48 protein-coding genes and 1 riboswitch (1 of these 49 running past the window's edge) are annotated in these 57,671 nt (G+C 49.7%); of the genes, 25 read left to right on the top strand and 23 right to left on the bottom strand.

The genetic code is table 11. From position 1 onward, the window contains the following. Positions 1 to 351: 351 nt before the first annotated feature. Both msrA and H6G00_RS16535 read left to right on the top strand, forming a co-directional pair. A complete protein-coding gene (msrA, locus tag H6G00_RS16530; protein ID WP_190797599.1) occupies positions 352 to 1,011 on the top strand; it encodes a peptide-methionine (S)-S-oxide reductase MsrA in 660 nt (219 codons plus the stop codon). 383 nt (positions 1,012 to 1,394) lie between these two features. Continuing rightward, a complete protein-coding gene (locus tag H6G00_RS16535) occupies positions 1,395 to 3,692 on the top strand; it encodes an FdhF/YdeP family oxidoreductase (protein ID WP_190797600.1) in 2,298 nt (765 codons plus the stop codon). Here H6G00_RS16535 and H6G00_RS16540 read toward each other — a convergent pair. Continuing rightward, the gene (locus H6G00_RS16540; protein ID WP_190797640.1) at positions 3,667 to 5,289 is read right to left on the bottom strand and encodes a cation:proton antiporter; all 1,623 of its coding nucleotides are present in this window, start codon (positions 5,287 to 5,289) and stop codon (positions 3,667 to 3,669) included. The two genes, H6G00_RS16535 and H6G00_RS16540, sit on opposite strands and share 26 nt — an antisense overlap. Before the next feature lie 99 nt (positions 5,290 to 5,388). Next, positions 5,389 to 5,456, bottom strand: a riboswitch (Fluoride riboswitch). A 269-nt stretch (positions 5,457 to 5,725) separates the two neighbouring features. Here H6G00_RS16540 and H6G00_RS16545 point away from each other — a divergent pair. Beyond that, a complete protein-coding gene (locus H6G00_RS16545; protein ID WP_190797601.1) occupies positions 5,726 to 6,109 on the top strand; it encodes a hypothetical protein in 384 nt (127 codons plus the stop codon). A 254-nt stretch (positions 6,110 to 6,363) separates the two neighbouring features. Here H6G00_RS16545 and H6G00_RS16550 read toward each other — a convergent pair whose 3' ends face one another. The 3 genes from H6G00_RS16550 to H6G00_RS16560 all read right to left on the bottom strand — a co-directional run bounded on the left by H6G00_RS16550 (position 6,364) and on the right by H6G00_RS16560 (position 8,597). Beyond that, the gene (locus H6G00_RS16550; RefSeq protein WP_190688670.1) at positions 6,364 to 6,753 is read right to left on the bottom strand and encodes a VOC family protein; all 390 of its coding nucleotides are present in this window, start codon (positions 6,751 to 6,753) and stop codon (positions 6,364 to 6,366) included. An 85-nt stretch (positions 6,754 to 6,838) separates the two neighbouring features. Further along, the gene (locus tag H6G00_RS16555; protein ID WP_190797602.1) at positions 6,839 to 7,681 is read right to left on the bottom strand and encodes a helix-turn-helix domain-containing protein; all 843 of its coding nucleotides are present in this window, start codon (positions 7,679 to 7,681) and stop codon (positions 6,839 to 6,841) included. A 22-nt stretch (positions 7,682 to 7,703) separates the two neighbouring features. Next, positions 7,704 to 8,597 (bottom strand): AraC family transcriptional regulator, encoded by an 894-nt coding sequence (locus H6G00_RS16560; protein ID WP_190797603.1) that lies wholly within the window; start codon positions 8,595 to 8,597, stop codon positions 7,704 to 7,706. 257 nt (positions 8,598 to 8,854) lie between these two features. On the opposite strand from H6G00_RS16560, the gene H6G00_RS16565 reads away from it, so the two are divergent. The 5 genes from H6G00_RS16565 (at position 8,855) to H6G00_RS16585 (ending at position 12,938) form a co-directional block, all read left to right on the top strand. Then, positions 8,855 to 9,244, top strand: coding sequence for an EthD domain-containing protein (locus H6G00_RS16565; protein WP_190643379.1), 390 nt, complete (start codon positions 8,855 to 8,857; stop codon positions 9,242 to 9,244). A gap of 292 nt (positions 9,245 to 9,536) precedes the next feature. Next, positions 9,537 to 9,902, top strand: coding sequence for a VOC family protein (locus tag H6G00_RS16570; protein WP_190643378.1), 366 nt, complete (start codon positions 9,537 to 9,539; stop codon positions 9,900 to 9,902). Between the two features lie 470 nt (positions 9,903 to 10,372). Further along, positions 10,373 to 11,446 (top strand): class I SAM-dependent methyltransferase, encoded by a 1,074-nt coding sequence (locus H6G00_RS16575; protein WP_190797604.1) that lies wholly within the window; start codon positions 10,373 to 10,375, stop codon positions 11,444 to 11,446. A 305-nt stretch (positions 11,447 to 11,751) separates the two neighbouring features. Further along, on the top strand, positions 11,752 to 12,222 hold the full coding sequence (locus H6G00_RS16580) for a YbjN domain-containing protein (protein WP_190643376.1): 471 nt from the start codon (positions 11,752 to 11,754) through the stop codon (positions 12,220 to 12,222). After that, a complete protein-coding gene (locus H6G00_RS16585; RefSeq protein WP_190797605.1) occupies positions 12,222 to 12,938 on the top strand; it encodes a biotin/lipoate A/B protein ligase family protein in 717 nt (238 codons plus the stop codon). Before H6G00_RS16580 ends, H6G00_RS16585 begins: the two co-directional genes overlap by 1 nt. A gap of 61 nt (positions 12,939 to 12,999) precedes the next feature. Here the strand turns inward: H6G00_RS16585 and H6G00_RS16590 are convergent, their stop codons facing one another. Together H6G00_RS16590 and psaK are read right to left on the bottom strand one after the other, a co-directional pair. After that, positions 13,000 to 14,199 (bottom strand): site-2 protease family protein, encoded by a 1,200-nt coding sequence (locus H6G00_RS16590; protein WP_190643374.1) that lies wholly within the window; start codon positions 14,197 to 14,199, stop codon positions 13,000 to 13,002. A 244-nt stretch (positions 14,200 to 14,443) separates the two neighbouring features. Further along, entirely contained in the window at positions 14,444 to 14,710 is a 267-nt protein-coding gene (gene psaK / locus H6G00_RS16595) for a photosystem I reaction center subunit PsaK (RefSeq protein ID WP_190643373.1), read from the bottom strand. A gap of 164 nt (positions 14,711 to 14,874) precedes the next feature. Here psaK and H6G00_RS16600 point away from each other — a divergent pair, with 164 nt between their 5' ends. Continuing rightward, a complete protein-coding gene (locus H6G00_RS16600; protein ID WP_190797606.1) occupies positions 14,875 to 15,558 on the top strand; it encodes a phosphoribosylanthranilate isomerase in 684 nt (227 codons plus the stop codon). Here H6G00_RS16600 and obgE read toward each other — a convergent pair. Next, a complete protein-coding gene (gene obgE, locus H6G00_RS16605) occupies positions 15,541 to 16,605 on the bottom strand; it encodes a GTPase ObgE (protein WP_190797607.1) in 1,065 nt (354 codons plus the stop codon). The genes H6G00_RS16600 and obgE overlap by 18 nt on opposite strands. 238 nt (positions 16,606 to 16,843) lie before the next feature. Between obgE and H6G00_RS16610 the strand changes: the two genes are divergently transcribed. The 6 genes from H6G00_RS16610 to H6G00_RS16635 all read left to right on the top strand — a co-directional run bounded on the left by H6G00_RS16610 (position 16,844) and on the right by H6G00_RS16635 (position 22,675). After that, positions 16,844 to 18,121 (top strand): glycoside hydrolase family 10 protein, encoded by a 1,278-nt coding sequence (locus H6G00_RS16610; protein ID WP_190797608.1) that lies wholly within the window; start codon positions 16,844 to 16,846, stop codon positions 18,119 to 18,121. A 205-nt stretch (positions 18,122 to 18,326) separates the two neighbouring features. Continuing rightward, positions 18,327 to 18,515: a hypothetical protein gene (locus tag H6G00_RS16615; protein WP_190643369.1), complete on the top strand. Its 189-nt coding sequence runs from the start codon at positions 18,327 to 18,329 to the stop codon at positions 18,513 to 18,515. Between the two features lie 99 nt (positions 18,516 to 18,614). Next, complete coding sequence (locus tag H6G00_RS16620) at positions 18,615 to 20,054, top strand: PP2C family protein-serine/threonine phosphatase (RefSeq protein WP_190797609.1); 1,440 nt, start codon at positions 18,615 to 18,617, stop codon at positions 20,052 to 20,054. A gap of 146 nt (positions 20,055 to 20,200) precedes the next feature. After that, complete coding sequence (locus H6G00_RS16625) at positions 20,201 to 20,449, top strand: hypothetical protein (protein ID WP_199318542.1); 249 nt, start codon at positions 20,201 to 20,203, stop codon at positions 20,447 to 20,449. A gap of 101 nt (positions 20,450 to 20,550) precedes the next feature. Continuing rightward, the gene (gene argH, locus H6G00_RS16630) at positions 20,551 to 21,948 is read left to right on the top strand and encodes an argininosuccinate lyase (protein ID WP_190797610.1); all 1,398 of its coding nucleotides are present in this window, start codon (positions 20,551 to 20,553) and stop codon (positions 21,946 to 21,948) included. A 481-nt stretch (positions 21,949 to 22,429) separates the two neighbouring features. Then, positions 22,430 to 22,675 carry a hypothetical protein gene (locus H6G00_RS16635; RefSeq protein WP_190643366.1) on the top strand — a complete coding sequence of 82 codons (246 nt, stop codon included), beginning with the start codon at positions 22,430 to 22,432 and terminating at the stop codon, positions 22,673 to 22,675. Between the two features lie 145 nt (positions 22,676 to 22,820). Here the strand turns inward: H6G00_RS16635 and H6G00_RS16640 are convergent, their stop codons facing one another. Continuing rightward, positions 22,821 to 24,179: a hypothetical protein gene (locus tag H6G00_RS16640; protein ID WP_242042307.1), complete on the bottom strand. Its 1,359-nt coding sequence runs from the start codon at positions 24,177 to 24,179 to the stop codon at positions 22,821 to 22,823. A 150-nt stretch (positions 24,180 to 24,329) separates the two neighbouring features. On the opposite strand from H6G00_RS16640, the gene H6G00_RS16645 reads away from it, so the two are divergent. Both H6G00_RS16645 and H6G00_RS16650 read left to right on the top strand, forming a co-directional pair. Beyond that, complete coding sequence (locus H6G00_RS16645; RefSeq protein ID WP_190797611.1) at positions 24,330 to 25,217, top strand: tetratricopeptide repeat protein; 888 nt, start codon at positions 24,330 to 24,332, stop codon at positions 25,215 to 25,217. A gap of 544 nt (positions 25,218 to 25,761) precedes the next feature. Beyond that, on the top strand, positions 25,762 to 27,354 hold the full coding sequence (locus H6G00_RS16650) for a hypothetical protein (RefSeq protein WP_190797612.1): 1,593 nt from the start codon (positions 25,762 to 25,764) through the stop codon (positions 27,352 to 27,354). 266 nt (positions 27,355 to 27,620) lie between these two features. Here H6G00_RS16650 and purB read toward each other — a convergent pair whose 3' ends face one another. Then, positions 27,621 to 28,916: an adenylosuccinate lyase gene (purB, locus tag H6G00_RS16655; RefSeq protein ID WP_190797643.1), complete on the bottom strand. Its 1,296-nt coding sequence runs from the start codon at positions 28,914 to 28,916 to the stop codon at positions 27,621 to 27,623. Between the two features lie 394 nt (positions 28,917 to 29,310). On the opposite strand from purB, the gene H6G00_RS16660 reads away from it, so the two are divergent. The 3 genes from H6G00_RS16660 to H6G00_RS16670 all read left to right on the top strand — a co-directional run bounded on the left by H6G00_RS16660 (position 29,311) and on the right by H6G00_RS16670 (position 31,109). Beyond that, positions 29,311 to 29,958, top strand: a complete 648-nt coding sequence (locus tag H6G00_RS16660) for a hypothetical protein (RefSeq protein WP_190797613.1) — start codon at positions 29,311 to 29,313, stop codon at positions 29,956 to 29,958. Between the two features lie 71 nt (positions 29,959 to 30,029). After that, positions 30,030 to 30,617, top strand: a complete 588-nt coding sequence (locus H6G00_RS16665; RefSeq protein ID WP_190797614.1) for a zinc ribbon domain-containing protein — start codon at positions 30,030 to 30,032, stop codon at positions 30,615 to 30,617. Positions 30,618 to 30,731: 114 nt separating this feature from the next. After that, a complete protein-coding gene (locus H6G00_RS16670) occupies positions 30,732 to 31,109 on the top strand; it encodes a DUF760 domain-containing protein (RefSeq protein WP_190643361.1) in 378 nt (125 codons plus the stop codon). 218 nt (positions 31,110 to 31,327) lie between these two features. Here H6G00_RS16670 and H6G00_RS16675 read toward each other — a convergent pair whose 3' ends face one another. Further along, the gene (locus tag H6G00_RS16675) at positions 31,328 to 32,536 is read right to left on the bottom strand and encodes an HhoA/HhoB/HtrA family serine endopeptidase (RefSeq protein ID WP_190797615.1); all 1,209 of its coding nucleotides are present in this window, start codon (positions 32,534 to 32,536) and stop codon (positions 31,328 to 31,330) included. Between the two features lie 238 nt (positions 32,537 to 32,774). Here H6G00_RS16675 and H6G00_RS16680 point away from each other — a divergent pair, with 238 nt between their 5' ends. Next, positions 32,775 to 33,890 carry a M23 family metallopeptidase gene (locus H6G00_RS16680; protein ID WP_190797616.1) on the top strand — a complete coding sequence of 372 codons (1,116 nt, stop codon included), beginning with the start codon at positions 32,775 to 32,777 and terminating at the stop codon, positions 33,888 to 33,890. A 7-nt stretch (positions 33,891 to 33,897) separates the two neighbouring features. On the opposite strand, the gene H6G00_RS16685 is transcribed toward H6G00_RS16680, so the two are convergent. The 8 genes from H6G00_RS16685 to H6G00_RS16720 form a co-directional block, all read right to left on the bottom strand. After that, positions 33,898 to 34,401 carry a methylmalonic aciduria and homocystinuria type D protein gene (locus H6G00_RS16685; protein ID WP_190797617.1) on the bottom strand — a complete coding sequence of 168 codons (504 nt, stop codon included), beginning with the start codon at positions 34,399 to 34,401 and terminating at the stop codon, positions 33,898 to 33,900. A 128-nt stretch (positions 34,402 to 34,529) separates the two neighbouring features. After that, on the bottom strand, positions 34,530 to 34,928 hold the full coding sequence (gene msrB, locus H6G00_RS16690) for a peptide-methionine (R)-S-oxide reductase MsrB (RefSeq protein WP_190797618.1): 399 nt from the start codon (positions 34,926 to 34,928) through the stop codon (positions 34,530 to 34,532). A gap of 304 nt (positions 34,929 to 35,232) precedes the next feature. After that, positions 35,233 to 35,991, bottom strand: coding sequence for a fasciclin domain-containing protein (locus H6G00_RS16695; RefSeq protein ID WP_190797619.1), 759 nt, complete (start codon positions 35,989 to 35,991; stop codon positions 35,233 to 35,235). A gap of 241 nt (positions 35,992 to 36,232) precedes the next feature. Further along, positions 36,233 to 38,884, bottom strand: a complete 2,652-nt coding sequence (bcsA, locus tag H6G00_RS16700) for a UDP-forming cellulose synthase catalytic subunit (RefSeq protein WP_190643355.1) — start codon at positions 38,882 to 38,884, stop codon at positions 36,233 to 36,235. Continuing rightward, entirely contained in the window at positions 38,885 to 41,281 is a 2,397-nt protein-coding gene (locus H6G00_RS16705) for a cellulose biosynthesis cyclic di-GMP-binding regulatory protein BcsB (protein ID WP_242042308.1), read from the bottom strand. Beyond that, on the bottom strand, positions 41,278 to 42,639 hold the full coding sequence (locus tag H6G00_RS16710; protein WP_242042309.1) for a glycosyl hydrolase family 8: 1,362 nt from the start codon (positions 42,637 to 42,639) through the stop codon (positions 41,278 to 41,280). The genes H6G00_RS16705 and H6G00_RS16710 overlap by 4 nt, the downstream gene beginning before the upstream one ends. Before the next feature lie 90 nt (positions 42,640 to 42,729). Further along, positions 42,730 to 45,045, bottom strand: a complete 2,316-nt coding sequence (locus tag H6G00_RS16715) for a tetratricopeptide repeat protein (RefSeq protein ID WP_190797620.1) — start codon at positions 45,043 to 45,045, stop codon at positions 42,730 to 42,732. A gap of 11 nt (positions 45,046 to 45,056) precedes the next feature. Then, positions 45,057 to 47,390, bottom strand: coding sequence for a carbohydrate porin (locus H6G00_RS16720; protein WP_190797621.1), 2,334 nt, complete (start codon positions 47,388 to 47,390; stop codon positions 45,057 to 45,059). Positions 47,391 to 47,468: 78 nt separating this feature from the next. Here H6G00_RS16720 and H6G00_RS16725 point away from each other — a divergent pair, with 78 nt between their 5' ends. Both H6G00_RS16725 and H6G00_RS16730 read left to right on the top strand, forming a co-directional pair. Beyond that, positions 47,469 to 47,681, top strand: coding sequence for a hypothetical protein (locus H6G00_RS16725; protein WP_190797622.1), 213 nt, complete (start codon positions 47,469 to 47,471; stop codon positions 47,679 to 47,681). An 825-nt stretch (positions 47,682 to 48,506) separates the two neighbouring features. Continuing rightward, a complete protein-coding gene (locus H6G00_RS16730) occupies positions 48,507 to 49,295 on the top strand; it encodes a hypothetical protein (RefSeq protein ID WP_190797623.1) in 789 nt (262 codons plus the stop codon). A 40-nt stretch (positions 49,296 to 49,335) separates the two neighbouring features. Here the strand turns inward: H6G00_RS16730 and H6G00_RS16735 are convergent, their stop codons facing one another. The 5 genes from H6G00_RS16735 to H6G00_RS16755 all read right to left on the bottom strand — a co-directional run bounded on the left by H6G00_RS16735 (position 49,336) and on the right by H6G00_RS16755 (position 54,326). Further along, on the bottom strand, positions 49,336 to 50,352 hold the full coding sequence (locus tag H6G00_RS16735; protein WP_190797624.1) for a pentapeptide repeat-containing protein: 1,017 nt from the start codon (positions 50,350 to 50,352) through the stop codon (positions 49,336 to 49,338). A gap of 62 nt (positions 50,353 to 50,414) precedes the next feature. Then, positions 50,415 to 51,572, bottom strand: a complete 1,158-nt coding sequence (locus H6G00_RS16740; protein ID WP_190797625.1) for a hypothetical protein — start codon at positions 51,570 to 51,572, stop codon at positions 50,415 to 50,417. A 161-nt stretch (positions 51,573 to 51,733) separates the two neighbouring features. Then, the gene (gene mreD, locus H6G00_RS16745) at positions 51,734 to 52,267 is read right to left on the bottom strand and encodes a rod shape-determining protein MreD (RefSeq protein WP_199318538.1); all 534 of its coding nucleotides are present in this window, start codon (positions 52,265 to 52,267) and stop codon (positions 51,734 to 51,736) included. Positions 52,268 to 52,349: 82 nt separating this feature from the next. Next, a complete protein-coding gene (gene mreC / locus H6G00_RS16750; protein WP_190643348.1) occupies positions 52,350 to 53,111 on the bottom strand; it encodes a rod shape-determining protein MreC in 762 nt (253 codons plus the stop codon). Positions 53,112 to 53,288: 177 nt separating this feature from the next. Next, positions 53,289 to 54,326 carry a rod shape-determining protein MreB gene (locus H6G00_RS16755; RefSeq protein ID WP_190643347.1) on the bottom strand — a complete coding sequence of 346 codons (1,038 nt, stop codon included), beginning with the start codon at positions 54,324 to 54,326 and terminating at the stop codon, positions 53,289 to 53,291. Positions 54,327 to 54,817: 491 nt separating this feature from the next. On the opposite strand from H6G00_RS16755, the gene H6G00_RS16760 reads away from it, so the two are divergent. Together H6G00_RS16760 and H6G00_RS16765 are read left to right on the top strand one after the other, a co-directional pair. Further along, positions 54,818 to 55,183, top strand: a complete 366-nt coding sequence (locus H6G00_RS16760) for a single-stranded DNA-binding protein (RefSeq protein WP_190643346.1) — start codon at positions 54,818 to 54,820, stop codon at positions 55,181 to 55,183. A gap of 426 nt (positions 55,184 to 55,609) precedes the next feature. Further along, on the top strand, positions 55,610 to 57,671 hold the 5' portion of the coding sequence (locus H6G00_RS16765; RefSeq protein WP_190797626.1) for a PAS domain S-box protein. Its footprint extends 347 nt past the window's final position; the window shows 2,062 of its 2,409 coding nt (coding positions 1–2,062); the start codon lies at positions 55,610 to 55,612; its stop codon lies beyond the right edge, outside the window.

Genomic DNA, 57,671 nt, shown 5'->3' on the forward strand with positions numbered 1-57,671 from the left:
CCGCACTTACACAAAAATCAAATCAGTCCCCATAGTTCAGCTAAGCGAATGGACAAAATAAAAATTGGGGTAGCGCCCTTCAGAGCGCTACCCCAATTTTTATCAGGGATATTCAATGAATGTTGAATACCCAACCTACTAGGCTGTCTAGTGACAACTTAAACTTGCAAGGGGTTTGGGGATGTTAGTCGCACAAGAAATTTGCTGGATTCAGAACTCAAGCCACTTCCAAAGCATCCATTTCTGGAGTTTAAGGTGAAGCAGTAGTATTACCGATGACAAACAACGGCTCTAACTGAGAAACGCTATAGTTAAGTAAGGTAAAAAGATACTTCAGTTGAGCCTAAACAAATGGTGTTATTTGGATTTGGTAAAAAGCTAACTTTGCCAACGCCCGATGAGGCGTTGCCCGGAAGAGCAGAAGCTATTTCCGTACCCTCACAGCACTATGTTAACGGCAATCCTTTAAAGCCTCCCTTTCCACCCGGAATGGAAACGGCGATATTTGGTATGGGATGTTTTTGGGGAGCAGAGCGCAAATTTTGGCAGCAAAAAGGGGTGTTTACCACTGCCGTGGGTTACGCCGCTGGCATTACACGCAACCCCACTTATCACGAAGTTTGCACCGGCAAAACAGGTCATAACGAGGTCGTATTTGTCGTGTTTGACCCCAATGTAGTGAGCTTTGAAACCCTGTTGAAGATCTTTTGGGAGAGCCACAACCCCACTCAGGGAATGCGTCAGGGCAACGACACTGGAACTCAATATCGCTCTGGCATCTATGTCTATTCAGAGGCGCAAAAGCAGCTCGCGGAAGCCTCTCGTGATGCCTACCAGCAAGCATTGAACGCAGCAAACTACGGCGAGATTACGACTGAGATTCTGGATGCGCCTGAGTTTTATTATGCGGAAGACTACCATCAGCAGTATCTTGCTAAGAATCCTAATGGGTATTGTGGGTTAGGTGGAACTTCGGTTGCTTGCCCGATTGGGGTAGTCAGTGCTGGCTAAACTTTAAACTCTAGTATTTCAGAAGAGTCATAAAAAAATCTGGAGCATCAAACTGCTCCAGATTTTTTTATGACTTTGTGGAAGAAACCTGCCACACGATGGGGAATTGATGCGCTATCAGCAGTGGTGGAAGGCGATCGCAGCAACCGTTCAATCCGATAGTGGCCGTTCAGATCATTTGCCGATTGTCGCCAGATTCCAGTTGCGTTAAATCAATTGGTGCTGACTTAGGGATTCAAGATTTGCGACTTCTTCGAGAAGCCACAGATCTAAGCGCTCATCTCGTTAAGTCTCCCCACTGATCCCTGTCGCAAACCTCAAATTTACGCTAGCTTCGGTTACAGGGATGTCATTGTATCGAAGTCACCTGAGAGGTAAGCCGCATGGACACCAACCCACAGCAAACGGTTCAACCCATTCCCCCAGATCATGAGACGAACAGCGAAGCACCAGAAATTGGGGGCGGCTTATCAGTAATTCAATATTGGGCGGAACATACGCTTTCACCAGAAGGGGCAAAACTGTGGCAAACCCTGTTGCATAAAAGCGCTTGTCTGTCGTGTTCTTGGGGCACGGGCGGGCAGAAAGGGGGTTTCACCAATGAGACGGGCGAAAAGCTCCAGCGCTGCATGAAAAGTGTAGAAGCCATTTCGGCTGAAATTCAGCCTGGAATCTCCAGTCACTTTTTTGATCAGTACTCAATTGAGCAGCTTCAGCAGTTGACTTCTCTGGAAGCAGATCGATTGGGGCGGCTCAGCTTTCCGGTAATTTTGCGGGCAGGCAGAGCGCATTATGAGCGAATCACCTGGGAGGAGGTTTATCAGATTGCAGAGGCAGGGTTTCACCAACCGCCTGAACGAGTCGCTTCCTATAGCTCTGGGCGGTCTTCTAATGAGGCGGCTTATTTGCTGCAATTGTTGATGCGATCGCTCGGTTCCAACAACTTGGCGGACTGTTCTGACCTGTGCCATGCGCCTTCCACCTTTGGGTTAAAGCAGATGTTTGGCACCAGCACTTCAATGGTCAGCCTGGAGAATTTGAAGCAGGCAGACTGTGTGGTGCTAGTGGGTTCTAACTGCTCGTATAATCACCCCCGGTTGATGAACGAGTTGATTAAACTGCGCGATCGCGGTGGCAAAATAATCGTGATCAATCCCGTCATGGAGATTGGTTTAGTTAAGTTTGGCTCTCCCGCTTTTCCGCTGTCGCTGATTACAGGTTCCGAGATCTCTTCTCTGTATCTGCAACCGATTCCCGGTAGTGATGTAGCGCTATTTGTCGGCATTCAGAAAGCGCTGATTGAAAAAGGGTTGATTCATCAGGACTTCCTTCAAGCACACACTGAAGGCTGGCAAGCAGTTGTTGAACAGGCACAAACCACGTCCTGGGAAGCTATCACTCAAACCTGTGGGGTATCTCAAGCTGAAATTGAAGCCACTGCTACCCTGATTGGTACCTCCAAGCAAGTCGTGTTTGCCTGGGCAATGGGTATCACTCAACACCAAAATGGCGTAGACAACGTTTATAGCGTTTCTAATACTGCTTTGCTGACGGGCAATGTGGGCAAAGTTGGAGCAGGTTTAATGCCTGTTAGAGGGCATTCCAACGTTCAAGGCTTTGGCTCAATGGGAGTGACGATAAGGCTCAAGAAGGAAATTCAGCAGGCGTTAGAGAAGTTGTTGGGGCGATCGCTTAGCCGGGTTCAAGGATATGACACTCGCGCCTTAATTGAAGCAGCAGATGCAGGGAATGTAGACACACTGATTTGTCTGGGCGGCAACCTCTACGCTGCAAACCCTGATTTGACCCAAGCGAAACGGGCGCTGAGTCAGGTTGACACGATCATTTATCTTGCTACAAAGCCAAACCTAGGACATTTTCACGGATTGGCAAAGCAAAACACGATCATTCTGCCGGTGCTAAACCGCTTTGAGAATCCTCACAAAACAACAGTTGAGTCAGGCAACAACTTTGTACGGCTCAACGATGAAGGTAAAACTCACCTCAAAGATGCCGACCTGATTGCCGAAGTAGAATTTTTGACGGAACTGGCACATCGACTTCAGGGTGACTTTCCGGTAGATTGGCGCAAACTCCAGGACACAAAATATGTGCGGCAACTGATTGCCCAAACCATTCCAGGGTTTGAAAAGATGGCAACTATTGATGAGACACAGGAGGAATTTACCATTAGCGGACGGATTTTCACAGAACCGAAGTTCTCCACGCCATCTGGAAAAGCTTCGATGTTTGTGACTCCTTTGCCTGAGTTGGCTCTGCCAAAGTCTACAGATTTTGGAGTGTCAGAGTCTACTCCTGCGATCGTTGTGGCGTTGATGACAGGACGCAGCTACTCTCAACACAACACAGTGGTTTACAAGATTGCCGACAAATATCGAGGAATGCCTCACCGTAACTGCATTCTAATGAATCGGCATGATGCAGAAAGTATCGGTTTAGAAGAACATCAGCATGTCACCGTGCAAGCAGATGCCGGAAAACTAACCGATGTGGAAGTAATCTACGGCGCAGTGCGACAGGGTGCAGCGCTGATGTTTTACCCAGAAGTGAACGTGATTTTCAAGGCACAAATTGAAGAGCGATCGGGCACTCCAGCCTTTAAGCGAGTGCCTGCTGTCGTCTATGCACAGGCTACTACGGGCGACTCTCAACCAGCATGACGGGAATTGAACTGGTTTCTACAACAGCTTGGGAAACGGAGCCTACGAGGACTTTTTCCCAGGGTTGATGTCCTCGTTTACCCATGATGATTTCTGTCGCCTTGTGGTCTTGAGCAACTTGAATAATCTGCTCTGGAACAGAGCCCGTTGTTGTCACAAACTGATAGCGAATATCTGCAAGCAACTGATGGGTTTGTGTCTGCAATTGCTTTACATTTTGCGGTTGTGAAACGTTAATGACGTGCAAAACAAGCACCTCTGCATCACTGTGCCGAGCCAATTCTGCGGCTTTAGATAAAACTTTGCCTGTCAGGAAAGAAGTGTCGATCGCCACTAACAATCGAGGGCGCTGAACAAGGCTCACCTTAGTCGGATCAACTTCTCCCCGCTCCAACAGCTTTGGCGCAAAGGTAGGAATTGCCCAGGCTCCGAGTGGGGCGGTGATCAGGATGGAGAGAGCAGCGATCGCCAAAATTACCTCTCCTCCTTCAATTCCCTGTGCCAGCGGAATTGTACCAATTGCTGCTTGCACAGTTGCCTTAGCGGAGTTTCCAGGAAGTAGAAACAGACGTTCCTGCCAGTTCCAGTTGTTTCCCAACGTTGAAAGATACCAGCCAATGCTACGCCCAACAAGAGTACCGATCGCCAAAATCAACAAACCGGGCAGCAAAACATTTCCTAAAACCTGTAGCTGAATGCTGGCTCCCATGAGGACAAATAAGAAGATTTCGGCGATCGCCCACAATCCATCAAATCCACCTCGGAGCCGTCTAGCTAATGGGGCATCCAGTTCAATCAAAAAGAACCCCAGTGCCATCGTAGCGAGATAGCCCGAAAAGTAAGGAAATGCCGTAGCTGCAATCACCAAAAATAGAGCAAGCCCAGCCGCAAGCAAAACGTCTTGAACTGCCGTCTGAGTCCAGTTTTGCTGAGTTAGCAGGGAAACTAACAGTCGTGCTGCAAAGTATCCTGCCAGGACTCCTAAAGCGATTTGCAGAATGACTTGAAAGGGCAACAGTTGCAGTGCGGTCAGGGTAAATCCGCCTGGTAGCGTGATGGTTTCGGTTGCTCCCTGTCCCAAAAAATTGAGCAGCAGGCTAAAAATCAGCAGCAGCAGCACATCAGATAGAGCGCTTCCGGTCAAAATTGCATCAGGAATGCCTTTAGTGACACCCCAGCCTACGCTCTTGAGCCGCAACATTCCTGGCACAATTACAGCGGGAGATTCTGCCCCAACCACGCAGCCCAACAGTAAGCCGGTAGGAAAGTCGAAGTTGAATAGGAAAATAGCCGTGAAGGCGATGGCCACCGCCTCGAATGTTGCAGGTAGAAAACCCAACCGCAGGGCAACCGTGCTTTGTTGCGCCAGTTTTTCTCGATCTAAGCCCAATCCTGCTTTCATTAAAATCACCATGACGGCGATTGTTCTCAGGCTGTCTGCTGATGCCAAGACATCTAGGCTGAGCACATTGCCAACTTGAGGTCCTAGCACAACACCCACCAAAATCATGCCAACCAGGGGCGGTCCGCCTAAACGCCGGACAATCTGTCCGACAAAAAAGCCCATCAACAAAATCCAAAGAATGCTGCTTAACATCTCGCTCCTTTTAAGCTGCTGGGTGAAGAGTAAGCCGCTAACGGAGGAGAAATTTCGAGTCAAGCTTTTTGACACTTTCCTACCCTTCCGTCGCAACCCGGAAAAGTAGGAGTCATCAGCCCCCTGTGAAAGAGGCGGTTAAGGCGAACTCCATCGCCTAAGGTTAAAAACCTGGCTATAACAATACCATCATGAGGCAATTCTTGCTTCGTTCCCAAGTTCTACTTAAGGATGCTTGTAGTGAGGCTCGGACTTGGAGTTGCAGGAGGCAGATCTCTGGATTAGCACAACCAGGTAGAGCCTAGTAATGAGAAGATTAGTAACCCCGTGGAATTTGTTATGGACTCAGGACTTTCTGTAGCAAAAGCTACAGAAAAGATTTAAAGTTATAGGAGTGGAGGTTGCGTTTATTTATTCAGACACGCATTGAACGGAAATGGCTAATGTATATCGGGTTGAGGATTCGGAGATATTAGCTAGGCATCGAGCAAACATTAATGCTTCCCTAGCTCACCGTTTGGCAGTAGCCAGAGCTACTCAAAATCAGCAATTAGTGGCTTCGCTGGAGCGAGAGCAGCGACAGTTTGGAATGGAGCGAGGTCGTGTAAACGGAGCTTCGTCTCTAATTCAGTGGTTGAGCCAGAAGTGGAATGAGTTGATGGAGGCGATCGCCAAAACCTCTCAGCTCTCAGTCGAGCGAATTAGTGCAGACGGAGCCATCTTTTGGTACGCCTACGATCCAGAGACGGGCAAAGCGCTTTACGCCGAGTCGGAGTCAGAAGTGCTGGACTGGATTGAGCAGAACAATCTGGGACGCTAAAGAATAACGCTCTCAACAAAGCATGTAGCGCCACAAGGGAATGGGCGATCGCGTCTCAGATCGCCCATCTTATATTTCTAGTCTGGAGTTTTACTGGTTTAAACAAACTCCGCGACACATCAATTTCTGTAAGGGCGCACTGCGGTGCGCCCTTACCCACATCTGCAATGTCTTCAAATCAAATTGATATCAGGTATGCCAGCAGTTCCGATAAGCTGATACACTTGCTGCTAGGGCGATCGCAAAGTCCTATCTTAAACTTCTTCGGTCATCCACTGAACTAGCTGAAGTACAACTCCGTTTGGATCTGTAACCTGAAAGAACCGTTCGCCCCAAGGTTCAGTTTCGATTGGCGTTGTAATCGTTACACCTTCAGCTTTTAGCCGAGCATATTCACGATCAATATCGTTCACTACAAAAGCAACGAGCAACCCATCTGCATGATGTCCACGCATGTGAGTTGGCTTAAAACTCTCTAATCCAGTTCGGAGGAAGATCAGGTTAAACCCAACGTCTGGACGGGAAAGCGACACAAACCCGTCAGCAGACATATCTTCGTTAAAACCGAAGTGCTGTTTAACAAAGGCAGCAGACGCTTTAACATCATCAACATTGAGTGAAATCGCTGAAGCCGTAATCTGCATACATTCTCCTCAAAGCGCTAGTCTGATGAATCAGGACTATCATTGTGGCGCATCAGCGATGGAAAAGGATTGTAAAAAACTGACCTCAAGTCGGCAACAGGATGTGGCAAGGATGAAAGCTTCGCTGCGTTAAATACTCAGTGGGTGTGCAATGAGCAAATGCCCGAAAATCGTGAATAAAATGTGCCTGATCAAAGTAACCGCAGGTAAATGCAATCTCCATCCAATCAACTTGCTTTTTACCTTTTAGCAGGTGGAGAACTTGCTGCAAGCGCTGCACCCGACAATACCGTTTAGGAGTTAATCCGACCTGATCGCGAAAGAGTTGGTTGAAGTGGCGATCGCTAAACCCGATTTGCTCCGTTACAGTTCTGACGGGGGAAATGGGCGATCGCTTGAACTCCCGTAAAGCAAAATCCACAGCAGGGCACCGTTCAGGTGACTGCATCATTGTTAGGAGAAACTGTTCCAGAACCAGGAAACGAGTTGATAACGTAGGTGTCTCCAATAGTTTTTCTCGCAATTCTGTGGCACGCCCCTGCCACAGTTCCTCTAGCGAGATAATTTGATTGTGCAACTCCCCAGCCGGAAGCTTAAAGAATGCAGCATTGCCACCAGGCTTAAAGTGTACTCCCATCGCCGCAACTCGCCGGTCGTTGTTGATAATAAAGCCTTTAGAGTGAGCACCACAAATCCGTGTACCGCTTGTGCTGCCATATCTCGCTCGACTGTGGGAATCAAAAAGCGGAATCTTGTCTTCATGCAGATTGATCACCAGTTCCATTGAGCCAATCGGCAGGAGGCGTGATTGTGTTTCTGATGGGCTTTCTCCTGCCCGAAACCACAGAAACTCGACAAACTGTGAGAGAGGAGGTTCCTTTAGAGTTGCACCACAAGCCAATCTGGGCTGATAGGTCTGGTAAATCATACCTGCACTCAATTTACACCTTCTAAAGGTTTCTAAATACCCTTGGGGTTACCCCTGTATATTTGCGAAAAAGAGTGGTGAGATGGCTTTGGTTCTTGAAACCACACAAAAGAGCAACGTCGGCGATCGCCAGTTCTTTCTGCTGAAGCAACTGTTTTGCTCGTTCAATTCGCTGCTGCAACACAAACTGGTAGGGTGGGACACCCATCGATTGCTTAAACAATCGACAAAAATAATACTGACTCGTTCCAGTCAATTCAGCCAAATCTACCAGCTTAATGTCCTGATCGAGGTAAGTCTGAACATACTCCAAAACCTGACTCAATTTGTATTGTGGCAACCCATCTTCATAGGCAGTGAAAGCTGATTGCGCCGTTGAATACCGTTTGAGCAAGTGGACAGCAAGAGCTGTCCCCATTGCTTCACCGTATAACCGCCCTGATGGGCAACCTGTTTCAAGCTCTGTTTTTAGAGCCAAGAGAATTTCTCGAATTAAAGGATCTTTTTGCCCTCGATACATCATTAGTTCTGCACGATCGGCATTCACTGGCTCCTGAACAGCCTGAGCAACAAATTCTGGCTCCAAAGTCAAAGAGAGCACTTCCATTTCATCTTTCCAACGGATAGCGTGAAGATGATGAAAGGGCGTGATACAAACATTTCCCGGCAACAACTGTTGGCTATTAAATTTGCCGTTGGCTTTTAATTCAACCTTTCTAGGCGTTTTCAGTTGCAGAGTGAGATGATGTCTGACTGCACAAACATCTGAAATATCCAGAGGCGGGAACCTAAGGTGCTCCAGCAAAATTCCATCCCACGCAGCTGTTCCACTCGACAGCAGGACAAATTCAGCAGGATGCTCAGCATGAGGTTTAACTTTAGCTTGACCACCAATTTCTCTCTGATGCAGAGACATAGTACTTTTTCTCCAAGCTAGAACAAGCAGATTGTTATGGAGCAGATTAGACCAGCGATTATGGCAGCTAAAGGATTTTGAGAGAATTCAGCAAGAATTTGAAAAGAACGCAAAATTCTGGAAGAAGTGTACCGCCAAATCCATCACGATGGAAGCGACCCAAAACGGAATACAGCCGTCATGCCAAAAATTGTTCGATTGTTTGCCGTATTGCAGAAAGGGTTCCCCTCCTTTAACCCATTAACCTGGAGAATTCTATGATCAAGTTTGTATACTGCATTCGTAAACAGGCTGGCTTGAGTGATGAAGAATTTCATACCTTCTGGCGAGATGTCCACGGTCCGTTTATTCGCAGTCTCGCTCAAACCTTGCAAGCAAAGAAGTACATTCAAAGCCACACGCTCAATACTCCCATTAATGCAGAGATCGCCAAGTCTCGCGGTCTGAATACGGCTATCTACGACGGCGTTACTGAGATTTGGTGGGAGAGTATGGACGATTTTTTAGCAGCAGTAAGTACTCCTGAGGGTCAAGCAGCAGCACAACAGTACATCACAGATCCGACCGTGGGTGAGGTGAATTTTGTTGACTTCTCCCAATCTTGCGCGTTTCTCACCGAAGAACATACTGTCTTTGACTTCTCCTAAAAATGTACCTCTGTGTGAAGCTCCAGACTTAGAAGCGATGCAGGCGATCGCCGCTTAGTTCCCAACGGCAAGCAGGTGTCTTAACATGTGAGATCCTGCCATTGAAACCACACCCCGGTTTAGCAGCGCTGTTTGCTAAACCGTAATTCCATCATTTGGAAACTCCACAGCGAACTTCTGATTGCACCAGACGATGCAATTGTTGGATACGATCAATCAGGGCCGCTTGCTAAACCAAACCAGCCTTCACCGATTGTTCGTCGTCTGTAGCAGTCCCTGTTCAGGAAGACCCATGCAAATTACCCACTATCTTCACGCAGCTATTCTAGTTTCTGACTTGGAGAAAGCCGAACACTTCTATGGCAACGTGTTGGGACTACCCAAGGTCGATCGCCAGCTTAAATATCCTGGAGCCTGGTATCAGGTAAGTAATACGCAAATTCACCTGATCGTCGATTCAACCTTTTCTAACGGTCTCCACAATGCCGAGAAATGGGGGCGCAACCACCACGTTGCCCTTGCAGTCGATGACCTACAGGCTGCTAAGGAGCATCTCAAAGCTTGTGGACTGGATGTACAAACGAGCGCATCGGGTCGGGCTGCATTATTTACTCACGATCCAGATGGCAATGTGATTGAGCTTACTGAGGCGAAATAGGTGTGGGCTTTTAAGGGCGATCGAAGGCACTGAGGGTAAACCCGGAACTACTAGCTCAGTGATTTCTTTCTGTACATCAAGAAATCGGGGGATATCCTGCTTTGTAAGATGCCCCCCGATTTTTAACTATTGAATTGGTTGAAGATCTAAAAGCAGAATTTTAAGAGCGAGATATTACTCCACCAAGGCGCGGGTGTTAAACAGAGCGTAAGTTGTCCCAACCATCATTACTGTCAGCACTGCAATTGAAATCATGAGAGGCACCCGAAGTTATCTAAGCTCATAGTTCACACGATTAGCTCTCAGGCTCTCAGATTCCTTGCTTAATTCCCTACGCTATATTGCTGAACCAGAGTAATTTTGAGGGTTCTATCTGTCTAACTTTCCATCCTAAGACGTGGAGAGTCCTGCAATTATTTCGTTACAATTATTCATAAGTAAACAATTGTTTTTTAATTTAGCGGTATCCCATGGCTGCACCTTTAGCTGCACCTCTCACGAAACTGGCATATCAGACGTTTCAGCAAGGCAAAAGTTACTTTGGGCTGGCTCACAAGACTCTCAGTAGTCAGCTGTTGAGCTTAATCGCTCCACCTCGCGATCGCCAACCTAGTCCGCTTTCAGCTGACCTGCTGCTCAAAATCCAACGGCGACTCAACCAGTTACTCGAAACAGACTGGCAGGATGCGGAGCAAGGCATCTATCCTGAAAGTTTGCTGTTCGACAACCCCTGGGAAGATTTCTTCCGTTACTATCCTGCCCTCTGCCTAGATATGCCTCAGATTTGGGAGCGGGCCAACCAAAAACGTCATCAAGACTTTTCGACTCAAGTTAAAACCGAGGGTTATCCCAGCTATTACCTGCAAAACTTCCATCACCAGACAGATGGTTACTTGAGCGACATGTCTGCAAATTTGTATGACTTGCAGGTTGAGATCTTGTTCAATGGCTCTGCCGATGCAATGCGACGGCGGATTTTGGCTCCGCTCAAGCGGGGATTGGAGCAGTTTACCCAAACTCCTCCTCATCAAATTCGAGTGTTAGACGTAGCTTGCGGGACTGGGCGTACACTGCGGCTAATTCGTGGCATGTTGCCCGATGCGTCTCTGTTTGGCACAGATCTGTCACCTGCCTATTTGCGTAAAGCCAATCAGCTTTTGTCTCAGAATCCTGGAGAGCTACCTCAATTGCTTCAGGCAAACGCTGAAGAGCTGCCTTACCTGGACAATTATTTCCACGCAGTAACCTCTGTTTTCCTGTTCCATGAGTTGCCGCCTGCAGTTCGTCAACGGGTGATTGAGCAGGCTTTTCGAGTCGTGCAACCTGGTGGTGTTTTTGTCATTTGTGACTCGATTCAGGTCAGTGATTCACCTGATTTAATGTCACTCATGGAAGGATTTCCGGACATGTTCCATGAACCTTACTATCGTCATTACACCACTGATGACATGGTTGGACGGTTAGAGCAGGTAGGATTTGTAGGCATTACCACTGAAGTTCACTTTATGAGTAAGTACTGGATTGCTCACAAGCCAGCTTCCTAAAGGCTCTGTCTCTCCCCAAGTTGTTCCTATGCAGCTTCGATGGAGAAAGTCCACATGAGGAGCGTGAGCCGAGTTCATGCTTCTCATGTAAGCCACTGGAAAAAATGTTCCAAGCGTTTTTCACTTCAGTTGAAGCAGGAATGAGGCATTCTTCCTAAGGGAAAACGTAAAAAAATTCGCAGAGCTAAGGCTGATAGAGCTGACAAAGGCTAGAGTTGGGATGGGTGCAGTTGATGCAAGGTTGCATTAACCTGAGCCTTTTTTAGTTTTTCAGCTTAGCTATTGGTACAAGGGAAACGCTGATTATGACAACTTACAGACCTCCCGAATCTGACACCGACCAGAGTCTTGTTAGCGAAGATCTGGTGACAGCTAACCATCTAGAGGTAATTGAGACCGTTATCTCTAGCTTGCAAGAAGACCAGAGTGCAATGGTGAGTCAGAGTGAGCAGGGTCATCTGTGGAAGTTTCAGTATGGAACCGTTGAAGTATTTGTGCAGTTGACTGGGTTAACGGACGAAGATACTTTTACGGTTTGGGCGACGGTATTAAAACTGCCTGCAAAAAATGAAGCGCAGTTGATGCAAAAGCTATTGAAGATGAATTGGTCGGATACCTTTGAGGCTCGTTTTAGCATTTTCGGTGACCAGGTGGTGGTGAATTCTACCCGGACGGTGGCTGAATTGTCCCCTGGCGAGGTGTCTCGGAACATTACGGTGGTAGCGACTGTGGCTAACGATAATGATGAGGCGCTTGTAGCTGAGTTTGGCGGTTAATGGCGATCGCCCCCTATTGGCGATTGATCCCGCCAGTTGAGGCACCCGGCAAAATTCAGATGGCGATAGATCGATGGCTGCTGAGACAGCATCAGCTAGTGCTGCATCCACCCACACTGAGGTTTTATACCTGGCTACCTGCGGCGATTTCGCTGGGCTATCATCAGCAGCACTATCCTGATCACTGGGAACAGTTGCATTGGCGAGACAAACCAATTGACCTGGTGCGTCGTCCTACGGGTGGACGGGCGGTTTTGCACCAGGGCGATTTGACTTATGCAGTGATTGTTTCGGGCATTGCGGGTAGCCGAATTCAGGTTTACCAGGAAATTTGCCAATTTTTAATTCAGGGCTGGCGATCGCTCAATGTAGAACTTCATTTTGGCGAAGCTGGACGTGGCTACATCCACAACCCCAACTGCTTTGGCACTGCCACCGGAGCTGACTTGGTTTTACCCGATGGGAAAAAGCTAATCGGTAGCGCTCAGCTTCACCGCAACGGAGCTACCCTTCAGCATGGCTCCATTCGCCTAAACCCTGACCCAGATTTGTTTAAGCAAGTTTTTGAAGTTGAAGAGGCGATCGCTTCTCTCCCTTACGCAAAAGAAACCATTATCGAAGCATTGACGGCTTCAGCTCAGCAGTGCTTCAAAATTCACCTCACTCCACAGCCCCTCTCCCAGAAAGAATGGCAGGAGATTTTAGCTGAACCGTAAGCTTGCTTACTTCCCAAAGGTTGGGAACCAGTAAGCAACTAGCCCCTCACTCCTAACCCCTTCACTCAACCGCAGCCTTGGCGATCGCCTGAAGCTGTAACCCTGGTGGGTAAGCTCCTTCTTCCTTGATCCGGCGAATGATTGCCTCAGAAATTGGCACGTTGAGTCTGTCAGCAACCGCTCGAACGACATCCCCCCGGTCGATCACGCCAGCAACGGAGTCTGCGGGAGAAAGCACCGTAATTTGACGAAGAGATTGAGTTTCTAAGGTATCAATCACTTGCGTCAAAGGAGTTATCTCCTGCACCGTTGGAATTTCGGTTAAGGGATGCACGACGCTGTGTAAGGGTTGAGTTTCCCATTGACCACGCTCAACCGAACGCAAATCTCCAATGGAAACCATGCCCCGATAGCGACCATCCGAAGCAGCGTAGTAGACGATTAGGTCTGATTCTTCGTGCAAATATTTGTCTGCAAACTGGCGAATTGTCATGTCTGCGTCCGCTACGCGAAACTCACGGGTCATAGCGGTTACTGCGGTGAGACTAACCAGCGCTTCCTGCAAATCAACCACGCGACCGTAAGCACGAGCATTGCGAACTCCAAACCAACCCAACAGCGCCAGCCACAGCAAATCAAGTCGTCTATAGCTCAGGTAAGCCGTAATGCCAAAAATGACCGCTGCCCAACCTAACGCTTGTCCAGTTCTGGCAGACCAGCGAACGCCTTTGTGGCGACTTCCGGTCAGCTTCCAAACAGCTGCTTTGAGAACTTGACCCCCATCTAGAGGCAAGCCTGGAATCATGTTAAACAGCGCCAGAACTAGGTTAATACCTGCCAAATCAGACAAAACAGCAGCAAACGGCTCACTCAGTGGAGCAAACTGACTAATGAGTGTCAACAGTAAGAAGATTGCAAAACTAACAGATGGTCCAGCGATCGCCACCTGAAAAGCTTGCCCCGGCGTCTTTGACTCCTGGTCAATAGAGGCAACCCCACCAAACAGAAACAGGGTAATGGAGTTGACGATAATGCCTTGCGATCGCGCTACCAAACTATGTCCCAATTCATGCAGCAGCACCGACCCAAACAGCAATAATGCCATGACTAATCCGACAATCCAGGTTGCTGTCGGGCTAAGTTCGCCTCCTTGCAGCGACGAACCGTAAAAAAACGTTACCAGCGCCAGGATGAAGAACCATGACGAGTCAATCAGCAGCGGGATGCCCAATACAGAACCAATTTGCCAACCTGTTCTCATGCCACCTTCCTGACTCTGCCTACGGTGCCCATAGCGACGCACAATTTAAGGCACCAGGTTCAGGTAAACAGTACTAAGCCTTCGCCTGGGTCGCACCTTTCCTCAATCTTACTGAAAACAGGTCTGACGCAGCCGAGAGCAAAAATTGGCGATCGCTCCCAAATAAACAAGTAGGGGCAGTTCGCGAACTGCCCCTACAAGGATTTGTGGTTTATCCAAGTGGAAATGCTGTAAGTCGCAAACGCTAGAGCAGACCTGCGTTGCTTAATCCTAAAATGACTCCAGCTCCCAAAATATGACCAAAGCTGGCAGTTGCTAACAGTTCAGGAATGCCAAAGCCAGTAAACATAGCAGGCACTTCAACTGGAAGTGAAGGTCCAACGCCACGCTTTTGAATCGCATAGTAGCCAATGGCGATCGCAAGCAAATTGCAAACAATCATGACAATAGCCGTGTTAGCCGACCAGGGCGAGGTAGAAGCAACAGTCGTGAGTAAAGTAGAGTAAATCAAAACAAATCTCCTGTATTGCGTGTGTCGAACAAATTTTTAGAAGCAAAAGCTTTCGTCAGAAAAGCAATAGGATTATAAAAATCTGCCGAACCATAATTTACGGTTTGTTTTAAGAGTTAACAGTCGGCGCTTAATTTGACACAAAAGTACGTAATTTTAAGAATATGAGGATCAAAATCTGCGGCATCACCAAGCCAGACCAGGGAAAAGCGATCGCCCAAATGGGGGCAACCGCGCTTGGCTTTATGTGTGTGCCCCAATCTCCCCGCTACATTTCGCCTGAGCAAATTCGGCTGATAGTCGATCATCTGCCCGTCCACCCCCTGACTGGAGCATTAATTGATCGGGTTGGAGTGTTTGCGAATGCGACGTTGGTAGAAATTTGTCAGGTGGTGGCAATCGCCAATCTCAATGCGGTTCAGCTTCACGGCAGCGAGTCACCTGAGTTTTGCCAGCAGCTTCGAGCCGCCTTACCAGAAATTGAAATTCTTAAAGCTCTCCGAGTTCGCAGTTCAGAGACTCTGGCTGAAGCAAACGCTTACACGGACAGTATTGATGCGCTATTGCTCGACGCATACCACCCTAAACTGCTCGGTGGTACCGGAAAAACCTTAGATTGGTCGAGCTTGCAAAACTTCCGCCCGAATTGCTCTTGGCTTTTGGCAGGCGGGCTTACCCCCAGCAATGTGCGAGAGGCTCTCAACCAGGTTTTTCCTGACGGTATTGACCTTTCTAGCGGGGTGGAACATCTGCCGGGTGACAAAGACTTAGCCAAAGTTGCCCAATTGTTCGAGCAACTCAAACTGCACCATGTTGCTAAACTCCAGTCCCTAACCTCCAGCCCCTAGTTTCTCAGGCTCCAACACCATCTCATCTACCTCCGATTCCTCCAGCTCCTTCGCCTCCTCCAAGCACTGCCAAACCGTTTGAAGCAGAGAATCTAGTCCGATCCGGGCGACGGCTGAAATTTTGAATACAGTTGTTTGGCTCAGTTCTTCGAGTTCAGTGGCGATCGCTTCCAAGTCCTGCATTCCTGGCGTAACCGCGTCAATTTTGTTGAGCGCTAAAATTTGTGGGCGATCGGCTAAGCCCCGTCCGTATGCTTGAAGCTCTGCCTGAATTGTTTGATAAGCGCCGATCGGATCTTCGGACGTTGCGTCAATCAGGTGCAGCAAAACACGAGTTCGCTCAATGTGTCGGAGGAAATCGTGCCCCAAACCAGTACCCAGATGTGCGCCCTCAATCAACCCCGGAATATCTGCAAAGACAGTACCATCTCCAGTCGGCTTCCGAACCACACCCAAATTTGGCACCAGCGTTGTGAAAGGATAGTCGGCAATTTTAGGACGGGCTGCTGACAAGGCAGAAATCAGCGTCGATTTTCCGGCATTGGGCAGTCCAATGATCCCGACTTCTGCCAGCAATTTTAGCTCTAGGCGAATCAACCGAGTTTCTCCTGGCAATCCTGGCAGCGCATGTTCTGGCGCTCGGTTACGATTGCTAAGAAAGTGCTTATTCCCCAGTCCACCTTTACCGCCTTTAGCAACATAGAGGGTTTGCCCAGGAGTAGTCAGATCCCCCAAAATTTCGTCTGTTTCTACGTCATACACAACTGTGCCGCAAGGCACTTCAATCAGGCGATCGCTCCCTGCCCCGCCTGTCATATTCTTAGGTCCGCCCCGTTCTCCATTCTCCGCCTTAAACCGATGGGCGTATCTGAAGTCCAACAGCGTTTGCAAATGCTCAACCGCCTGCAGAATCACTGAACCGCCATTGCCGCCATTCCCACCAGCAGGGCCACCAGCAGGCACATACTTCTCTCGACGGAAAGCGACTATTCCATCGCCGCCATCGCCCGCCTGAACCTCAATCTCCGCCTGATCAATAAATTGCATAACAATAACGTCTAACCAAAATGTCTAGCCAATCGCCCTTTCCTCAATCATAGGCAATCCCAACCACTCCCCAACCCCAATTCGTAACCTCTCAGTCCCAACTCCTCATTCCTCCAACCCCTACTTTGCAATTTCTGCCTCTTCACAGGGAAAACTATTCACGGTTGGAGAAACCTGATGAATCGTCTGGGCGATCGCTCTCCAAAAGGGGCGATCGCCTACGCCCTACAATAAGCTCATGCGTCGAAAACTGCCTCGCTGGTTAACTTACCTCCTGAGTGCCGGATTGGCGCTCCTGGTCGTCACCCGTCCTGCAATTCCTCAAGCCATCTCCGCACCTTCCAGTGAAATTCGGGGAGTGTGGCTAACCAACGTTGCCAGTGGCGTGCTGTTTTTACCCCAGGGCGTGAGTCGAGCCGTCAATCAGCTTGCTCAGCTTAACTTCAACACGCTCTACCCAGTCGTCTGGAATCGCGGCTACACCACCTATCCCAGTTCGGTCACTCAGGTCGCCACTGGTGAAACTCAGCTTCCCCTGCTGCACTCAACGCGAATTGGACGCAGTTTACTGGCAACGTTTATCCAGCAGGGGCACCAGCGAAACCTGCGCGTTATTCCTTGGTTCGAATATGGGTTCATGGCTCCCAGGCGCTCATCTCTGGTAAAACGTCATCCCGAGTGGCTGACCCAATATAGGGATGGGAGCCAGGTCTTGAAAGCAGGCACCGCAGAATTGGGTTTACCCGACACCCCTGAGACGCTCTGGCAGTCTCGTCGCTCTAGACTACGCCAACTGGTGCGGCAACAGTCCAGCCATCAGCTAGTTTGGCTTAACCCACTCCACCCCCAGGTTCAGGAATTTTTGCTGGATCTGATTTTGGAAGTGGTGACCCGCTATGACGTAGACGGAATTCAGCTAGACGACCACTTTAGCTTGCCGGTTGAGCTAGGGTACGACCCCTTCACAGCCCAGCTTTACCGTCAGGAACACCAGGGCAACTCTCCTCCTGACGATCCTTTAGACGAAGAGTGGATGCGCTGGCGGGCTAACAAGCTAGGTGACTTTATGCGACGAATCTTTTTGGCAGTCAAAATTGCCAAGCCAAACTGCTTGATTTCACTCTCACCTAACTCACCCGGATTTGCCTATCGACACTATCTACAGGATTGGCAAACCTGGGTCAGACAGGGCTGGCTGGGAGAAGTGATCGTACAAACTTACCGAAATGACCTTGATCGCTTCGTTGCAGAACTAGAGCAGCCTGCAATGCGAGAAATGCATCAACTTGTGCCAATGGGAATTGGCATCTTAACAGGCACCTGGAATAATCCGATCGCGATCGCCCAAATTCAGCAGCAGGTTGAGGCGGTACGCGATCTGGGATTTGACGGCATTTCTTTCTTCTACTGGGAAAGCCTCTGGGGTTACATCACACCAGAACCACCTAGAGAGCGGCGAAAGGGATTCCAGTCTCTCTTTCTGCCAACCGCTCAGGTTGAGAGCTACAAATCTTAAACTTCGCCTCTGAGCCAGCTTTTGTCAGTCATCGCACCTTTAAGGTTTTGCAAAACATCGAAAAACCATCCCATCAACCTATTGGCAGAAGAAACAATTAGCGCTAAGAATAGCATTCATGTAGCAATTTCCGGCGGGCTGTGGCTCACACTCACAATTTACCTATCAGAAGTTGCTTCGTTCTCTTTCGACTTGAAACCGCTGATTGAACTGGCAATATCTACCAAATTTTTTCAGGCGATCGCTTTTAGGGTGTGGTTACCCCTACATCGAAGGAATTCACGTAGACAAGAAGTGGGTGGAAACTGGTACAAGTAATGCTGCGATCGCCGCAGCATTCGCTAAAATCTATATCCAAACATTCGACCCACTTTTAACAAGCGTAGAACTGTAAGTAGTGAGCGCTTATTTGCAAAGAATCCTGAATCTCTGTCCTCTATTCTTGTTTTATCGCAGACTATACTCTTCACCACCTGATTGAAATATTTCTCTAATGACTGCTGCTCCAATCCCACGACAGCCATCTCAACCTTCTGAACGCTCTGGCGGCACTGCTTCGCCAGACATTACGCCTGTTTTTGCGTTGAAAGAACTGGTGGCTCGCTTGCATCGGGAGCAAAACAAGATTCAGGATTTGCTCAGTTCTTTAGGATTTGCGCTACGTAGCTTCAACAATCTCAATCAGTTTTTAGAACTCACACCCCTGATTGCTAGCCGTGTCACCGATGCTGATGGGGGCGCTCTGGTGTTGTTCAAGCCCAATGGTCAAATGCGCTTGGAGCGGTTGCACTGTCAAGATACAAACCAGTGCCAGGATATTCGTAAGGCGTTAGAGGCAGCTACTCGTCAAATGACCGCTTCTGCACCTACGTCTGGAAAAACAGTTGCTCCGGCTCAAAGTCTAACGACTGCTTTAGATCATCAAGTCAGTCAATCTCTTGGCGCAAACGTGCAGCTTTTTGGTACGGCAATTCTGGTCAAGAATGCCGAACGAGGCAGGCTGTATGTATTCAGTCGAGATTCAGAATATAGCTGGACGGAGACGCGCCAGAAGCTAGTCCGGCTGGTGGCTGACCAGACTGCCGTGGCGATCGAGAACGATGAACTGACTGTAGAACTACGGAAGAAAGAACGCCTGGATCGCGAGTTAGAAATTGGCGCAGAGATTCAGCTTCAGCTTCTGCCTCGGAGTTGTCCTAACATTGAGGGAATCGAGCTAGCAGCACGATGCCAAACGGCCAGTCGGGTCGGTGGTGACTACTACGACTTCATCCCAACGAACTACGACCAGATCCGTCCTCGCAAGACCGGGCGCAACGAAGCAGGACGATGGAGCCTGACAATTGGCGATGTCATGGGTAAGGGAGTTCCCGCAGGGTTGATCATGACCATGCTGCGGGGAATGTTGCGGGCTGAAGTGCTAAATGGTCACTCTCCTGCCCAGATTCTTCAGCACTTAAACCACGTGATGTATAGCGATTTAGAAAATTCAAATCGCTTCGTCACTCTGTTTTACTCGGAATACGATGTCACGACCCGAACGCTGTCTTACAGCAACGCGGCACATAATCCGCCTTTGCTCTGGCAAGCCGCGACAGGCTCTATTAAGCGGTTAGACACGTTGGGAATGCTGATTGGGCTGGATATGGATACGCAATATCACGATGCTCAGGTGCAGCTTCATCCAGGGGACACCATTATTTACTACACGGATGGATTTACGGATGCAGCCAATCAGGGCGGCGATCGCTTTGATGAGGAGAATCTAACCCGTGTGTTTGACTGGGCTTGCCAAAATCACTATACGCCTCAGCAAATTCAAGATCATTTATTTGAGCAAGTGCAGCAGTTCGTGGGGGCAGACCACCGAACTGATGATGATATGACGCTGATCGTGATGCAGATTAAGCCCGATGGGGCGATCGCCAACTAGCCAAAGCAGTATCTTGAAGCTATGTTTCTCCAAATTAAGCAGATTTAATTGAACTTGAGGCTTTACAACGGCTAAAAATCTGCGACGCTTATTGATGAGCAACTTTTGCTGCATCAATACAAGTTCTGTGTGAGGTTACAGGGAGAATGTTACTAGTTCATTTAGCGCAGGATGCAACGACCTGGTTGGCTAGCGTGAGCGATTGGAGCGAGGTCTGGCAGGGCTACTGGCAGTCCCCAATTGACTGGAGCTTATTGGCTCAGCAGTTTGAAACCGACGTATTTGCTAATTTCCGTAGTTCTTTCAACAACTTTATTGAATCTGGACAAGTCTGGGCTCTAATTATTGGGGTAGTTCTGGGCTATCTAATCCGCAGTCTTACCTCTTACGGCTAAACAAAGCCTAAATGCCTAAATTTAGAGCTAAATCCGGGAATAAGGTTTGATTGCTCACTGTCATCAAAAGTAGGACAGCTATTAACGGTAGGACAGCTAACTTGAGTAACGAATCTCAGCCACAGACCTGGAGTCAACGGTTTGAATCGGTGCTGCATCCGGCGATCGCCCGGTTTAATGCCAGCATCGAGTTTGATATTGCGCTGATCGAGTACGACATCACAGGCTCACAGGCTCATGCCACGATGCTGGCCCAGACTGGAATCATTTCCTCAGAGGAGGGAAGCCAGTTGGTTGCGGGTCTGGAGCAAATTCGGCAGGAATATCGCCAAGGGTTCTTTCACCCAGGCATTGATGCAGAAGATATTCACTTTGCCGTGGAGCGCAGGCTAACCGACATCCTGGGCGAGGTTGGCAAAAAGCTGCATACGGGGCGATCGCGCAATGACCAGGTTGGCACTGACACGCGACTTTATCTGCGCGACCAGATTCACCTTATTTGTCAACGGTTACGCCAGTTTCAGGGTGTGTTGCTAAACCTGGCAGAGCAGCACATTGAAACCTTGATTCCTGGCTATACTCATCTCCAACGGGCCCAGCCTCTAAGTTTGGCACATCACTTACTTGCCTATGTAGAGATGGCCGAGCGAGATTGTGAACGCTTGGGTGACGTATATAAGCGCACCAACATCTCGCCTCTGGGTAGCGGAGCGCTGGCAGGCACAACCTTTCCCATTGACCGCCACTACACTGCCGAACTGTTGGGCTTCGAGCGCGTCTATGCCAATAGTTTGGATGGGGTGAGCGATCGCGATTTTGCCGTCGAATTTCTCTGTGCCACTAGCCTGATCATGGTTCACCTCTCGCGCCTGTCAGAAGAGGTAATCTTATGGGCATCAGAAGAGTTTGGCTTTGTCACCCTCAAAGATAGCTGCTCTACTGGCTCTAGCATCATGCCCCAAAAGAAAAACCCTGACGTGCCAGAATTGGTGCGAGGGAAGACAGGGCGAGTATTTGGACACCTTCAGGCAATGCTGGTGTTGATGAAAGGACTGCCGCTGGCTTACAACAAAGACTTGCAAGAAGACAAGGAAGCCTTGTTTGACGGCGTTAAGACCGTGCAGGCTTGTCTGGAAGCTATGACAATTTTGTTTCAGGAAGGGCTAGAGTTTCGGGTGCCTCGCCTGGCAGCAGCAGTTGCGGAAGATTTTTCTAATGCAACAGACGTGGCAGACTATTTGGCAACTAAAGGTGTACCTTTCCGAGAGTCCTATAATTTAGTTGGCAAGGTGGTCAAAACCAGTCTTGCTGCTGGAAAGCTGCTCAAAGACCTGACGATCGAGGAATGGCAGACGCTTCATCCGGCATTTGAGTCTGATATTTATGAGGCGATCACCCCTCGTCAGGTTGTCGCTGCCCGCAATAGCTATGGCGGCACCGGCTTTGATCAGGTAAGGCAGGCAATTGCAGCAGCGCGATCGCGCTTAAGTGTCGAGTAACTAGATGCTCAACCTATCTACAAGTTAGCCCTGTTGGTCCGTGAACCAACAGGGCTGCCTGTTATTGCTATCTCCAACCTTCGTTCTACCGAGTTCCACGTAGAACGAAAGTTGGTAGCAGAGAAAATTTAAGCGATCGCCTCTATTTGCTTTTTCTTGATCTAAATTAAATTGAATTTACAACTTAGCTAAAGGGAGTTGCTTACAGTTCCCAGAGATTAACCCACCGCTCAACGTGTTCCTCGATACCAAAATTCTCTCAGTAAGTATCTTGCTTAGGAAAGATTGTCTAAGTAATCATTAGGGTTAAAATCTGGTTAAGATTGGGTTAACAAAATACCCTCCCTTTAGTTGTGCATGAAGTTACATCCTTCAAGGTATGTCTCAGGCATTCTAGAAATGCGGTTTTAAGGCATACCCCTATAATGAAAAACCAATCGAAAAGCTTGAAAACTTTAATTTATGGGAGCAAATTGCAGCAATGGACGAACTTTCCAACTTTCTCTACCCCCACAGTCGCTACCACGGTGAAGTCAAGCCAGAAAACCTGGTCTTTAATGCCAACCTACAGGAATTTGCTCAGCGTGTAAGCCTCATTTCTAATCTTGAAACTGGCGGAAAACTCACCCCTATCGAGTCTTTTCAACAAATCGAGTTGCTCTGGAAAAAGCTTAAAGACTCCAAGAAACAGCTTGGTATCGGCAGGCAGAGAGACGAGCACGGCTAGAATGCTGAGGATGTCTTTACGCCGCAGGAGACGTCCTCTTACAACATTGTGATTTGTAATCCAATAAATAAAAATTTGAGCGTGAGAATTATGGTTCTCACGCTCAAATTTTTATGGTTTTTATCGCAATGCCTGTGAGACGCTACTAGCCAGGATTGGACTGAGAGCTATTGTCTCGGCGCTTAATCGGTTTGGCAAGTGGTTCCCGACGCTGAGGGGGGGCTCCGACTGGCTTGTCTCCGCGTGAGGGACGCTGCCCTTCACGGCTACCTTCCCACCGCTTTTTGCCGTAGCCACCGGCCATCGGTCGTCCACCTTTGCGCCCCCCACCGCCTTTACTGTCCTGGCGTTTTTTGGGCGGGACTAAACCGATCATAGTGCCGTCTTGCACAACCAGCAGGTTCTCTTGCCGCTGTACCTGTAAATCCCAGAAATAGCCTACTGCTTTACCGGTTAGAACGCCCTCCAAGTTTAGCTTAAAGGCTCTGCCCTGACTGTCTCCGCGGCGGGGAGACTGCTGAATTTTGACGATTAGCCGCTGATCTTCCTGAGACTGAAACAGCACCTCACCGCGAATGGAGAAGTAGCCATCTTCATGCCCCGGAGAATCGATCGCTGCTGCATCCGCTTCAACTTGAGCGCTACCCGACAGAGCAGCTTCCTCAGTATCCGCAGGTTGCTCAGAACCTTCAACTTCAGAGCCTTCCACTTTATTCAATTTTTCAGGTTCCCAAACGCCCACAATCTGCACGTGTAGATTGGTATTTTTTTCTCGCGTCCGAGGATACACTACCCACAGATGAGGCTGCTCTAGGTCAACATGTTTTTTGACCAGGCTCATCACACGCCCTAACAGAACGGCATCAATTGCAGTCCCGTCCTCTGTATGCAAGAAGCCTCGGGTAAACTGCTCGTCCGAAGGTTCGTATCTTCCCCGCACCAGTCCGATCGCCCGATATTGCATCGGTTCGCTAGCAGGCGGAATCGGCTGCTGTCGCATGGATGCGATCTGGCTATCAACGTCTTCCGCATCATCGCCCTCAGAACTGATCTCAGATGCCTCGATCGGCAAGGGGTCTGGGGTTGGTGCTGACGCTGACTTGGACACGGTTGAATCAGCCGCCGCAACTGAAGGTGCTGGCGCTGGCGCTGGCTTTGGAGGCATTAGCGGGGGAATTGCCTTGGGTTTTTCCTCTGATTCCAGATTTTCCTCTGACATTGCTTCTGAAGCATCTAAAACAGTAGGGGGAGCGCTTTCAAGGGTTGCGTTGGGCTGCTGATCCATATTATTCGTACTGGTTTCTGCTGAATTTGCAGGTTCAGGTGAAGGACTAGAAGAAGCCTGATTTTCAGGCTGCTCAGGGGAGGAAGCCGATTGAGATGAATTAGGGAACTGGTTCTGAGAAGGACTCACTAAAACCTCCTTGCGGTGGAAACCTGCCCGTCCACCATTAACCACTAAAGCAAGATACCAGTGCAGATTAAACACTAGGTTAGCATCCACACTAAACCTACCTTGCTAAAGAAATGAGGCTAGTGTTCGGTGACACCCAATTTGTTTATACGGGCGCGATCGTCATCGTCAGGGATTTTTATCGAGCAAGGCAGATGTAGTTAATCATGGCAGAATGACAGTAGAGTTTGGGAAAGTTGTGTGTTTGATAAACGCAATCGCTGGATCATCAATCTAATCATGGGTTTTGCAGTACTCTGCTTTGTCGGGCTAGCGATTTTGCCGCTCGTTGGGCTGCTGCGAACCACCCCCACCACAGCTAATGCCCCAGCTAATGCCCCAACATCAGACTTGGAGGCGCAGGCACGGGGTTATGAACTGGTATTAGAGGATGAACCCGATAACCAAACCGCACTTCGCAATCTATTGAGGGTTCGGCGGGAGTTAGGTGATGTTGAGGGAACGATCGCCCCGCTGGAGAAACTTGCAGAACTCAACCCAACTCAACCCGAATATACGATTTTGCTGGCACAGGCAAAGCAGCAGGTTGGCGATCGCGAAGGAGCTGCCCAAGCCTATCGCAGCATTTTGACAACCCAACCCGGAAATGTCTATGCCCTCCAGGGGCTTGCCGCTCTACTGATTGAACAAGAGCGCCCGGAGGCAGCAATTGGTTTGTTGCAGGACACCCTGCGGAATGCAAATCAGGCGAATCAAATTCAAGCCGGTAGCGTTGACTTGACCTCAGTGCGGCTATTGTTGGGGCAGGTCTATGCAGAGAGCGATCGCTACAATGAAGCGATCGCGGTCTACGAACAGGCAATTCAGAGCGATCGCCAGGACTTTCGCCCAGTATTAGCAAAAGCATTGGTGCTGCAAGCTCAAGGCAAAGATACCGAAGCCCAACCCCTGTTTACCACCGCTGCCTCTCTAGCTCCCGCCCAATACAAAGACCAGATTAACCAACTTGCGACTGGAGGAGTAGAAGAGCTTCCTCCACCCCTTACTGAAGATTCTCCGAGTCAGTCCTCACCCGCTCCCGCTCCCGCTCCCTCGCCCGAACAGACTCCAGCCTCCACACCTGAGTAATCTGCAATGGCTGTCTAGACTTAGGTTACAGCCAGATCTCTTCACTCATGCTTCATACGTAAGAGAGCTAAAACGGGTGAGACGTAAAGAGTAAGTAAATATACATTTTTGTCCCTAGCAATAGTGCGTATGCATTGGCTACCTTAAAACTCGACATCCGTGTGGAGTTACGTAATGCCAAGCTAAATTTTCTTTTTTTATACGAAACCCACAGTGATTTCACTGGTAACTCAGTGATTTTGAAAAGGGCAGAAAATTCTTCACTTTACGTCATACTCTGCTCAACAAAATTCGCTGTAAGTTCGGTGTAGGTCTTCTATTAACGGTTTCAGGGGCATCGTCTCCCGTGTCACTTTTGCTGACTTAAAAGTTGGCATTTCAGCATTTTTCCACCTGAGTTAAGCAAGTTATCTCGTCTTCTCCTACAGTGCCTCAGTTGTAAAAGCACTAACCAGGAGCTAGGCGGAATATTGCTATGCAAAAGCTTACAGGTGAATTTAGTCTCCAAGAACTTGTATAACTTGCAAAGGTAGGTTCCCAGTACATGGCATCCGATATTCGATCTTCCATTGAAAAAGCAACTGCAAGCAGCTACAGCAATACAGAGCGCGCTAGCAGCCTCAGTTCCTCAACCACGACCAATCTGCATCGCTCCAGTGCTGCCAGAGTTAACACAGGTCCTCTAGCACGTGTTTCGGTGACTAATATTGAGAGAGCAACTGGCGCAACCAAAACGTTTTCTGTAACCTACGCTGACAGTAGCGGTATTAACCTTAGAAGTATTGGATCTAGGAACATTCTCGTTACTGCTGGAAATAAGTTTAGACAATTTGCTCGACTGGTGAGTCCAGCAAAATTTGTTGCAGGAAGCAAGAATACACGGGCGATCGCAACCTACAGCATTACTGCGCGGGACAGAGTTTGGAGCGCAAATGAGAATGGTCGATACTCAATTTCTCTACAGGGACGACAGGTTAAAGATACACTTGGAGCTTTTGCCGCCCCACGCAAGCTAAAGGACTTCCTGGTTGATGTTCCAACTGTATCTTTTGTTAGTGGAGCCATCACTGCCCCTGGAGAGTACACCCTACGCGTCAACTATAGAGATAGAAACAATATCAGCTTGCCTAGGATCGATTCAGCTGATCTTGCTGTCTCTGGCGGACCAACTCCACTCAACGTGCAGTTTGTCAGCGCTGAGCAGGGGCGCACTGGCACCCTGGCGACTTACCGCATTAGCGCTCCAGACAGTCGCTTTGATCCAGATGACTATGGCACCTACAGCATCAGCCTACGCGCCAACCAGGTCAGCGACATCGCCCGTAATTTTGTCCAACCAGGATTAATACGCTCATTTACAGTGAATGAAGCGGCGCTACCGCCGATTGGACTTTTAGGTAGTGAGAGAACAATCGAAAGCGGCGCACAAAATCACCTGTTCACCGTAACGTATCAGGACAATGGTTCTGTTGATGCCACAACCCTTGGAACGGAGGATGTCCGGGTAACTGGACCCAACGGCTACAACCAACTTGCAGAATACGTTGGATCTCAAATTGGTGCTAATGGACTCACAGCCACCTACCGCATTTCTGCTCCAGGTGGAAGCAGTTGGGGAGCAGATGAGACGGGCGCTTACCAAGTGTCACTGGTTGCAAATCAGATCGCGGATAACAATGGAAACAACAATGTAGCGGCTACCTTGGGGAGTATTCAGGTTAACCCTCAAAGCTTGAGGTTTGAAGCAGAAACCTTCACTTCAGACGGGTCCTACTTTGTTGAAAGAAGTGTTACCACTGCCTCGGGTGGAAGAGTGCTTCGAGTGAGACAGCAAAGCACTCCAGGTCAAGCTTCTCGACTATTCACAGGTCCATCTGGTACATACAACATTGTGGTTGGCTACTTTGATGAGAATGATGGAGTAGCTAAGCTTTCAGTCAAGATTAACAATACCTTGATCGACAGCTGGAATTTTGACCAGAACTTGGGTAGCACTACTGCAACTTCTCAGACGTTTGTAGAACGACAAATCGCCAGCGGTATTAGTGTTTCCCGCAACTCGACAATTAACCTTGAAGGAATTTTTGCGGGCGGAGAGGCCGCGCGGGTCGATTACATTGAATTTATTCGGGTTTAATTCGTCCAGGTAGTATGGTGCTGGTTGCTTGAGTCAGGCATAATACCGTTTCTCTGAGAAGTGGTAACAGATGGAAAAGGTCTCCTCACACTGGAAGTGCCCTTCCGTCTGTCGCTCTGTCTCGAAGTTGGTTTAGGCCAGAACGTAAAGGAGGATAGAGCTTAGCTCTATCCTCCTTTACGTTCTGTTTAGATGTAAAACTGGTGGCTCAATCATGGGTACGAAAATTGCTTCTATACCTATTGATTTAGCCTTAACTCGCAAAGCTAAATATTTAGCCGCTGGTAAATGGTGTCTAGATGTTTTAGATGCTGTTGAGGGTCGAAGCAAACTTCGATTTCTTCAGCCGATAGGTGGGCGGTGACGGTCGGGTTTTGTGTAATCAACGCATGAAAATCGCCGCTTGGGGTGTTCCAAGCGGTATGGGCACAAGATTGAACGACCGCATAAGCTTCTTCTCGGCTCAGTCCTTTATCGACCAGAGCAAGCAAAACCTTTTGACTGAAAACTACACCGCCGTACCGGTTCATGTTGCGCTGCATATTTTCCGGGTAGACCAGCAGATTTTTCACCAGATCGGTGATTTCTACCAGCATGTAGTGGGTCAAAATGCAGGCATCTGGCAAGATGACTCGCTCAACAGAGCTATGGGAAATGTCTCGCTCGTGCCACAGGGCTACATTCTCGATTGCAGCAACCGCGTGTCCTCGAACAATTCTCGCCATTCCAGTTAGGCGCTCAGAGCGGATGGGGTTACGCTTGTGAGGCATGGCTGAGGAGCCTTTTTGCCCTTTGGCAAAAAATTCTTCCACCTCCAGGACATCGGTACGCTGCAGGTTACGGATTTCGACGGAAAATCGCTCAATCGATGCAGTTACTAACGCCAGCGTTTGCACAAAGTCGGCATGGCGATCGCGCGAAACGACTTGGGTCGAAGCGGTATCGGGTTCTAAGCCTAAATTTTGACAAGCGATCGCTTCCACCTGCGGGTCAATATTGGCATAGGTACCCACCGCTCCCGAAATTTTGCCCACCGCAATTTGGCTGTGCAGACGACAGAGGCGATCGCGATGTCGCAGCACCTCTGCCAGCCAGCCAGCTAGCTTAAACCCAAAGGTGATCGGCTCAGCGTGAATGCCGTGCGATCGCCCAATCATCACCGTATCCCGATGCTGTTGCGCCTGATAGCGAATCGCCTGAATCAATGCCTCCAGTTGACCCAGCAACACATCCAGGCTAGCGACTAATTGCAGCGCCAACGCGGTGTCCAGCACATCAGAACTGGTCAGCCCCAGGTGAATGTAGCGCCCAACGTCTCCGACATACTCATTCACGTTGGTCAGAAACGCGATCATGTCATGGCGAACTTCGGCTTCAATTTCTAACACCCGTTGGGGGTCAAAATCCGCCTTCGCCTTGATCGTTTCTACTGCCTCAGCCGGAATGTAGCCCAATTCTGCTTGGGCCTCACAGACCGCAATCTCGACCTGTAGCCAGGTTTTCAATTTATACGTTTCAGTCCACAAGTTGCCCATCTCAGGCAGGGTATAACGCTCAATCAAGGCTCGTGTCGCAGAATACAACCGTCCTATTGTACAACTCTAAGGATTGAATAGAAATTTGCGGGCACCCGCAAGTTTTTGTCCAGTCTGGTGAAGCTGAAAAGTTGTTTGAGCCTTAATCTGTATCCAAAGACGTAAAAAAATAGGAACCAAATTTCGGTTTTCCTTCGTCACCAATAAAAAATAGACAGTTTGCTCCTTAAAAGACTAGTAAACGAGTTGAGTTAAGTTGAGGCATTCAGAAGCTAAAAGCGTGATTTGTTGACCGCCATCAGATACGAAATTGTGATAGGTGTGAGTGGAGTGTGAGTATTTTTAGAATGGCTTAAAGCCTGTCCTGCTAGGCATTTCAGGACACTGCTTTGGTTGTTTGATGTAGGTCTCACCCAAATTAGTGAGTCCAATCGTTAAACTGCCACAGCTAAAGGAATTTGGTGCGGAAACCTCTCAAAGCTCTCTGTATAGCCTCGATAGGAAGCTCAATTTGGACGTTGAGAGTTTGATTATGCCGCCCTCACACACCCCCCAGTCCAACTTAATCAGTCGGTTGCATTGCCCTACGGTTTCGATTGGTTTAATCCAGCCTGAACCCGCTCAACCCCTGCAACTTGGCCGTGTTGAACTCGACTTTGAAGATTTATCAGCCTTTGAGCAAGTCCGAGACCAGTATTCAGGATTAGGGATCAAGTTTGCTGGAGCGATCGCCCTTCAGCCTTCTAACCCCGCCTTTCTGCCTCGTTCTGGCTCAGTCGTACTCATGCCTATGACCAACGGGCTGAGTTTTGATATTTATCTCTATTGCGCAACCCAAACCGTTGGCGCTTTTGTTACAGGTACCAAACAAGTTAGGCTCACTGCATTTGACGCTGATGGTAAAGTGATTGCCCAAAGCGATACCGGCGTACGTCAATATGTACAGGAACAGCGACAAACCGTTGATCCCCTGCCTCAGCACAAGCTGGAATTAACTGCTGTAGGAATTGCCAGAGTCAAATTTGCCTCGGATACCCCTTTTACACTAGATGATTTCTTTTGCGGTTAGCGATCGCCACCCTTAAATCAGGTTCTAATAAATCTGCTCTAATGAATCTATAGCCCTTTGCCAAAATATCCATGATCTACTCCTGTGAATTAGCTGCGGGTCAGAGCCTTTACTTGGATGACCAGGGAATGCAAGTTGTCCTGACGCTAACTAGCAGCAGTCCGGGGCAGCAGCAACAATCTAGCAGCAGTTTTCAGGGCAGCTTGACGGCTCCGCCTCAAGTGTTTCGGACAGCTCAAGGCATTGTGGTCAAGTTGGTTATGAGCGATGGCGATCGCCTGATTCACCTCCAAGGGAGTCACGTTAGCCCGCTCAGCCATAGCCCTGATCTGAGTAACGCCGAACAAATCCAGGTACAGCAAACTGCTAGTCAGCCATCCGCACCAGCAATGAAGCCGATGCCGCCAATGGAATCCATGCAACCAATGCAACCCATGAACTTGAATATGGGTGATATGCAGATGAGCATGAATCCAATGCAAATGCGGATGGGAGGCATGGAGCTGAAAATGGGTTCAGCTGCTGCATCCGCGTCTGCTCCAGAAGCCGCTTCTCAGACTGCTCAAACTCAGCGCTTTTGCAGCCAATGCGGAGCCACAGTTGATAGAAGCGATCGCTTTTGTTCTAGCTGTGGATATCAACTTTCCGTCAAGGTTTGATGCTAAAAAATTAAATTTTAGATTTCTCCCCTATTTCCCCCTAAAAGTACGGGTCACAGTATCAGATATCAGTGTCACAATGGATCAAAAGTAAACCTGACATTTACGGTCTCCATGGTTTTTAACCCTGACAACGCCAATTTTTTCAGTGGCAGTGCCGAAGAGAGCCAAGCGAATCAACTTCTGAAGTATCTCCAGCATCAGTCGCCTGAAGTTTTGGCAAGAGTTGCAAAGTCCGTCAGCCCTGAGATTAAGCAGATTATTTCTCAGAACGTCCAGGGACTAGTAGGAGTTTTGCCATCAGAAACATTCAACGTCCAAATTACTACTGACCGCGAAAACTTAGCCGGACTGCTAGCATCTGCAATGATGACAGGCTATTTCCTGCGCCGCATGGAGCAGCGCATGGAGCTAGAAGACAGCATCAGCAGCTCGCTCTCGCTACATCGTGAATCTGGCAATGGGGAATCTTCCTCTGATTCTCTGTTCTAAGCGAAGTTAGCGAGATTGAAGCATATCTGAGATTTTGTTCTGAGATCCTATCGGAGTCACGTGCGCGGCTCTACGATAGCTTTTGTTCGCTTATGCGATGTGCAGTCTCAGTTGAAGATTCAACAACAAGGAAAGCGGGGAAATTTACTCTTCTCCCCGCTTTTTTGTTCTAGCCTGCACAGCTACAGCGGTCCGTGAATCTCAGCGTTCTACCCGTCCTAGCCAAGTTGGTCAGCCGGAAACGCACTTGGACGCACTTGAATGGTTTGAACTTGACCATTCCGATTGATTTCTAGCTCCAGAACTTCTCCAACGCTGCTAGTCTCAACCTGGTCTTGAACATCTACAGCCGTTTCTACAGACGTATCGTTCACCTTCAAGATCACGTCTCCTTGCTGTAAACCTGCCTGGGCGGCTGGAGTATCCTGCATCACCTCGATGATGAGTACCCCCTTTTCAAGATTGGCATCTAAAGCAAGCCCTTCTTCCTGGCTGATCCGTTCTTTCAGCTCTGGGGTCAAGTCCACCATTTGAATGCCCAGGTAGGGATGCTGAACTTCACCATTGGCGAAGAGCTGGTCTGCAATTCGTTGGGCTGTCTCAATCGGGATGGCGAACCCTAACCCTTGAGCATTGGCGCGAATGGCAGTGTTAACCCCAATTACTTCGCCCTGGTCATTGAGCAAGGGACCACCAGAGTTGCCAGGATTGATTGCTGCATCGGTCTGGATAAACCTAACTCGCTTGTCAACACCAACCTGAGAGCTAGACCGCTCTGTAGCGCTGATGATGCCAGCAGTAACGGTATTGTCTAAGCCGAGAGGGTTGCCGATGGCGATCGCCCACTGCCCCGGCACCAGGTTCTGAGAACTGCCAATTCTCACCGTCGGCAGCTCGGTTGCTTCAATTTTAATCACCGCGACATCAGTCACCGGGTCAACCCCGACGACTTCCCCGTCAAAAGTGCGTCCATCCTTCAGCGTGACGGTGACCGTGTCTGCCCCCTCTACCACGTGAGCATTGGTCATCAACCGGCCGTCTGGGGTCAGAATGAAGCCTGATCCAGTGCCTTGCTCAGTCCGTTCTTGCGGCATGGATGGGGCTTCGTCTCCAAAAAAGCGGCGCAAGAGGGGATTTTGGAACGCATCGGGAACGCGGCTAGCGATCGTGCGAGAAGAATCGATTCGTACGACAGCAGGTCCAACTTGCTCAACCGCATCAGCAATAAAGTTAGGGTTATTCCGCTCAACAATGCGAACAGTCGGCTGGGGGCTTTCTTGAGCTGGAGATTCTAGCGCTGCCGGAACTGCTTCTGGGCGATCGGAGCGATTTTCTGAATTGAGATAGTAGCCGCCCGCCCAGCCTGCACTTCCTCCGACAATCAGAAAAGCTGCGTAAATGCCCAATTGCTTTAGTGAGAAGCCCATACTCTTAGTTCCCGCTGTTGATTCCCGCGATGGCAGTATTTTGCTGACTCCAATCTAACCAAATTGAAACTCGCAATTCACACCACATAACCCCATAAACAAAAAGTTTTGTCAAAATTTTATGAGGAACTTCTGTCTGCTAAATGCAGTGAAGTGATTTAGACCTCTCAACCCGCACTCGTAAGAGATGCATTTTGAGCGAGGCAAATGCTTTGTCGTTTTCATTTGGGTTTCGAGTATGAATTTGTCGCGCTGCCTCACTTTTCCCGCACTGCTCTGGATTTTGACTCTGGTCGGGGCAGGACAGGCTACCTCATCTCTCGCCGCATCAAACCCTTATCAGCTCGAAGTAGGCGAACCCGCCGCCTCGTTCAGGCAATCTTTTGCCGTGGGCAAGCTTGATCGCTCAACGCTTGGCATTCCTTATCCTACCTCTGCCATTCAGAATTCTCTAGAACTTGAAGAGATTTATCAGACCCATCAGAATGCTGCTCGGTTAACTCACTTGTCAAGCAAACAAGCTGAGCCGCAAACTGCTTCTCCAACTAGCTCTGAGGCTGAAGGCGATACGCTCTGTCCTGAACCAGCTTTGTCTCGTGTGACCCGCCATCGCATCGCTGCGGGCGAAACTTTGACCAGCTTGTCACAGCGCTATAACTTGATTCCAGCAACGCTAATGGGAATGAATCCTGTGCTGCGGGATGGGAATGCTCCCGTGGGGTCTGAGATTTTGGTTCCACCGTATAACGGCATCCAAGTGGAAGTGCCTGCAGGAAGCACCTGGCAGGCTTTGGCAGAACTGTACGGCACGCGAGCCGATGTTTTGTTTGAGGTGAATGGCTGTCAGGAGGCTCCTCGCGTTGTCTTTGTGCCCGGTGTCAACTGGTCGCCCAACCAAACTGCAACGGGTACGCCCGCACGAGTGGATGGCGTGTTAAGGGAATATCCTTTGCCTGCAACTGCCTTTATTTCAACAGGTTATGGCTGGCAGCTCAACTCTGATAACGGCAATGTTGCCTTTCATGGTGGAGTAGACTTGACTGCTGACCGAGGAACACCCGTGCTAGCAGCAGGTGAAGGCACCGTTGCCTTTGCGTCAAACCAAGGTAATTACGGCAATCTAGTTGTGATTAACCATAGTCAGGGTTTACAAACTCGCTACGCCCAACTCGACAGTATCGACGTGGAAGTGGGTCAAACCGTTAGAGCAGGCGATCGCATTGGCACGGTTGGCAACACAGGAGTCGCGACCAACCCTCACCTGCATTTTGAAATTCGCTCCAATTCTGACTTAGGCTGGGTTGCTCAAGATCCCGGAGCTTATTTTCAAGATATGAGACTCGCAGAGCAATAAAATTGCCTTACGCACATTCGAGCTTGTCTAAATGCAGTTTCACAACCCGTTCGAGGATTGTTGAGCAAGCAGACGTAACCAGAATGGAAGGATAAACCGCACTGCCCCAAATTGGATGCTCAATCGTTCGGCAATCCCCTCGATTTAGCACGGAGTAGCCCAACGTTGAGCGAATCACTGCCACATCATCCAACCGGAGCTGCCCTGAAACTGAAAACATGGGCAGCCCTGTTCGCGGATCAAACAAATCTGCAAAATACCCATCCTGCTGAAGCTGAGTGACGATTTTGTCGCCGAGTTCAGTAACCTTTTGCCGCAGTTGGAATTTATGAATTTCGGTTTCAACCGTTCGATCTACCAATGCCAGCTCACAGGGTTGAATAACAATTAATACCGACGAAACTGGGGCAGACCAACTTGGTAAAAGCTCGTCTAAATGAGTTTTAATAAATTTGCTGGGTGGATGAATTGAATACTGCAATGAGTGACGGGTTAAGTTGGAATTTCTCATTCTATAGCGATTCTGAATCTCAGTGAATTCGAGGTTTATTTCCAGGTCAATCCTTAATCAGTCACAAAAAGCGCACCCTGGAAGAGTGCGCTTTTCATTAAGTTGCTTTTCTGAATCCTAAGTTAGGGTCAGCTTTTTGGCTCGAACTTTAAAGCCGCTGAGTTCATACAGTAACGCTGTCCTGTAGGTTGAGGTCCATCATCAAAGACGTGACCCAGGTGGGCATCACACTGAGCACAAAGAACTTCAGTTCGACGCATGAACAAAGCGCGATCGTCTTCGTAGCCGATGTTGTCTTCCTTTGAAGGTGCCCAAAAACTTGGCCAACCCGTGCCAGAGTCATATTTTGTGTCTGAACTAAACAATTCAGCGTTACAGCAAACACAGCGATATATTCCTGGCTTTTTGTTGTCGTGATATTCCCCTGTAAAGGCTCTTTCCGTCCCTTTTTTGCGGGTTACTTTAAACTGCTCAGGGGTTAACTGCTGCTGCCATTCCTGGTCAGTTTTTTGCACCTTATTCACCATGAATTATGCTCCTATATCGCTTAAAAATTGCTATGCAGTTCACTAGTAGGAAAGTCTTCAATACATTCCTCACTACCTGAAATGCATTTGCCTGAGCGAAGTCGTTGATCTGATTCTAAATCAACACTCTGGACTACAGCAGGTGAGGATTTGTCGCTGAAATTGGTGTAGTGCTAATAATATTCCTCCAAAGAGGGGCTATAGATGGCAGGGCGAAGCAGCGGTCAGGCAGACTCTAAAGTGAGTCGGAAATTGCTGCCCAAATGCTTCGCCCTTAAGGAAACTCTAGTTCTTCTGGTTTCTATTACTGCGCGTTCAGTGCAGTTGTTAGCTGCTGACGGATTTGAGGGGGCAGCAACACTCGGTTAACGGCATGAACCACGCCATTACTAGCCTGAATATCTGCCCGAATCACACTACCGTCATTCACTACGATGCGTTCAGGAGTAACGCGGACAGCAATGCCGCCGTTGAGGGTGGAGATTGCTCCCGTCTGAAGCTGGCTGGAAGTGAATTCGCCAGGAACGACGTGATAAGCCAAAACTTGTCTCAGCAGGTTGCGGTTTTCGGGACGCAGCAGGAACTCAAGAGCACCATCGGGCAATGCTGCAAAGGCAGTGTCAGTGGGCGCAAAGATAGTAACGGGTCCACCAGCATTTTGCAGTAGAGGCGCTACATCTGCTGCTGCTACAGCTTGTGCCAGGGTGTTAAAGGAGTTACCGCTAGGAGCTTGTTGGGTAGAAACCTGTTGCAGCAACTCAGTAAGGCTAGCGTTGCTAGAAGTTGGAGGCGTAGCAGCATCGGGGGCAGGGACAGGCTGGGCAGCAGGGGGTTCTGTTGCAGGTGTAGTTGCGTCGGGTCCGGGGGTTGTGGTTGGTGGTGTTGTACTCGGTTCCGTTGTGCCAGGGGTGCCCGCTCCAGGAGTGGTCAGACCCGGTGCAGTAGGAGCAGGTGCGGATTGGGTTTGGGCGAGCAGAGGAGCGCTGGCTGCGGCTGCGACTCCGGCAGCACCTAGCAGAATGGCGATCGCCCTCACGCTTCGGGAATAAAAAGTAACTTGCATCAGCTTAAAACTTTGTTACAACAACGCCTTTAGGCTAAAACAAACTGACTTTTATGCGATCGCACAAAAGGCGTAGCCGGAAAAAATAACTGCAGACAGGTGACAAACCTGACTATCGGTCAAGTTTGGTAGTCCCTCATCAAGAGCCAGAATTTATAACGCTTCTCCAAACAGATAGAAGGACACCCCGCGCCGTGGGATGTCCTTCTATCTGTAGCCCTAATTTTTGAAATTGGTATTACTACTCTAGCGATCGCAGCAAATCTCGAATTTTAGTGCGCTGCTGTTGATTGAGGGATTCTGGAAAAGATAGTTCTATTGCAATTCGTAAAGGCGGGGTGTCATAGTCTGAGCTAATTTCTGAGTCAGCACCAGGAGGTTGAAATGCGACAACGGGTACCAAATTCAGAATTTCAACAGATTGCACTTGGGCTAACAGACTTTGGGGTGCAAAATCGTTAGTGTCGCTGCTGATCAGCAATCCAATCATCGGTTTGGTTTGCTCCATCGTTTCCAGATGTAGCAGGTCTCCTTCTAGCTCCAGCCGAATGTCTCGCGTACCCATTTCGGTGACTTTGGCAGTGTAGGATGTGCCTTCCCAGTCCTCCCAGAAAAGCTGAGCGTCAGCCCGGACTTGCTTGCGTACCTTCATCCCAACTTCGGGGCGAAACTCACGGTATACCCGCTGTATGCTGGTGGCAATGAATTTGAGCGACTGAATTGGGTTGTCTGCCTCATTTCGCTTCTGGGAATACCATTCTTTTACGTCTGAGTAGATGACGACTGAGAGGTCATCCAGTTGAGTTTGGCTGACGTTGACAAAGTCGAGGGCGAGTAGAGTTTGCAGTTTGTCAGTGGCGATCGCTCGAATAATATGGGCATCTAGCAGCACCCGCGCCCCATAATCCCCAATCAGCTCGATCCGAATTTCATCAGGGACGTTGGGCCAAACATCTAACAGCACTTGCGCTCCAGTTTCACTTACGTTTACCGTTTCGCCGACCCAACTTTGGTTATCGCCGTGAATCACGACGGCTAATCGGCGGGGTAGACGGTGAGCGCGGCGCAGTTGGGGTTGCTCAAAGGCAACCAGGCAGGCTGCCATCACCAGCAGCAGGTTAAATACACACCAGAGCGTGTTGATCAGCACAGCTTGCGTATCTTGCGGACTCAGCACCAGCCAAAACGGAACGGCGACCAGCGATGCGGCGGTAATTGCGCCTAGAATCACCAGGTAACGCACAGAATCCAGGTCAAAGCTGCGCTCCTCAACGGTTAGCCCTTTGTCGGTCACGTTGAATTTACCTAGCTTGGGGTTGATTAGCGCCAGCAGGGTAACGATGCCCGCCTGGAAAGACATGGCAAATTCGTAAATCTCGTTCCAGAAGGAAAAGCGAACGTGTTTGTAGGGAATGTGGTTTGCCTGCATCGACAAAACGATGTGAGGCAGAGCATAGAACAGCGTTTCCAATCCCAAACCTTTAACAGAGTTGATGCCGAAGAGGAGGAACAGGTTGGGGGCGATCGCATACATCAAACGCGGAAAGCCAAAAAAGAAGTGTGATGTAGCGCTGAAATAGCACACCCGCTGCGCTAGCCGCAGATTTAACTTGCGGTTGACCATTGGATTCTCGATTCGCAAAATCTGCGCCATTCCCCGCGCCCAGCGCACCTGCTGACCGACGTAGGAGGAGAATTTTTCAGGTGCCAGTCCTGCCACCATGATCTTGTCGTAGTAGACGGTTTCATAGCCTTGGGAATGTAGTCGCAGGGAGGTGTGGCAGTCTTCGGTAACGGTTTCGGTAGCAATGCCGCCGATGCCCAGCACGTATTCCCGCCGAATCACGGCTGCTGAACCGCAAAAGAAAGCCGCATTCCAAAAATCGTTACCTTTTTGCAGCACTTTATAGAACAGTTCGTTGCCGACGGGTACTCGTCCCTCGGTCATCAGGTTGCGCTCAAACGGGTCAGGATTGTAGAACCAGTGCGGCGTTTGCACCATCGCCACTTTGGGGTCAACGATGAAGAAGCCAACGGTTTCTTGCAAAAAGCTGCGAACCGGAATGTGGTCACAGTCCAAGATCAGCACCAGATCCCCATCGGTTCTCGGCAAGGCGGTGTTGATGTTTCCAGCTTTGGCGTGGTCGTTGTTATCGCGTGTCAGCAGGGTGCAGCCCAGTTCATCGCACATTTGGCGAAGCTGTTCGCGGCGATCGCGATACTTTTCTGCCCGACCGTCATCCAGAATGTAAACGTGCTTTTTGTCGTAAGGATAATCAGTTGCCAGTGCGCCTAAAGCCGTTTTGCGGACAATCTCGACTTCTTCGTTGTAAGTAGGGATGTATATATCAACCTTGAGCCAATCATCGTGGGGTAAGGTCGATAGGTCGATGGGTTGGCGCTCACGAATCTTCAAAGTTTGGAAGTAGGCCAGCATGAGAGTGGCGATCGCATACATCTCTGCCGCATACAGCAACAGACAAAATATGCCATTCACTACACCATCAAAGTTGAGCGTATAGCTGGTGCGGTAATAGAAATACCGCATCGTCGTCACCACGCTCAGCACAATTAGAAATAGGTGCAGATACTCGCTGCTGTGAGTGTCACTGCGCTGGTCTTCCATTCGCAGTACCGATCGCCCCACAAAAATTAGCAGCACTGCAATTAAGCCCTGCTGCCAAATGCTGGGGCGCACCGTTATCAGCGGCAGACACATCATCAACAGCGACCCTAGCAGGATCACCAACTGCCGTCGGTTTAGCCACTTCAGCACGTGGTCAAACGTGTGCGGCAGGCGATCGACCAGCAGCGTTGCCAGCCATTCTGAGTTAGAAGGCACTCCTTCGCGAATCCACCGTCGCTGCGTTCGAGTCTTAGAAGGACTAACCATTTATTCCTGCCCCGTGAGCCGCTTTAAGTAGAGTTGAATCACCCCATACAGCACCAGTGACGCTGCCACGATGCCGGGAGCCAATACAAACCAGTTGCCGCGCAGCACCGCCGCGATTCGGCTAGAAAGGTTAGCCGATGCAAGCTGCCGTTGAGAAGACTGCTGCAAAAATTCCAGCGAGTAAGCGTTGGGGTCGTAGGGTGAAGGGTCAGGTTCGTTTGCCGCAATCAGCACTGTGTCACCCTCTAGCTGAAAGAACAGATTGTCCTGGCTGATCAGGTCGCGCACCTGCTGCAAGCCTTCATCAGTTTGGGCACTCAGCGCCAGCATGACCCGCTCTTGATTCCAGGGTGAAATGATTTGCTTGACCAATCCTTCCTGGTCGGGCAGGGTTTGAATCTGCTTTTGTCCCCAGTGACGGGAAAATAGATCTCGCAGGGCAAAGCCATCTCCTTGCTCAAACGCTTCGGGCAACGGAAACTGTGCTTCGGTGCCGATCGCAATAATGTGGCGGCTGTCTCGCTGCTCGACTGGCAACTTGCTAGCGCGGTAGACATCCAACTTCACCGATTCGGCACGGCTGAGTCTGCCTAGACGCTCACTCACTTCTAGCAGCAGCAGTAGGTCGGACTGAGCTGGATTTTCGGGCATGGCGATCGCCGTACTCGACAAATCCTGCGGCGCTGCAAACGGGTAACCTGCCCGCAACAGTTCCAGGTCAGGCAGTCGCACCACCTGTTCGCGATTCAGCTTAAATTCGGTGTCGGAGTGAATCGTACTCCAAAGCTGCTGGTCAGTCACACGGCTACAGGAACGGCGTTCTCGCGGATCGAGCCGAAAATTCACTTGGATTCGCGAATTTGGCTTAATTCGGTCTTCGGGTAGCGTTACTTTCAGCGTTTCGCGATCGCCACCACTCACTGAAGTGAGGCGTTTTCCAGTGATCACAACGTTGTCAAGTTCCACTTCCACCAGGGAGGTCAGCGGATTAATCTGCGGCCCATAGCTGTAGCGCAGCGTCATCGTGTTGCCCGGCGAAAACTGGTCATCGGGCAGTGCCCGAAAGTCCAATTCCAGGCTGGGGGAATGGGAACCCCGCACCGTTACATCGCCATACGCTTGCTCGTCAAAGGTACGCAGGTCGCTCAGCTTAAAGGAATTTTCTAGTGGCAAATAGCCTTGCCATGCACGCGGATCAGGCGTTTCGACCTGATCGATTTGATCAACGATCACAAGATTACCCGTGCCGATCTGCCGATCTCCTGGCTGCACCAGGAATTGAACTGCCTTAGCGACTCCTTCAGCCCCGTTGCCCGTCGCAACCAGCACGGGAGCTGCCCCATCAGGGGTCGTGGTCAGCATCAGTAAACCAACATCGCCCGGAAAAGGTTGCTGTTCTGCATCTAAAAATCGACCACTGCCCAAAGACAGCGGCAAATCCAGAGATGAGAGATCAGGCTGGATGGCAGGAGTTCCAATCACGATTAGCCGTTCACGTCCTGCCACCTGATCGATCGCTTCAACAATCCGAGTGTCCAGCGGACGAAATTCTGCTAGCCGCCCCAAGGAGGTGTGCAGGCGGCTGGTGGCGGTCAACCAGGTTTCATCGATCTCGTTGGGCTGAAGGTAAGCGACCTGGTTAGGCTCCAGGCTGAGGTCGTCAAATACCGGGTAGGGATAGCGGTGAAAGTCGAGGGCGATCGCCTTCGGCTGAAAATTAAACACCAGCTTGGAATCGGGCAAAATCTCCGTCCACAGCGACGGGTCAAATGGGTCTTGGGTACAAGTTGGTGAATTGTTTTGCAGCGCTGCCAGCACCACCTCGTTGTAATCCTTGATGGCTCCTGGCGGCACATCAAACACGACATTGCCAATCTCGCCCTGGGGTTTGTTCAGCGGCACGCTGCCAATGCTCGTACCGTTGACCAGCACCGTCAGATTTGAGCGGGTGGCATAGAGCGCTGCCGAGTGCCGAAACCGCAGCGAAATCTGCACGGATTTGGGTTCCCAGTTACGCGGACGGGTAAACCTCAGCCGCCGCTCATCGTAAATGCCCTCCATCCGTAACCGATTTCCCACAATGGGGCTGCGGTTAAACTCCAGTACATATTGTCCAGCCGCTTCAGGGGCAACGGTAGGCGGAGCAGCGGGAGGATCAGGCAGGGCAAATTCAGAGCGGGACAGATCCGGCTGGGGCGCTCCTGACTCCTCTGTAGGAATTGGAGCCTCAGTCTGAGCGGGTGCCGGGAGAATAGCCCACCCCAAAAGCAAGCCGCAACTGAGCAGCAGCATTCCAGCAAAAGCCCAGAGGGGGCGATCGCGTCGATGGGAAGAGGAGCGCGATCGCCGCCGAGAAGATTGACGGTTAGGGGTTGGTGAATGTAGGTCGTGTTTCATGAACTAGATGCTTGCATCAACTGTGCAGAAGGAGAGACAGGAGGTAGTAACCCAAACCAGGCAAGATTTTGCGTGTAATAGGCGGAACTGTTGTCCCAAAAGCCTTGCCGATATTGCGGCACTAACTTTTGCTGGTAGATTTGCTCAGCGATTTGCGGTTCCGTTAAAGCAAACGCTGGGTAAAGCGTGGCGTACTGGGCTGTCGCTTCGTAGTCGGCGATCGCCCTTCCCTGCATGTCAAATCGGGCAGGAATCTGCTGTCCGTCCTGCCAAAACCGTTCTAAGTACGCCAAATGTTGGCGCAGAAATTGCTCTGCCTGCGGTTCTTGGAACCAGGCTGCATCTAGCGCCACTCGCCACCACACCCGATAAGCATCAAAGCCGTACTGACTTTGCAGGTTAGAATCGCTGACTGGGGAAAGTTCTGCCGTTTGCGGATTGAGCGAAATCCAGTCACTCGGCAACCCAACCGCCGAAACATCAGACGACGCTTCTAAAAGCTGGTAGCTGCTGTCTACCAGGCTCATCCAGTCATGTTCTGGGTCAACCTGAGCGAACAGGCGAAAGGCATAAGGCGCAAAGTAAGAGGGGTTGAGAATTAGCGTATCTGGCTGGCTCCAAAATGCCTCAGCGGGTCCGGGCAGCAAAACCCGACCGTTAGCTAACTCGGCAGTTGAATAGTTCCAAATGTCGGTTAGTTTGACTTTTGCTAACTCCAAATATTCTGGGCAACTCCAGCGACGAGCCGCAAAAATCAGGGCGGTAGCGGCATCAATATCGGCATCGCTGGCAAAGTTGGCATCGATCGTCGTCCATTGCCCAGTGGAATTGCGACCCCATTTCCAGGCCCAAAGCTGATCGAGGCGATCGCTCTCCCCCTTGCGAATCAAATTTTGCTCTGCCCAGTTCAGCGTTTTCACAAAGGTGCCAGGGTCGTTGATCAGCACCGCTCGCAGCATCGCGTAGGCTTGTCCCTCAGAGGTGGAGCGATCGCCATCTTCTCGATCAATCACTCGCCCATCTTCCTGAATAAATCGCTGGCGGTAAGCAATCCAGCTTTCCTGCAGCAGCGGCAAGTTTTCAGCCCGAAACGGTAACGATAGTGTATTTGGCGTACTTGCCTGAATGTCAGAAGGCTGTTGCCCTACTACATCCTGCAAACACACGGGTACTTCTGCCTGTGACGGCTTCCAGCAGCCTGCTGTCAGACTCAAGAGCAGCGCCATTAGACCGAGGAGCGATCGCCGCGCAGCTTTAGTGCGCCACCGTCCTGTTAGCCCCAACAACACTTGAGAGACAGTTGACAAAATTCGCAGCGCAGCTAGAAATGGGGGTTGGAAGGAAAAATACAGCAACATTCTGCAAAACCTGTCAAGTTCAAGAGGGGCTGGAGGCTAGGGGTTGGAGGCTAGGGGTTAAGAATTTTCATCCTTTATCCCTCGTCCTTTCTAATACCTCTCCCACGCAGGCTGAAATCCTCGTCGTCGCATCAGATCTAACTGAATCTGCTCGATTCGGTCGTCCAGGTCAGTGTCGGGATTTCCTGCTACCAGACGCTCTTGCTGCAAGCGTCGAAGCTGTTGAAGTGCTGCCATTGGACGATCTTGGGCAACGCTGAGTTCCGCCAAGATGCGGCGCGTTTCCCAATCATTTGGCTTAAGAGTCAGCACTCTTGCATAAAGCATGGTTGCCTCCGTGTAGCGCTGCTGCTGAAACCGAATTCCACCTAAAGCGGCTAGAGCATCGGTGTTTTCGGGTTGGCGATTTAGCACTTCACGGTAAGCCTGACTAGCCACATCTAAACTGCCCAAAACCTGAGCCAGTTCGCCCTGGAGGAAATAGCCGTTGATGTCATTGGGATTACGTGACAAAACCCGATCAACTTGTGCTTGAGCCCGTTGGGGATCGCGCAGCGCCAAGACCTGCACCAGCCGACGGTTTACGCCAATGTCATCGGGGTTGACGGTTAGCAGCGTTTCATAGAGCCGTTCTCGCTGTGGACTGGGCGGCAAAGCTCCTACCAGGCTAAACAGCTCTGGTGGCATATCGGTAGCGGGACGGGCCGCCAGCCAGCGCTCCAGTACGGCTTCGGCTTCCGATTGAGAAATTTGCTCAATCTGGTAAGCTAGACTGGCTCGACCAAGTTGGGTTTGCAGGTCATTGGGATTTCTAGCTAGAAGCTGGTCGTAGAATGCTAGGGCTTCCTCTGGACGATTTTGCACCAACCGAATGCCCGCCAAACCGCGCAGGGAAGCAGTGAGAATTTGGTCTTCAGGATTGCGGGCAATCAGTGCCTCATAGCGGCTGGCACTGGCTTCCAGGTTTCCTTCGCGCCGCTCGATGTCTGCTAACAGCAATTCTGCTGCCAGATCTTGAGAACCAACGGAAGTCGCACCATAAGCAGTTAGGGCTTCCCTTGCCGCTGCATAGTTGCCTTGCTGAATCAAAATTTGGGCAACTCGGAAGTTTAAGAAGGGAACGTCCACATTGGACTGAAGCAAGTTCTGGTAAATTGGCAAGAGTTCTGGGTCGGGCGGGTCGAGGCGAATTAGAGACTGGGCGATCGCCCGTCTCTCAATCTCCCCATCACTCGCCTGTAAAACAGACTGAAGCTCTTGCTGAAGCTGAGCGCTAGAAATTTCTCCAAGCTGCCGCTCCAACACCGATCGCTTCACCCGCAGGCTCAGGTTATTGGGCTGTTGAGTGGCAAGCTGTTGATAGAGCCGCAGTGCCTCTGCCTGAGAGGTGGGTGACTCGCTCAAGACATCTGCCACCTCAGTTACCAGCCCCGGAGATGGATTGCTCGTTTGCTGAAGCACTCGACGGTAAAGGGCGATCGCCTCTTCATAAAGCTGAGCATTGCCCGACTCTCTACCAATCGTGCTGAGTGCCCGTGCTAGCGGCAAGGTTGCGCCTTCGGCGTCGCGTAATGGTTCCAGGGTTGCCAGAGCCGCTTCTGGGTTTTGGTTGGCTTGATGGGCGATCGCCAGTGCTGCCCGAATCTGAATTGCCGTTGCGTCCAGACGATCAAACTGTCGTAGCCGAGATTCCAACACTCGCACTGTCTCAGCCGGATTTCCCGTTTCCTGAAGCGTCGACGCATACGCTGTAATAGCCGTATTCGGAATCGTTTCCCCGGTTGCCTGATAGCGCTGAAATAGCGCCAACCCCTGGCTGTAGTTGCCGCTGTAGGTGTAAATTTGAGCCGCGCCCAAAATCGTCTCGGCTGAGGGATTGTTTGCTAGTGCGATCTGATAATCTGACAGCGATTCGCTGTAGCGTCCCTGGTAGCCCAACAGCAGCGCCCGCTGCGCTCTAGCGTTTTGGTTATTTGGGTCAAGGTTGAGTAGGGTGGTCAGCGCTTCGATGCCGCCTGTCTGCCACTCTGAACGATAGCTGCCTAGCAGCCCTACAGCTTCCAGGGCGCGGCGGTTTGTTGGGTCTTGAGTTAAAACCTGACGGTAGGTATTCCAAGCATTTTCATCCTGTCCGGCTCGCTCATAGGCGATCGCCAATCCCAGTCTTGCGTCCAGTGAATCAGGATAGCGCTGCAAAGCTTGTCGAAAGGCGGCGATCGCATCATCGACCCAGCCTTGCTCTAGCAGCGTATAGCCCCGACTCACTGCCGCAGGCACCGTCTGCGCCTGCACTGCCAAAATTCCTAAACCAATCGGAGACAACAACATTCCCGCCGATGTTCCCAGTAGCATCAACCCTAGTAGCGTGTGTTGCAGCACCTGACTACCCCGTATGAGAAATTCCATGCGTCGCCTCATTAAAACTGCCTCCCTAGTCCTGTTACATCCAGGTCAGCTCGAACCCGGAATCCGAACACAGTCTCTGAGAATTCATTTCGCTGTTGAATCGTTGCCCCCGCTCGCAGGTTGGGCGAAAGTCGGAAGTCGTAAAATAATTCCAGGACATCAGGCGACTCGTCGTCGCGATCGCGCCGCAGTTCATCGTTTGACAGCCCCCGACCATAAGCTAATCCGAGGCGATCGTCTGGCATGAACAAGTCCAGCAGATTTATCCCAAAGCTGTAAGTATTGGCGCTTTCATCTACATCCTGGTTGGTGTAGTGTCCATAGCGGGCAAACAGCCCCAGGTTGATATCGGGAATGAAATATTCGGCGTTGAGTCCAAAGGCTTCTTCGCGATCGCCCTCCTGCACGCCAAATGCGTCACCGCGATCGATGCCAAAAATCTCTTCAAAGCCGTCGCCGCTACCAGGATCTTCAGCCGAAATGTAGGTGCCGCGCAAAATCAGATTGCCAGCCCGAAAACCCACTTCTCCAGCAAACGCATCCAGGGCAAATTCGCTCAGGTCACGATTAGAGGAAAAAACAGTAGCTCTCACGTCCACGTTGTCGGTTGGGTTCCAGGTTGCCATTGCTCCAATCCGCGAAGACAGCCCTGCTGCACTCAATGCCGGATTCGTTTGAAAGACTGGATTGAAGAAGTGAGTCACCACATCTTTGGCAAAACTGTTGCGGTCAAAGTAGGAGGTCAAATCCATCAACCCTGCTGTAAACCGCAGCCCCGACGTTCCCGGTGGCAAAAATGTAGCGTATAGCTCGTTCAGTTCCAGCCCAAATCCGTCCGCGTTGCCAAATGCTTCACCGCCCGCCAGGTCTACCGTTGCGCCAAACAGCAAATTAGGACTGGAAGGATACAGCACTGTCGCTCGCGCCCGTGCCGAAGACTCATCGCCTTGCAGCACATACGCTCCCTGAAGCTGAATGTAAGGCGTACCCAGAACTAGCGCACTACCAGACGTAGCGGCTTCATCCTCCGACTCAGCCTGTCCAATAAGAATCGGATCAGGGGTTGATTCCTCAACTACTTCAGATGAGGTTTGAATTAACTGCAAGTCTGGCAGCGAAGCCAAATCAACCTCGCTCAACTCATAGCAGTCCGCAGTGTCACAATCCCACATCAGCGGTTGCCAGTCTGGTTCAGCTTCTGCCCCCGTCCAGGCGATCGTTTCCACTCCTGAGTTCAGCGCAATCACAATTGGGTCACGTACAGTTACGCCAGGGGCGATCGCGTCAGATCCTAATAATTCTTCAGGTGTAAACTGATACTCGTCAGCTCGAACCAACTCCGGCTCATCCAGAGCTATATTCGTATCCGGCTCACTCTCAGAGTTAAAAAATTCTGCCTCTAGCGAAGCCAAAATTCTCGTCAGTTCACCTGTTTCATCAGAAGATGAAGAAACTGAAACCGTTTCACTATCTGATGTAAAGAATTCCGTCTGTAACGCGGTCAAAACTTGTGACCAATCATTCGCTGTGCTATCTATTACGGAGGGGATACGCAAAGAAGTTGCTGCCGTCTCAAATATCTCCTCGGCACTGGCTTCTCCAACCTCTATAGCTTCAGCAGGGTCTGGTTCCGTGTATTCTGGTTCAGAATAATCTGATTCAGCCTCAGTTCTTTCAACGTTGCTCGTCTCCGCACCCGTCTCCGCATCACGCGTCTCCGCATCAACGGACTCAATGCCGAAGCGACGAATAGTTTCAGTGTGCAGTTTGCTCAGTTCAAGGGAAGTCGGGGATGCATCTACCGCTCCTGACCCCACTTCTAACTCTGACTGAGCCAACGAAAGGCTTTGAGAACTTTCCCCTAGCGCTTCATCTTCTGCCTCAACGATTTGCTGCCCTTCGTCCAAAGAATCTACCAGGGGTGCCGATGATACTGACTCAGCATGTAATGCTTCAGCGGATAGTGCTTCAGTGGACAGTACTTCGGTGGGCAGTACTTCAGCGGATGATGCCTCAACCGATTCCGTTACCGCTTCGACTGCCTGCAAGCTGTTCTGGGGCTTTTCGGACGGTTGGGTAGACGTAGCAGCAGTCACGCGAATAGAGGCTTCCTGCCAAGCGATCGCCTCCGAGTCGGTTTCGGCAACAGGTTTCAGTTCACGAGAAGGAACTGCGGAGCGATCGCCAACCGCTATATCAGCTTGCGCTGCGGCAGCCAGACTCGATTCCAGCAGCAACACGAAACTGCTGGCTAGAACAGCACTGCTCCAAAGCAAAGAATTGCGCCAGTCGGTTCGCCGTGAGGTGACTTGAGTTGAACTGGCATCAGTAGCGTTTACATTCATATTTCCTACCAGGGGGCACACGGCAACCCTAAAAATAGACATGCCGAATTAAATGGCAGGCAAAATCAAGCGCCTGTCGTGAGTGAATTAATGGCGATCGCTACAACAGAACCGACACATCAAGCTGCAAAACCAGGAAGCCAAAAGACACTGAGAACAAAGCTGAACCTGCTAGGAACCAGCCATCCTCTTAAAAAGCTCTGCTTTGTGATGCCAACTGAAAAGTTTCGCCTCCTGCCCGTTTCCCATAACGCTCCTGGATATGGAGAAATTTCAGGTAAAAAAGAATAAAGAGGACGAAGCAATCGTCTTGATGCGTGTAGTCGCTTCTAAAAGCTTCTTTCAGCCAAAATTTTGAAGGAGATGCACATCATTCACCTGTCGAATTACCGAACGAATAGAAATAGTCAGGTAAGATGCATAGTCGCCGCAAAGCTTTTATCTAATCACTTTTATAGCCCATGTTTTTGAAAAAAGAATAAAGGAAATTCCGAACTTATATAAAGATGACGCGAACTTCTTCAGCAAGAAGATTATTCTTTCAATCAGGATTTTCTTTGTAGAAGATTAATTTAAGTTTGAGCTATAGCTAATCATTTTGAGGCTAAAAATCATAACTTCTTTGAAAAAGATCCTGTTTTCACTCTCATCAACTGAATAATGAATTTTACTTCTGTTCAAAAGCGTTTTGTGAATTGCTCTAGACTGATAAAGACTTTCTAGATAGTGCTTTATAACTTGTTAAATCTGGGCTAATGGCGATCGCTAACATTGAGCTAAAATCCCAATCCACCGCTCATTCAAATATTTCTTGTGCTTGCTATGGTAGTTCTAAATCATTTTCAGGATTAGCAATTTCTAAGAAAACACTCTTTTTAAGGCAGGTTTTTCACAATTCATTCGAGTTCCTACATTGCCCTGCAATTGATTAACTAGATCTGTGTTAAAAACTAGAATTAATATGAAAATAAGAATATTGAGTGAAGCAGCCTGTTTTTGAATTTACTTCAAGAATTTATTAAAAAATAAGTCTATCCAGCACTAGGACTTACTAAGTAGAAACTTGAAAGACTGCGTAAGTTCCCTTCAAGCGTTTTTATTGAATTCTTGCTTCTTATGGTTGCTCAATCCTTCCGCTCTTTGACCCAACGGCTGATGAATCAGCTCAGACACAACGCCCGACTTAAACGGGTTGCTCAAAGTTGGCTGACCCTGGCGCTGGTGCTAATGCTGGCCACAAGTTGCACTCAAATCAAGCTGCCCGTTCAGCGAGGGGATGTCAGCCTTGATATTCGCACGGTGACAGCCCAACCCAATGGGGTCTATACGCTCGCCGGAAACACTGACTTGCCCAAAGATACTGAGATCACGGTTGCGGCTGTGCGGTTGCTTGCTCCAAAGGGGGCGATCGCTGCCGACCCTGACCCGGTTTATTCGCTGTTAGCCTACGAGTCCGTCAAAACGGAAGGTGACACCTGGCAAGCCGAGTTAAACCTGTGGGAAGTCGCCCCCGACGGTGGCTATCAGGAAACCTGGCAGCTAGAGCAGTCGCGCCTAGACATGACCTTTGAGCCAGACGGGAAAGTAATCTTTTTGGCAACGCTAGCTCCGCTGGAAACGCTAACCCAGCTAGAACAACGCCTAGCCCAGCGCAACTTGGAATTTGCCAGCAATATTGTCCGCACTACCGCAGAAGGGGAGCAGTATATTCAGGCAGTTAGGGTAGAGGCGATCGCCCTTCCCACAGGCGCAACCACCCCACCCCCCACTCGTCCCGAAGACCTCAACGGTGGCTGGGGCAACCGCTACGTCCTAGTTCCCGAACCACCCACCGAAGTCGAGTACGAATTTCCCGAAGAACGCAAAACAGATGCACCGCCTCGGATTGGGGAATTCCTTCAGTAGACTTTCTGCGTAATGGAGTGATGCGCAGCGGAGACACGCATCACTCCACCACCTCCACGCCCTCATCCTGCTGCAAAATTGTCCCCGTCAAATCTGCTTCGCTCAGGCTAGCATCCGTTAAATCTGTGTCCGTTAAGTTGGCTCTGGTCAAATTTGCGCCCCAGAGGTTCGCTTTAACTAGATTTGCGCCCGTCAGATCAGCCTCTTCCAGATTTGCTCCCCAGAGATCGGCTTCAGCTAGATTGGCACCGCTCAGGTTTGCGCCACTCAAATCCACCCCACCCAGCTTAAAACCACTCAAGTTAACACCGCGTAAATCTGTGCCTGCTTTAAGGACACACATTCCTGCAGCAGCAGGGTCAAATTCTTCAGGAAATTGGGTCGTGTCATCACACAGTGCGCCCTGCAAGTTTGCCTTCTGGCATTCTGTCCGCAGGTCTGCCCCTAACAAAATCGCTTTTCGCAGGTCGGCTCTAGTCAGATCAGCTTGCTGCAAATTTGCGTTACTGAGGTTTGCCCCAGCTAGGGTTGCCTCGCTCAAGTCGGCTGCTGTCAGATTTGTGCCAACTAATTTAGCGCCACTTAAATCACCGCCAAACAGATTTGCCTGACTCAAGTTAGCTTCCGTCAAGTTTGCCTGACTGAGATCTACGCCACTCAAGTCTCTGCCGCTCAAATCGGCGGTGGCTAAGGCAGCTTGGGGTGCAAGCAAATAAGCCCCAGCATCAGCAGGGTCAAACTCTGGCGGAAACTGAGTTACTTCATCGTAAAGTGCGCCGTTGAGCGTCACGTCGTAGAGGATAGCACAGCTTAATTTTGCTTCCCTTAAATCTGCCTGACTCAGATCTGCGCCATTCAGATTTGCTTCGTCTAGAACCGCCTCTCGCAAGCTGGCTCTTTTAAAGCTGGTATTGCTTAGGTTTGCTTCACTCAAGTTTGCATTCCAAAAGTCGCTTCCCTGCAGGTTAGCGTTGCTTAAGCTAATGCAGCTCAAGGTCACGCTGTTAAATTCTCGTTGTCCTGCTGCATATCGCTGTAAAAGTTCGCCAGCCTTCATGGTGCGATCGCCCGCCTTATTTCAATTTCAATTAACATCAGTTTGCTATGAGCCAGTGCAGCCTATGCCGTTACTTCATCGACGATGGCTTCAGCTTGCCAAATCCAGACTGCGTAGCCATTGTGAGTCTGCGTCACAATAGTCTTGTCGCCTCTATGCTCTAATTTTGCTGCAATTTCTAAAGCGCTCTCCTGAGCCATGCCAGATCTAAAAAGACTGAAGTACTTTCCCTGAATGAGTACAGCAAACAATCGTCTTTTCAGATGAGGAACTCTAATGCGGCAGGTTTGGTACTGGTCATAACATGCCAACTCTGAAGCCGCAGTCAACCCTGAACCCCAATCAGCGTCCTGCAAAGCTTCGCTGTAGAAAGGCGAGTAGCCTGATTGAAGCGCATTTACAACTTCTTCCTCAGCAGGGGAATGCCCTCCATTACCCCCATTAAAAGAAGCGATATCAGTTGGGTCGGATTCCGTCTGAGCTGCTGGTAATGCCTCCTCTGGAGTAACCTTACCCTGGTTGAGGTCAACCAGGTTAGGCTCCTGTTGGGTTTTAGCAAGAGGAGCATGGCCATTTTGAACCGGTTCATCTTTACCCATATCCTGCTGAATAGCCTGTGCCCACAGCGACGCAGGCAGATCGGCAGTCGGATCAGCAGAAGAGGCGATCGCCTGCGTTACCTCAAGAGACTCAGTCGGCTGTTCAGACCGGACTAGCGGAAAAGCATCAAGGCTTTTTCCCAGGCTCTCCGCAGCGACGTACTGATCAAACGTTGAAGTTAACGACTCTGCCTCTTCATCCAGATCGGCATCAAAGCGATCTGCTGCATCGTGCGGCTCAGACAAATCAGAATCGTCTTCCGGGTCGAGTAACTGAGAACCATCGGCTTGACCCGATTTTTCTTGTAGGCTTAACTTTAGGCTAGAAAGCTGGTTCTTGGTTTGAGTCAATTCTTGGGCAGAATGTCTCGCCCGCAGCAACTCAACCGTACCAATGCCCGCTCCAACGCTAAATAGAATGGCAATGCCCACATAGCGAATCGCCACATCTTTATTTTCAGCATCAAACATTGGCTCGATGCGCCCACCACTGAGCAGCGGGGGAATATCAATGGTGATCGGTTCTTTAAGTAAAACGAATGGTAGAGTTAGCGTGGAAAAGACTGCACTGGAAACCAGTACAGCAGGTAAAATAACCGTTCGTAGGGGAAAGCTGCTCATCTGCGACCGCTCCAAAGTATCGACTTGAGCCAGCCCAAAGGCTGAAGAGCGGTAGATAACCCTTAAACTTCAATCCATCTCGCAAGATAAAAGTTTGACCACATTATAGACTAATCAGTCAAGTAGATTGCGGCTAGCAATTGGCAGCAATAGCTTCCAATTCAAGGTTGAGATGGTTCAACAGCATTGGTCTGCTGCCACCAGCGATTCAGTGGATAGTAAACAACCGGTGCCCACAGGCTGCTAAGAATCGCCGAACTTAAGGCAATTCGCTGATGGTAGAACCATATCTCTGCCAGTGCGCGATGGGCACTATGGGTCGATGCACCAATTCCCTGAAAACTAAATTGAATGGCAGTAATGGTTTCAGCTAAAACCGCCATACCAAACACAATCAGCGCAACTGAAATAAAGTCTTCCTGAATGTAGCGCTGCTTTTGAATACGGGCGGTCAACATTCCCACTACCGCAAGACTAATCGCGTGACTGGGATGAGGTGATGTCATGCCGTCTTGAATCAGCCCCAATACGAGTCCAGCGATCGCCCCCTGCCAAACTGTCCGCTGAATGCTCCAGGAAACTACCCAGATCAGCAGCCAATTTGGTCCAACCCCCAGCAGTTCCATACCAGGAAACCGCGTCGGCAGAATGAACAGGCAAAGCAGAACCGAGAAAGCAGTCACAACCCAATTCATCACTTGGGAAGTGTAAATGCCAGACTGAGCGAAGTTAGAGAGTATCGACTTAATCACTTTCTCAATGTGTAGAACCTTGACACTAAGGACTACCGGGAACTTCAGTTCGACTGTTAGGGTAGACCACGACCCACTCCAGAGCATGAATTGGAGCAGACAGCTCAATTACAGCTTCAGGAGCGGGACTTTTGCTCAGGTTGACCGACTCTACCCGACCAATTGGAAACCCAGGCGGAAAAAGCTGGCTAAACGAAGAAGTTGACACCACATCGCCCGGTTGGACATCTGGCACTTTATCAAAAAACTCCATCACAGCCCGATTTGCCGCCTGTCCCCGCATATATCCCATATGACGCGAACGGCTGATTGTCACGCCCACCTGGCTCGTCGGATCGCTAACCAACAAGACACGGCTCGTGCTGGGCGTAATATGTGTAATCCGCCCGACCAAGCCACCAGGTCCAGCCACAATGCCGCCTACTTCAATGCCATCTCGACTGCCACGACCCAGCGTGACTTGCTGCCACCAGTGATCGGCACTGCGCCCAATCACAGGAGCAGTAATGCCTTCAGTTGGACGGCTTTGAACGTAACCCAGCATCTCCTGAAGCTGTTGGTTCTGACTCTCTAACTCAGCGAGGCGCTGCTGCAGTTCTTGCGTTTCAGCACTTTCTATACGGTCTGCCGAAGCTGGCATTGATTCAAAAGGACGAGAAACCTGTTGATAGATTTCAAAAACGGCTGCCCCCTGAGTTTGCCGCAATACCCAAGCGCTACCGAGAGCCAGACAGACTAGCCCCATTCTTAATCCGTGTCGATCCCACCAGCGACGCAGCGTATACATTCAGTCCAATCGTCTCTAAACTAGCGATGTCAATCTTTCCAGAGAACAAACTCCGACCTGACCAAGATTTCTAATACGAGAATCATCAGGTCACTCAGCGATGCAGCACCCGTCTTGCAAGCGAAACGCGATAGTTTAATGACTCGCTGAACCGGGGTGACGATTTTGAATGCTTTTCTACATATTGCGAGAGCGACCGCTAAAGACCCGCTCAAGCTGTTTGAAGTTTTCTAGCACCCTACCTGTTCCTAGTACAACGCAACTGAGAGGATCTGCAGCCACATGGACAACGATCCCAGTCTCGTGACTAATTAGAGTATCCAATCCTTTGAGCAGTGCCCCACCACCAGCTAGCATGATGCCTCGATCGATGATGTCAGCTGCGAGTTCTGGCGGCGTGCGCTCCAAGGTGCGTTTAACGGCCTCAATGATGACGGAGAGGGGTTCTGACATTGCCTCTCGGATTTCAGGACTCTTGACCATAACGGTACGAGGTAACCCTGAAAGTAGGTGCAAACCACGAACATCCATCAAAGATTCGTCATCATCATCGGTGGGATAAGCCGAACCAATAGAGATTTTGATCTCCTCGGAGGTTCTTTCCCCGATGACCAGGTTATGCACTTTCTTCATGTACTGAGAGATTGCTTCACTCAGCTCATCTCCAGCGACCCGAACTGATTCACTCAATACAGTTCCCTGTAAACTCAGAACTGCCACCTCGGTCGTGCCACCGCCGATGTCAATGATCATGTTTCCGGTCGGTTCAGCCACCGGCAGTCCCGCGCCGATCGCCGCTGCCACAGGTTCATCAATTAGATAAACATCGCGTGCGCCTGCTTGCGAAGCTGCCTCCATAACTGCTCGACGCTCTACCCCTGTGACTCCGCTTGGAATACCGATCACAATCCGGGGTGAAACCAACGTCCGCCCCTCATGCACCCGACGAATGAAGTGCTTGAGCATGAGTTCAGCGGTATCAAAATCTGCAATTACTCCGTCACGTAGCGGACGCAGGGCAACTACGTTTCCGGGAGTCCGACCGAGCATCTTCTTGGCGTCCTCCCCAACGGCTAGAGGCACTTTGTTCTCTTGATCCATTGCAACGACAGAAGGCTCTTGCAGTACAATGCCTTTGCCAGATACATAAACTAGCGTGTTAGCGGTACCGAGATCGATACCCATATCCCGCGAGAAGCGACTGAAGAACCCCACTAGCTTTCTAAGCCCCCAAAGTCAAAATCTTGATCACTGCCAAATTCCTACCGCTATCAAAGTGCGGTCGAAGTGGATTCTATTATGTTTTGTAGTTAGAGTCTAGTCAGATGTGCGACTGAATGTTTTAGTCTAACCTCAAGACTTGCTTCAGTCATCTGTATCCTCAAATTCTGTTCCTTGACAAAGAGTCCTTCTCTGAATAAATCAGAAGAGCAGACCCATTAAGTAAGTTGTCCTCATTCCTGGAATAAGCATCAGGATGAAATTAAGATTTCTGCTAACAGCTTTCCTGCCAGGTCATTCAAGCAGCGATTGCAGAGGCAAGGGAAATGTAGTGCGGTAGCTATAAAAGTTCGGTAGAATGTTTTCAGGTAGAACTTTTGTACTATATGGGCGATCGCCCATCAGCAGTGTAAACTCCTGCTAGTCCAGCAACATCATCGATACAAGTTTTATCGCATTCAATACAGAAAAAGTCAGAGGGCGCTATGGGTTTGAATATAGTGACGCTAGTGGGTCGGGTAGGCGGAGATCCTGACGTTAAATATTTTGAGTCGGGCAGCGTTGTTTGCAATTTAACCCTGGCCGTCAATCGCCGCACTCGCAACAGTGAACAACCTGACTGGTTTAGCCTGGAAATTTGGGGCAAAACAGCAGAGATTGCTGCCAACTATGTGCGTAAAGGTAGCTTGATTGGAGTGACTGGGGCACTTAAATTTGACTCTTGGAAAGACCGCAGCACAGGGGCTGATCGCTCAAAACCAGTTATTCGAGTCGAACGACTAGACTTACTTGGGTCCAAGCGAGACAACGAAGCTTCTATGTCAGACGGATACGGCGACGAAGAATTTTAGGCGTTGCTGAATGCGGGTATGATTCACGGATCTCAATTCCCTCTGTAGGGTCATGGCAATGCCATGACCCTACAAAACTTCATATATCAGAGATCAGGGATGCTCCTGCGACGCGGGATCATCCCTGATCCTTATAGTGGGAAGAGAATAGTAGGAAAAGAGTAAGCTCACAGAACCCAAGGCTAAATTCTGTCGGAACAGATTGGTGTTGGTCAATCAGCTCATTCCCAAACTGTCGGGCACTAGCCCCTTAATCTGTGCTCTGATGTACGACTTCTGTACAGATGAGTACGTTATGCTACCTACAACGAATTGGTCAATGCTTGCTTTAATGTTTTAAGGGTGATCCTATCTAGAAGAGCAAACCTTGGTTAAAGGTGCGTTAGCGTTCATATCAGCCTTAGCCGCTTTAGCATCCATGCCTTTATGTCTTTAGATACTCCGCCTCAGCAGGGCGATCGCTCCCCCAAGGCAGAGTTACAGCAGCTTCAGCTAGAACAGCAAAAGATGCTGCTGAGCGTCATTACCAAAATTCGAGCATCGCTGGATCTAAGTACGATTTTGCAAACGGCGGTTGCAGAGGTTTGGCGTTTTTTGGCTCTCGACCGAGTCAGCGTGCTGCAAATTCCTCGCTCCAATCCAACTAAGGATTGGAACGCAGGGCAGTTTGTAGCTGAGGAGGTCGCTGCTGGGTTTAGCTCGGTCTTAGTAGTAGATGCCTCAGTTCGCTCTTTGAGTCAGTTTCTGTGGGCACAACACCACCCAAAACAAATTCCGCAGGGACAAATTCTAGCCATTGCTGATGTCAATGCTGCCAACCTGACAACAGCCGATTTGCAAACATTTAGCCACTTTCAAGTCCAGTCCAGTCTAAGCGTACCCCTTATGCAGGGCGATCGCCTGTGGGGGATCTTGTGTCTGCATCAGTGCATTACTTCCCGCCAGTGGCAAGCGGATGAAATTGAAGCGATTGAGCAAATTGTGACTCATCTTATCACAGCAATTCAGCAAGCGGAGCTATTGCGACATCAGCGCAATCTCAACAGCAAATACCTTGATACTGAAGCCGGAATGCATACGCTGTTTACAGCGACTATTACCCGTTTGCAGGCAGAAGTTCGCGATCGCCAACAGGCAGAAGCAGCCCTCCGCCAAAGTGAAGCGACCTATCGGGCCCTGCTTAATGCGATTCCTGATTTGATGATCAGAATGACTCGAAAGGGTATTTATTTAGACTTCATTCCAGCCAAAAATTTTGTCACCTTTAAGACACAGATGGAATGGCGAAACAAAAGCATTTTTGAGACGCTGCCTCCAGACCTAGCTCAGCTCCGAATGGCTAATGTAGAGAGAGCTTTGCAAACTTGCGAAACACAAATTTATGAGCATCAAATTTGTATTAACGGCAGAATTCAAGTTGAAGAAGTTCGGATTGTAGTCAGTGGTGAAGATGAAGTTTTAGTGATCGTGCGCGACATTAGCGATCGCAAACAAGCAGAGAATAAGCTAAAAGAATCGCAAGAATTTTTACAGCTAGTCATTAACAATATCCCTCAATGGATTTATTGGAAAGATCGCAACTCTGTTTATATGGGCTGCAATCGCAACCTTGCCCATGCCGTTGGGCTTGAAAAGCCTGATGATATTGTTGGAAAAACAGATTACGATTTTCCGATTCCTCAAGAACAAGCTGATCACTTTAGAGAATCTGATGCTTATCTAATTGAAACAGGAATAGCTGCTCTGCATGTAATTGAAACTATGTTCTTGGCAGATGGTAGCCAAATTTGGATTGATTCCAGCAAAATTCCGCTGTACGATGCTGCGGGCAATGTTGTGGGCATTCTTGGCTCTTACGACGACATCACAGAACGCCAGCAGGCAGAAGCAGCCCTGCGCCAGTCAGAGACTCAATTGAGACAGCAGGCGCTCGATTTAGAAAAGACTTTACAGGAACTCAAGCAAACACAGACCCAGCTAATTCAGAGCGAAAAAATGTCTTCGCTAGGTCAACTTGTCGCTGGAGTTGCTCACGAAATCAACAATCCTGTTAGCTTTATCTACGGCAACCTCGCTCATGCCAAAGAGTACACTCATAACTTGCTGGCGTTATTAAATCTATATCAGAAGCACTACCCCAATCCAGATTCAGAAATTCAAACTAAAGCAACAGCGATCGACTTAGATTTTTTAATCGAAGATTTGCCCAAGCTCCTAACTTCTATGAAAGTAGGTGCAGATCGAATTGAGAAAATCATCGCTTCTCTTCGCACCTTCTCTCATACTGACCAGCTAGAAACTAAGACAGTCGACATTCATGAAGGAATTGATAGCACCTTGATGATTCTACAAAATCGACTTAAAGCTCAACACAACCGACAGGCAATTCAAGTACTCAGAGATTACGGCGACTTGCCGTTAGTAGAATGTTACGCCGGACAGATGAATCAGGTTTTTATGAACATTCTGAGCAATTCAATTGATGCTC

The sequence above is a fragment of the Leptolyngbya sp. FACHB-541 genome (genome assembly GCF_014695875.1).
Classification (GTDB): Bacteria; Cyanobacteriota; Cyanobacteriia; order Elainellales; family Elainellaceae; genus JAAUTN01.

Bases quoted from the DNA above. Each gene is read 5' to 3' on its own strand.
- msrA (WP_190797599.1), top strand. From the start codon at position 352: ATGGTGTTATTTGGATTTGGTAAAAAGCTAACTTTGCCAACGCCCGAT.
- H6G00_RS16535 (WP_190797600.1), top strand. From the start codon at position 1,395: ATGGACACCAACCCACAGCAAACGGTTCAACCCATTCCCCCAGATCAT.
- H6G00_RS16540 (WP_190797640.1), bottom strand. From the start codon at position 5,289: ATGTTAAGCAGCATTCTTTGGATTTTGTTGATGGGCTTTTTTGTCGGA.
- H6G00_RS16545 (WP_190797601.1), top strand. From the start codon at position 5,726: ATGGCTAATGTATATCGGGTTGAGGATTCGGAGATATTAGCTAGGCAT.
- H6G00_RS16550 (WP_190688670.1), bottom strand. From the start codon at position 6,753: ATGCAGATTACGGCTTCAGCGATTTCACTCAATGTTGATGATGTTAAA.
- H6G00_RS16555 (WP_190797602.1), bottom strand. From the start codon at position 7,681: ATGATTTACCAGACCTATCAGCCCAGATTGGCTTGTGGTGCAACTCTA.
- H6G00_RS16560 (WP_190797603.1), bottom strand. From the start codon at position 8,597: ATGTCTCTGCATCAGAGAGAAATTGGTGGTCAAGCTAAAGTTAAACCT.
- H6G00_RS16565 (WP_190643379.1), top strand. From the start codon at position 8,855: ATGATCAAGTTTGTATACTGCATTCGTAAACAGGCTGGCTTGAGTGAT.
- H6G00_RS16570 (WP_190643378.1), top strand. From the start codon at position 9,537: ATGCAAATTACCCACTATCTTCACGCAGCTATTCTAGTTTCTGACTTG.
- H6G00_RS16575 (WP_190797604.1), top strand. From the start codon at position 10,373: ATGGCTGCACCTTTAGCTGCACCTCTCACGAAACTGGCATATCAGACG.
- H6G00_RS16580 (WP_190643376.1), top strand. From the start codon at position 11,752: ATGACAACTTACAGACCTCCCGAATCTGACACCGACCAGAGTCTTGTT.
- H6G00_RS16585 (WP_190797605.1), top strand. From the start codon at position 12,222: ATGGCGATCGCCCCCTATTGGCGATTGATCCCGCCAGTTGAGGCACCC.
- H6G00_RS16590 (WP_190643374.1), bottom strand. From the start codon at position 14,199: ATGAGAACAGGTTGGCAAATTGGTTCTGTATTGGGCATCCCGCTGCTG.
- H6G00_RS16600 (WP_190797606.1), top strand. From the start codon at position 14,875: ATGAGGATCAAAATCTGCGGCATCACCAAGCCAGACCAGGGAAAAGCG.
- obgE (WP_190797607.1), bottom strand. From the start codon at position 16,605: ATGCAATTTATTGATCAGGCGGAGATTGAGGTTCAGGCGGGCGATGGC.
- H6G00_RS16610 (WP_190797608.1), top strand. From the start codon at position 16,844: ATGCGTCGAAAACTGCCTCGCTGGTTAACTTACCTCCTGAGTGCCGGA.
- H6G00_RS16620 (WP_190797609.1), top strand. From the start codon at position 18,615: ATGACTGCTGCTCCAATCCCACGACAGCCATCTCAACCTTCTGAACGC.
- H6G00_RS16625 (WP_199318542.1), top strand. From the start codon at position 20,201: ATGTTACTAGTTCATTTAGCGCAGGATGCAACGACCTGGTTGGCTAGC.
- H6G00_RS16635 (WP_190643366.1), top strand. From the start codon at position 22,430: ATGGACGAACTTTCCAACTTTCTCTACCCCCACAGTCGCTACCACGGT.
- H6G00_RS16650 (WP_190797612.1), top strand. From the start codon at position 25,762: ATGGCATCCGATATTCGATCTTCCATTGAAAAAGCAACTGCAAGCAGC.
- H6G00_RS16665 (WP_190797614.1), top strand. From the start codon at position 30,030: ATGATCTACTCCTGTGAATTAGCTGCGGGTCAGAGCCTTTACTTGGAT.
- H6G00_RS16670 (WP_190643361.1), top strand. From the start codon at position 30,732: ATGGTTTTTAACCCTGACAACGCCAATTTTTTCAGTGGCAGTGCCGAA.
- H6G00_RS16675 (WP_190797615.1), bottom strand. From the start codon at position 32,536: ATGGGCTTCTCACTAAAGCAATTGGGCATTTACGCAGCTTTTCTGATT.
- H6G00_RS16680 (WP_190797616.1), top strand. From the start codon at position 32,775: ATGAATTTGTCGCGCTGCCTCACTTTTCCCGCACTGCTCTGGATTTTG.
- H6G00_RS16685 (WP_190797617.1), bottom strand. From the start codon at position 34,401: ATGAGAAATTCCAACTTAACCCGTCACTCATTGCAGTATTCAATTCAT.
- msrB (WP_190797618.1), bottom strand. From the start codon at position 34,928: ATGGTGAATAAGGTGCAAAAAACTGACCAGGAATGGCAGCAGCAGTTA.
- H6G00_RS16695 (WP_190797619.1), bottom strand. From the start codon at position 35,991: ATGCAAGTTACTTTTTATTCCCGAAGCGTGAGGGCGATCGCCATTCTG.
- bcsA (WP_190643355.1), bottom strand. From the start codon at position 38,884: ATGGTTAGTCCTTCTAAGACTCGAACGCAGCGACGGTGGATTCGCGAA.
- H6G00_RS16705 (WP_242042308.1), bottom strand. From the start codon at position 41,281: ATGAAACACGACCTACATTCACCAACCCCTAACCGTCAATCTTCTCGG.
- H6G00_RS16710 (WP_242042309.1), bottom strand. From the start codon at position 42,639: ATGTTGCTGTATTTTTCCTTCCAACCCCCATTTCTAGCTGCGCTGCGA.
- H6G00_RS16715 (WP_190797620.1), bottom strand. From the start codon at position 45,045: ATGGAATTTCTCATACGGGGTAGTCAGGTGCTGCAACACACGCTACTA.
- H6G00_RS16720 (WP_190797621.1), bottom strand. From the start codon at position 47,390: ATGAATGTAAACGCTACTGATGCCAGTTCAACTCAAGTCACCTCACGG.
- H6G00_RS16730 (WP_190797623.1), top strand. From the start codon at position 48,507: ATGGTTGCTCAATCCTTCCGCTCTTTGACCCAACGGCTGATGAATCAG.
- H6G00_RS16735 (WP_190797624.1), bottom strand. From the start codon at position 50,352: ATGAAGGCTGGCGAACTTTTACAGCGATATGCAGCAGGACAACGAGAA.
- H6G00_RS16740 (WP_190797625.1), bottom strand. From the start codon at position 51,572: ATGAGCAGCTTTCCCCTACGAACGGTTATTTTACCTGCTGTACTGGTT.
- mreD (WP_199318538.1), bottom strand. From the start codon at position 52,267: ATGAATTGGGTTGTGACTGCTTTCTCGGTTCTGCTTTGCCTGTTCATT.
- mreC (WP_190643348.1), bottom strand. From the start codon at position 53,111: ATGTATACGCTGCGTCGCTGGTGGGATCGACACGGATTAAGAATGGGG.
- H6G00_RS16760 (WP_190643346.1), top strand. From the start codon at position 54,818: ATGGGTTTGAATATAGTGACGCTAGTGGGTCGGGTAGGCGGAGATCCT.